This window comes from Sphingomonas sp. PP-CE-1A-559 (assembly GCF_004340965.1).
In the GTDB taxonomy this organism is placed as follows: domain Bacteria; phylum Pseudomonadota; class Alphaproteobacteria; order Sphingomonadales; family Sphingomonadaceae; genus Sphingomonas.
Map to the genome: position 1 here is coordinate 227,657 of NZ_SLYA01000002.1, position 57,142 is coordinate 284,798.

Genomic DNA, 57,142 nt, shown 5'->3' on the forward strand with positions numbered 1-57,142 from the left:
ATCCGCGACGCTTTCGGCCAGCGACCGGAGATCGAGCCGCTGGCGGCGGACGTGGCGAGTCATGTCGCGAACGAACGCCATCGCCGAACCGATCCGCTGGCTCATCTCCTTGATATCGCCTTCGCTCGTCGCGCGGATATCGTCGGGCGCCTTTTCAAGCCGCAGCGATAGCCGCATCAATGGCGTCCGCAAATCATGTGCAACCGCGGCGATCAGAGTCGTCCGATCCTCGACATAGCGGTTCAGCCGTTCCTGCATCAGGTTGAACGCAGTCGCCGCCTCGGCGATCTCGGGCGGGCCGACGATCGGCAGCGGTTCGGCACGCGGATCGCGACCGAGACGCTCGGCGGCGGCGGCGAACAGCGCGATCGGCTTCACCACGCGCCGCGCCATCACCCACGCCACCGCCGCGGCGACCACCATCGCGACCAGGAACCACAGCACGATCCGCATCCGCCAGGGGCCGATCGTGGTGTGCGTCGGCCGGATCACGCGCCACCGGCCGCTCGGCGTCTCGATCGACACGACGAACGGGCCGAACAGCGCGTTGTCGAAGGATTGCGGCAAGTGCGCCGAACGGCCCATGCCCATCGGCAGCGGAGGCCGAAGCGCGCCCGCGAACAGCGGCATCGCCGATCGCTCGGTCTCGACGGTCACCTTGGTCCGCGTAAGACCGAGATCGGCGGCGATCGATTCGGCGAGCCGAGCGTCGCGCGGATTGTCGGTCGGGTGGGGCGACCCGGTCGCTATCTCGACCTTCAACTGCCCGGTCGGATCGCGTCCGGTCCGCGCGACCGCGGCGACCCGGTTGGCGGTGAAGATCTGCGGGCGCGGTGGCGGCATCAGCAACACGATCGCGAAGTTCAGGATCTGGACGAGCAGAACGGTGGTCAGCCCCAGCACGAAGATGCGCAGGAACATCGGCCAGGATCGCTGCGGGTTGCGCCGGATCGGCTGGTCGATCTTGCCGACCGTAATCGTCTGGTGGCGCATCACAGGCGCACCACGCGGGGGACGAAGAAATAGCCCTCGTTGCGGATCGTCCGGATGATCTCGTCGTCGTGCGAGCGCAGTTTCCGGCGCAAACGGCTGACCTGCACGTCGATCGCGCGATCGAACGCGTCGGTGTCCGGCCCTGGCGCCGCCTCCAGCAACGCATCGCGCGCCAGCACGCGTCGTGGTCGCTCGACGAACGCGCGCAGCACCGCGAACTCGCCATCGGTCAGGTCGATCAGCGTGCCGTCGGGATCGAACAGTTCGTGCGCCGCGAAGTCGACGCGCCAGCCGAGAAAACCGAACTCGCGGCTGTCGCCCGCATCCTGCATCGCGCGCGCGCGCAGCGCGGCACGGACGGTCGCCAGGATCTCGCGCGGGCTGCACGGTTTTGACAGGTAATGGCTCGCACCGATTTCCAGCCCCAGGACGCGGTCGGGCTCGTCGCCCAGCGCGCTCAACATCACCACCGGCGGTGCAGCCTTCCCCGCCAAGCGACGGCACACCGACAGCCCGTCCTCGCCGGGCATCATCACGTCGAGCAGGATCAGCGACACCGCCCACCGGGCGAGCACGCCGTCCATCTCCTTCGCGTTGGTCGCGGTCTCGACCTGGTAGCCGTGCATGCCGAGGCTCTCCGCCAGCAGAGTACGGATCATGTGGTCGTCGTCGACCACCAGCAGCACGGGTTTCGCAAGGTCGGGCACGGGACGTGGGATCATTCGCCGGTCCTGCCGCACGAGTGTGTTCGACATATTTCCGCGGAAGAACGGACGTGGGTCATTTTTCGGAGCGCCTGGCTGCAACGAAATCGATGAACGCGCGCAATGGTGCCGGCAGATACCGCCGTCCCGAATAATAGAGGAACGGACCCGAGAAGCGCTGCCACCACGGTTCCAGCACCGGCACCAGCGCACCGCTGTCGAGATGCGGCTTCAGCCAATCCTCGAACAGGTGGATGATTCCGGTCCCCGCCAGCGCCGCATCGACCGCGAGATCGGTGGCCGCGCCGACGCGGACGATCAGCGGTCCGCCGGGCTCGACCTTGACGATCTCGCCGTCGCGCTCGAACTCCCAGGGCATCATCGAGCCGCTGGAGAACTGGCCGCGGATACAGGCGTGGTCGAGCAGGTCGCGGGGATGCACGGGCGTGCCACGGCGCGCGAGATAGTCGGGTGACGCCGCGGTCGCGAACCGTTGCTCGCGCGGACCGATCGGTATCGCTATCATGTCCAGTTCGAGCCGTTCGTCGTAGCGGATGCCGGCATCGCAGCCCGCCGCGAGCATGTCGACGAAGCTGTCCTCCGCGATCACCTCCAGCCGGATATCGGGATAGGCGGCGAGGAATGCGGGGACGATCGCGGGTAGCACCAGCCGCGCGGCGCTGACCGGCACGTTCAGCCGCAACGGTCCCGCCGGCAAATCGCGATAGCCGTTGACGACGTCCAAAGCCGCCTCGACTTCGGCGAGCGCGGGGCCGAGCCGGTCGAGCAGGCGCGCACCGGCTTCGGTCGGCGCCACGCTCCGTGTCGTCCGGTTGAGCAACCGTACGCCGAGCTTCGCCTCCAGCCGGCGTACCGCTTCGCTCAGCCCCGACGCGCTGCCGCCGCTGATTCGTGCGCCGTCGCGAAATCCGCCCGCCCGAGCGACCGTCACGAACGCGGAGAGATCGCCTGCGTCCACTGCCATTGTGCGTGCTCCCGTACAGCCCGTGCCGATACTGCCGCGTTATCGTAACAGCCAACGCGGTCCATATGAAGGTCACACTTTGGAGGACCGGATCATGAACACGCACGGCATCACCACCACCGCCCCGCTCGCAGGGCGTACCGTCAACCGTCTCGGCTACGGCGCCATGCAGCTCGCCGGCCCGGGCGTGTTCGGGCCGCCCAAGGATCATGACGCGGCGCTTGCGGTCCTGCGTGCGGCGGTAGCGGCAGGCGTAAATCACATCGACACGAGCGATTTTTACGGCCCTCATGTCACCAATCGCCTGATCCGCGAGGCGCTGCATCCGTATCCCGACGACCTCGTGATCGTCACGAAGATCGGTGCGCGGCGGGGACCTGAAGGCTCATGGGACCGGGCTTTTTCCGCCGCGGAGCTTACCAGCGCGGTCCACGACAATTTGCGCAACCTGGGGCTGGAGGCGCTCGATATCGTCAATCTGCGCGCGATGTTCGATGTGCATGGCCCGGCCGAGGGGTCGATCGCCGAGCCGCTTGCGACGCTCGTCGATCTCCAGCGCCAGGGTCTGGTCCGCCATATCGGGCTCAGCAACGTTACGCCGACGCAGGTCGCGGAAGGGCGCGCTATGGCGACGATCGCCTGCGTGCAGAACCAGTATAATCTCGCGCACCGCGACGACGACGCGCTGATCGACGATCTAGCGGAGGCGGGGATCGCGTATGTGCCGTTCTTCCCGCTCGGTGGGTTCTCGCCGCTGCAGTCGACCGCGCTGTCGGACGTCGCACGGGACCTGGACGCGACGCCGATGCAGGTCGCGCTCGCCTGGCTGTTGCAGCGTTCGCCGAACATCCTGCTCATCCCCGGCACGTCGTCGGTCGGTCATCTGCACGAGAATTTGGCGGCGGGGGAGATCATGTTGCCAGCCGACGCGATCGCGACGCTCGATCGCATCGGGAAGGACGCCGCTAGCGAGTAAGCATTTCCGTCCGGGCGGCGGACGGCTAACGGCAGCGTCATGGCCAAGAAACGCTACCTCACCGCGACGCTGCCCGACGGGTATGTGAAGACGATCGGCCCGACGTCGACGCCGTTCACGCATTACTGGCGGATCGTCGCGGTGCTGGCCAACGGCAAGACCGAGATATTCTGGGGCCACACCAAGTCGCTCGTCGAGGCGAAGAAGAAGCGCAACGCACTGGCCGAGGCCGCGACGCAACGCGGGTGGCAGCGCTACGACTTCGAGTTCGTCGAGCTGGTAGCCTCCGACGGCTGATACCGTCCGCCGTTCAGGCGGGCGGTAGTGCTTTCACCAGGTCGAGCACCTGCGCCGCCAGCTCCATCCGACAGATCAGCAGGTCGGGCAGATACGGATCGGCGCAATTATACACCAGCGGCGATCCGTCGACGCGGCTGACGTGCAGCCCAGCCGCCTGCGCGACCGCGATCGGCGCGCAATTGTCCCACTCATATTGCCCGCCGGTGTGAAGGTAGATGTCCGCCTGGCCGCGCACCACCGCCATCGCCTTTGCGCCCGCCGAGCCCATCGGCACCAGCGTTGCACCCATCACTTCGGCGACCGCGATTGCCTCGCGTGCTGGCCGGCTGCGACTGACCAGCATGCGGAGCGGATCGCCCGCGGGTTGCAGCGGCTTCGGTGAACCCGAGGTCAGCGTCATCCCGAGTCCCGGCAGCGCCACGGCGCCCACGATCGCTACGCCGTCGATCGCAAGCGCGACATGCACCGCCCAGTCGGTCCGCCCTTCGCCATATTCGCGCGTGCCGTCGAGCGGATCGACGATCCAGGCGCGGCGCACCGAACAGCGATCGCCGCTATCCTTCTCTTCCTCGGACAGGATCGCGTCATCGGGCCGCGCCGCGCGCAGCATCCGCATGAGGAAGGTATTGGCCTGTTCGTCGCCCGCCTTGCCGAGGTCCTTGCCGGTCAGCCCGCTGCTTTTCTGCAACGCGAGCAAGATCTCGCCCGCCTCGGTCGCTAGGCGCTCGGCGAGACGGACGTCGCTTTCTATGATTGTCATTTAAGCGGCATGATCTGGCGGACGATGAACGCGGCGGCTTCGGCCGGCGTCATCTCGACGGTGTTGACTCGGATCTCGGCATTCCGCGGCGCCTCGTAAGGGCTGTCGATCCCGGTAAAGTTCTTCAAATCGCCCGCCCGTGCTTTCTTGTAGAGACCCTTCACATCGCGACCTTCCGCCACATCGAGCGGCGTGTCGACGAAGATCTCGATGAATTCGCCCGCCGGCAGCATCGCGCGCACCATGTCGCGCTCGGCACGGAACGGCGAGATGAACGCGGTGAGGACGATCAGCCCTGCGTCCGCCATCAGCTTGGCGACCTCGCCGACGCGCCGGATATTCTCGATCCGGTCGGCCTCGGTGAAGCCCAGATCCTTGTTCAGCCCGTGGCGGATGTTGTCGCCGTCGAGCAGGAAGGTGTGCCGGTTCATCAGGTTGAGCTGCTTCTCGACCTCATTGGCGATCGTCGACTTGCCCGCGCCCGACAGCCCGGTGAACCACAGCACCGCCTGTTTCTGGTTCTTCAGCCCGGCATGCGCCTCGCGGCCGATGTCGGTCGCCTGCCAATGGACGTTCTGCGAGCGGCGCAGGCTGAAATGGACCATCCCCGCCGCGACGGTCGCGTTGGTGATCTTGTCGATCAGGATGAACCCGCCGAGCACCTTGTTTGGCGCAGCACCTTCCTGCGCATAGGCCTCGAACACGATCGCGCGATCCGTCGTGATCTCCGCGACGCCGATCGCGTTCAACTCGAGCGTCTTGGTCGCGAGCCGCTCCATCGTGTTGACGTTGATCTGGTATTTCGGCTCGCGCACCGTCGCCGACACCATCTGCGTACCGAGCTTCAGCCAGTAGGAGCGACCGACGATCAGCGGTTCGTCGTCCATCCAGACGATCGTCGTCTCGAACTGGTCGGCGGTCTCGGGCGGCGCATCCGACGCAGCGATGACGTTGCCGCGCGAACAGTCGATCTCGTCGGCGAACGACAGGGTGATCGATTGCCCCGCGACCGCCTCGTCGAGGTCGCCGTCGAGCGTCGTGATCCGGCTGATTGTCGAGGTCTTGCCGCCGGGCAGCACACGGATCGCGTCGCCGGGCTTGACCGTACCTGCGGCGATCTGGCCGGAGAAGCCGCGGAAATCGAGGTTGGGGCGGTTGACCCACTGTACGCTCATCCGGAACGGCTTGGCCTGGTCGTCGTCGACATCGACATCGACCGCTTCGAGATGCTCCATCAGCGTCGGGCCGGAATACCAGGGCATGGTGTCGGACCTGAGGGAGATGTTGTCGCCCTTGAAGCCCGAGATCGGCATCGGCGTGAACGTCGAGATGCCGATGCTTGTCGCGAATGCCGAATACTCCGCGACGATCTCGTCGTAGCGCGCCTGGTCGTAGCCGATCAGGTCCATCTTGTTGACCGCCAGCACGAGGTTCCGGATGCCGATCAGGTGCGCCAGATAGCTGTGGCGCTTGGTCTGCGTCAGCACGCCCTTGCGCGCGTCGACCAGGATCACGGCCAGATCGGCGGTCGAGGCGCCGGTCACCATGTTGCGGGTATATTGCTCGTGGCCGGGGGTGTCGGCGACGATGAACTTGCGCTTTTCGGTCGAGAAGAAGCGGTAGGCGACGTCGATCGTGATGCCCTGTTCGCGTTCCGCCGCGAGCCCGTCGACGAGCAGCGCGAAGTCGATCTCGCCGCCCTGTGTGCCGACGCGCTTGCTGTCCGCTTCGAGCGCCGCGAGCTGATCCTCGAAGATCATCTTTGAATCGTACAGCAACCGGCCGATCAGCGTCGACTTGCCGTCGTCGACCGAACCGCACGTGATGAAGCGCAGCATCGTCTTGTTGCGGTGCTGATCGAGATACGCGTCGATATCCTCGGCGATCAGCGCGTCGGTCTGGTAGGCGGACTCCTGCGTGGCAATGTCGCTCATCAGAAATATCCCTCCTGCTTCTTCTTCTCCATGCCAGCGCCGCCGGCATCCTTGTCAATCGCGCGGCCTTGGCGCTCGCTGGTCGTAGTCAGCAGCGTCTCCTGGATGATCTCGGACAGCGTCGACGCCGTGCTTTCTACCGCGCCCGTCAACGGGTAACAGCCGAGCGTGCGGAAGCGGATCGATCGATCGACCGGGACCTCGCCGGGTTCGAGACGGAAGCGGTCGTCGTCGACCATCAGCAGCATGCCGTCGCGCTCGACCGTGGGGCGCACGCCCGCGTAGTAGAGCGGGACGATCGGCACGTCGTTGAGCTGGATATATTGCCAGACGTCGAGTTCGGTCCAGTTCGAGATCGGGAACACGCGGATACTCTCGCTCTTCGATTTCCGCGCATTGTAGAGGTTCCACAATTCGGGGCGCTGGTTCTTCGGATCCCAGCCATGCGTCGCGGTACGGAACGAGATGATGCGTTCCTTCGCGCGCGATTTCTCCTCGTCGCGCCGCGCGCCACCGAATGCCGCGTCGAACCCGTGCAGGTTGAGCGCCTGCTTCAAGCCCTCCGTCTTCCACATGTCGGTGTGGAGCGCACCGTGATCGAACGGATTGATCCCACGCGCGGCGGCTTCGGGGTTCTGGTAGACCAGCAACTCCATGCCGCTCTCCGCCGCCATCCGGTCGCGCAACTTGTACATCTCCTGGAATTTCCAGGTCGTGTCGACGTGCAGCAGCGGGAAGGGCGGGGGCGACGGATAGAACGCCTTGCGCGCGAGGTGCAGCATCACAGCCGAATCCTTGCCGACCGAATACAGCATCACCGGCTTGTCGGCCTCGGCGACGACTTCGCGCAGGATGTGGATCGCCTCCGCCTCGAGCCGTTCCAGATGGGTGAGTGTCTTCGCCATGATGTGTCTCCGCGGCGCCGTTTGCCCGGCGCAGGGCGGTGTCGGCAATCAATGCATTCTTCGGTCGGGGAACGCTTCGCTATCTCATGCCGCGAATGACGGCACTGCGCACCATGCACGATTTCGCGGCGAACCCTGCGCCGCAGTTGCCCGCCCGCGATCGACGCCGTACGCAATGCGCCTGTTTCGATCCGTCTGGGACCATGCCGCCATGTCCGTTGCATCGTTGAAAATGCGTTCCTGGTTGTTCGCGCCGGGGGACAGCGAGCGCAAGATGACCAAGGCGATCGAAGGTAGCGCCGACATCGTCCTGTTCGACCTCGAAGACGCGGTGACGACCGAGAACAAGCCGCTCGCGCGCCAGACCGTCCACGACGTGCTGACCGCAAATGTCGCACACCGCGCGCGGATGTGGGTGCGGGTCAATCCGCTCGACGGACCGTATACGCTGACCGATCTCGCCGCGATCATGCCCGCGCGGCCGGGTGGGATCATGCTGCCCAAGGTGGCTGGGCGGCAGGATGTCGAACGGCTCGACCATTATCTGTGCGCGTTCGAGGCGGCGAACGGCATTGCGATCGGGTCGACCCCGGTGATCGTGCTGATCACGGAGACGGCGGAAGCGATGTTCCACACGGGCGACTATAAGGGCGCTCCTCGGGTGGTCGCGCTGACCTGGGGCGGGGAAGACCTGGCGGACTCGATCGGCGCGAGCGCGAACTGCAATCCCGATGGAAGCTATCGCTTCACCTACGAACTCGCGCGGTCGATGTGCCTGCTGGGGGCCGCGGCGGCAGGCGTCACCGCGATCGAGACGATCCAGGGGGACTTCCGCGATCTCGACACGCTGAAGACGCGCGCGGAGCAGGTCCGGCGTGACGGTTACCGCGGGATGCTTGCGATCCACCCGGCGCAGGTCGACGTGATCAACGCCGCCTTCACGCCGACCGAGGCGGAGATCGCCGAAGCGCAGGCGATCGTCGATCTGTTCGCGGCCAACCCCGGCGTCGGTACGATCGGCTACAAGGGCGGCATGCTCGACCGACCCTATCTGTCGCGCGCGGAGCATCTGTTGCGGCAAGTCGGGCGCGCGTGATCGCGGCGTCCTAGCCGACGCCCCATTCCGCCAGCAGCGCCGTGCCATCGGAGCTGGGCGCGATCCGGCCCGGCGTGCGGGACAGCCGCGGGGCAGGGGCTGCCTGCCAGATGCCGTCGATGACGACACCGCGATCGGCCATGTGGCGATGCGTCGGCACCTCGTCGAGTTCCAGCACGGGCGCAAAGCAGGTGTCGGTACCCTCCAGCGCGTCGCACCACTCGTCCCGCGATCTGGTCACGAACACCGTGGCGAAGCGTCGCGTGGTTTCGGGCCAGCGCTCGACGACCATCTGCTCCGCCGCGAGGTCGGCGGGAAGCCCAAGCCGATCGAGCAGCTCGGCATAGAATTTCGGCTCGATCGCGCCTACCGAGACGTACCGTCCATCGGCGCAGGTGTAGCACCGGTAGAACGGCGCCGCGCCGCCGAGAAGATTGCGGTCGCGGTCCATCGACATGACGCCAGCCGGGACCATGCCCGCGAACAGCGCCATCATCGACGAAACCCCGTCGACGATCGCCGCATCGACGACTTGCCCAAGCCCGGATCGCGCGCGTTCGAGCAGCGCCGCAAGGATACCGGTGACGAGATACAGTGATCCGCCGCCGAAATCGCCGATCAGGTTGAGCGGCGGCGGCGGCGGCGTTCCCGGCGAGCCGATCGCCGCGAGTGCGCCGCTGAGTGCGATGTAATTGAGATCGTGGCCCGCCACCTGTGCGAGCGGTCCGGTTTGTCCCCACCCGGTCATTCGCCCGTAGACGAGCCGCGGGTTGCGCTTGAGCATCACATCCGGGCCGAGGCCGAGCCGCTCCATCACGCCCGGTCGCAGCCCCTCGATCACAACGTCGGCGCGGTCCGTGATCGCCAGCGCCTGCTCTCGCCCTTCCGGCGTGCGGATGTCGAGCGCGAGCCGGGCGCGGCCGCGGTCCAGCACGAGATTGCGAAATCCGCCGCCGACCCGCTCGATCCGCAGCACCTCCGCACCGAGATCCGACAACAGCATCGCCGCATGCGGGCCCGGCCCGATGCTGGCGAACTCGACGACCCGCAGGCCCGCCAGCGCCGTCATGCGCCGATACTCATCATTGCCATGCGATCCGATATCCGCGCTGTTCGGCTGCAAGGTGCGACCGATGCCGAACCGGAGTCAAGAAAGCGTCGGCGGGTCCAGCGGCACCATGTCCTTCAGCATGATGCCAGGGTCGGCGAGGATGGCCCGGTCGATCATCGCACCGGCTTCCACCAGCTTGCGACCTTGGACGTAATCCTTGACCACACCCACGCAGTCGAGCGCGATGACACGGCCGTCGCGCAGGTACACGACCGAGAATTTGCGCGTCGCCGGATCGCCGCGCAGGACCGTGTCGTCATAGCCGATCGACAGTCCGACGGTCTGCAGCTTCAGGTCATACTGGTTCGACCAGAACCACGGCACCGCGTCATATACCGCTGGCTGGCCGACGATGTCCTTCGCCACGACGGTCGCCTGGTCGTTCGCGTTCTGCACCGATTCGACGCGCACCGCCGCCCCACCGGCAAACCGGTTGGCGTGCAACGCGCAGTCACCGATCGCATACACGTCCGGCACGCTCGTCCGGCATGCGCCATCGACGGCGACGCCGTTGCCGCCCGCCGCACCCGCGTCGATCAGGGGCGCGACTTCGGGAAGGATGCCGATGCCGACGATCACCATGTCGGCGGCGATGACGGTGCCGTCCCCCAGCCGGACCCCGGTGACGCGGTCATCGCCCAGGATGCAGTCGACCGACTGCCCCAGCCGCACGTCGACGCCGTGTGCACGGTGCTCCGCCTCGAAGAAGCGCGACAGGTCTTCGCCCGCGACGCGCGCAAGTACCCGGTCGAGGGCCTCGAGCAGGATGACGGACTTGCCGAACTTGCGCAGCACCGCGGCGGCTTCGAGCCCGATATACCCGCCGCCGATCACGACCGCGGTCCCGACATCCGGCAGTTCGGCGATCATCCGGTCGGCGTCGGCGCGGTCGCGCACGGTGTGGACGCCGGTGAGATGATGGCCAGCGCAGGTCAGTCGTCTGGGCGTCCCGCCGGTCGCCCAGACCAGTCGCCCATAGCCGATCGTCGTACCGTCCTCCGTCGTCGCGCTGTGCTCGACCGGATCGACCGATACGATACGCGATCCCAGCCGCAGATCGATGCGCTGTTCGGTCCAGAACGCCGCCTGTCGGATCAGGATACGGCCGAAGACCTTTTCGCCCGACAAATACTCTTTCGACAAGGGCGGCCGTTCATAGGGAAGCTCGGCCTCCTTGCCGACGATCAGGATCGAACCCTCGAAGCCGGTCTTGCGCAACGCGATCGCACACGCCGCTCCGCCGTGCCCACCGCCGACGATGACGACATCGGCGAACACCGGCATGTCCCGTCGCGCATCGCCTGTGATGCTGTTCATATCGCTACCCTCGTCCACCTGGTCCCGGTCGAGTAGCACGCCGATCTGCCCTCGTGGTGCGCATTCCTATTGGCGATGTCGGATGACCTCAACTGCGGCCGCAGATCCTCCCGTGCAGTGAACAGCGCCACTTGCGCGAAGTTACCGTAAAGCGCGCGCGGTGTGTATTAGGCTCCGTGGCCGGGCTCTGCGTTCGGACGGGGGATTGCCGAAGTGATTGCGGACGGAACTGCCGAAATACCCAAGGCGCACGCGTGGGACCCCGACCATCTGCGGCTTGCGGTCACCGCCGCGGGCGTTGCCCTGTGGGCATGGAACGTCGACACCGACGCCTTCACGATGGACGAGCGGGGCTTCGAGCTTTGGTGCCTCCCGTGGCGCGCCGAAGTCACGTTCGAGGAATTGTCGGCGCATATCCATCCGTCCGATCGCGACCGCGTCCACTCCGCCTTCGCCGCCACCCGCGCGGTACTCGGCAGCTACGAGACCGACTTCCGGATCATGATCGGCGAGGAGGTCCGCTGGATCTCCGCACGCGGCCAGGGCGAGGATGTCGGGATCGTCGGACGGACGATGTTCGGCATCTTCCTCGACGTTACCGGCCGCAAGCAGGCGGAGGAGGGCAACGAACTGCTCGCTGGCGAAATGAGCCACCGCGTCAAGAACCTGCTGGCGATCGCGAGCGGCCTGACCGCGATAACCTCGCGCACTGCACCCAATACGCAGGACATGGCGCGCGAACTGACCGAGCGCTTGAGTGCGCTGGGACGGGCGCACGATCTCGTCCGTCCGTTGCCCGGCGGGCAGGGCGACGCGGCGTTGCTCGGCGACCTGCTCTCGGTGTTGCTGGCCCCCTATGACGACATGGGCGCCTTCAAGGGCCGCATCCGCGTCGCGGTCGAGCGCATGGGCGTCGGCGAGAATGCCGCGACCGGACTGGGACTGATCATCCACGAACTCGCGACCAATTCGATGAAATACGGCGCGCTGTCCGCACCGACCGGAACGCTCGACCTGTCCAGCACCGCGACCGAAGACGAAGTGATCCTGACCTGGCTCGAACGCGGCGGTCCGGAAGTCGAAAGCCCGAATGCCGGGGAAGGCTTTGGCAGCAAGCTCGTCCGCCGTACCGTTGCCGGGCAGCTGGGGGGCTCGATCGCCTATGAATGGTCGACGGGCGGGGTAATCATCACGCTGACGATGCGGCGAGACCGGCTTTCATCCTGACTGGCCTTCAACGCCCGGCCGTGATCACCAGGATAGTAGTTTAGTACCTGATGCGGGTGCAGGAATACTGCGGAAACATCCGCGGTCCGATGGGTTATGTCTCTGGGCAATATGAGTTTCGGGTCTGCCGGAGCGCGAACTTCTTTGCCCGTGCGACCCCATCGTTTTCAGCAGCGAGGAGCAGCGCGGGATATTCCCGCCGGCTTCGTCGTTTGAAGCCCCATCATCCACGTATCGAAGGAGATCATTCATGAACACCGACACCCTCAGCGGCGCAGCAACCGACGTCAGCGGCAAGGTCAAGGAAACCCTTGGCGGTGCGATCGGCGACAAGTCGCTGCAGAGCGAAGGCGCAGCGGATCAGCTGACCGGTACCGTCCAGAAGACGGTCGGCCAGGCCAAGGACGTCGTCGAAGAGAACATCCGTCCGCTGGTCGACTATGTCCGCCAGTTCTCGAAGGAGCGTCCGTTCACCGCCGCAGCAGTTGCCGGTGTGCTGGGTATCGCCCTGATCAACACGCTCCGCGGCAAGTAAGCCTCGGCGCGTCGCGGCGGGGGCGCATGATCGCTCCCGCCGCTATACCGTTACTCGCGTTACCGAAGACGTACGACACCAAGCGCACTCGATCGTTGCGCTACCGATAAACAAGCGGCGGCTGGTCGATCGAATATCCGGCGACCTCATCGCGAACCACGCAATACCAATTCGCTGCAATTGCGGACCGTGATCAACGGTCGCGCTGCCAAAGAACTATGTCGATCGGACATCGGAGAGGAGCCCCGCATGACGGATCATACGGATTACGAAACCGATTACGATTCCAACCTCGTTGTGGGACACCGCGAGCAGCGATCCGACGACGACTGGGACAAGGTCTGGAATACCGACGACCGCAACCGCGATACGCTCCGCAAGATTGAGTTCGGACTGGCGGTCATCGCCGCGAGCGTAGCACTCGTTATGGTCCGCGGCGGATGGCTGCGGATGACCGCTCGACCGAACCATGTCGTGCCCTCGGCGGCCGATATTCACGTCCAGATGCCGCCGCCGCGCTAAAGCCGAGCGCATCGAATAATAGCGCCCGAATAAAAGAACGACTGCCAGCATTTGGGCTGGCAGTCGTCATTCCCGTTACGCGGCGGAGCGTTCCGCCTGCTTGTCTTCGAGACGATCGCCGCTGCGATCATTGGCTGCGGTGCCGGTGATCTCGATCCGGCGTGGCTTCATTGCCTCGGGGATTTCGCGCTTCAGCGCGATGCGCAGGAGGCCGTTGTCGAAGCTCGCATTCTGGACCTGCACGAAGTCGGCAAGCTGGAAGCGGCGCTCGAACGCACGGGTCGCGATCCCGCGGTGGACGAAGCGGCCATCGTCGCGCTCGTCGGGCTTGCGCCCGCTGACCGTCAACTGGTTGTTCTGCGCGACGATCTCGATGTCGTCGGGGCGAAACCCGGCGACGGCGAGCGTGATCTGATAGCTGTCCTCGCTCTCGCGTTCGATATCGAACGGCGGGTAGCCATCGACCGTTTCGGTTCGCGCGGTCGCTTCCAGCAAGTCGAACAGACGGTCGAAACCGACCGTGGAACGACGGTAAGGCGTAAAGTCGAAGTTCGTCCTCATATCCAAATCCTCCTCATGAGCAATCTGAGCACGAGGAGCACCGGTAAAGCCGGTGCCCTCAGTCGCCGGACCGATCGACGCGTCCGGCGATCGGGGAAATAATTTCGTGTCCGAAGGCGTCAAGATTTCCGAACGAAATTTTTTGCACCGGTCGCTAGCGGCTGCAATCCGCTACTTGATGCGCTTCCACGACTGCGTCTTGCAGCCGAACCCGGCGAACATGCAGCCTTCGCCGACCAACGTGCGGGCATCGATCTGCGTGATCGTGCCGGACACGGTCTGGCCGACATCGGGAATGAAGACCTCGCCGCTCCATCGCCCAGGCTCGTCCTCGACGAAATCGCGGAACAGTTCCTCGCCGACGAGCTGGTCGACGCCGCCGCGCTGCGCGTCCTCGATCGCAGTGCGGCTCGCCCACACGACCGTCCCGCAGATCGCATCGCGACAGCGCTTGAAGGTCACGTGGACGGTGTTGTGCGGGTTGGCCCAGATCCCGGCGGGCGGCGGGGTTCGTGCCGCGACGGGCGCGGCGACCAGCGAGAGTGCCAGGATTGCGGCCGAATATTTGAAAAGCATGTCATCCTCTCGAATTCCCTACCGGATCGAACGTGCCAAACCTCGCTTCGAGCCCTGTCGAATAGGTAAAACCGGAATTTCGATTGCTACCTATGCGGCTGATTTGGCTCAGTATCTAATGGACGGCGTTGCGATGATTTGGTCGCTACCCTAGATACCGGGATTGGTGATCATCGACGAGTAGACTGTTTTGACTGATATCATCGACAGCGCCGTCGAAAGCGCCCCGAAAATGACGGCGGATGCCGAGCGGATCGCGGCCGAGCTGATCGCGCAGGACGTCGGCACCGATCCGTTCGTCGCGGCCGTGCGGGCCACGCGGATGCCGATGATCATCACCAATCCCCGGCTGCCCGACAATCCCGTCGTGTTTACCAACGACGCGTTTTGCCGGTTGAGCGGCTATAGTCGGGCGGAGATCCTCGGCCGCAATTGTCGGTTCCTGCAGGGGCCGGAGACCGATGCTGCGACCGTCGTCAAGATTCGCGAGGCGGTGCGGCAGGTCCGGCCGATCGAGATCGACATCCAGAACCACCGCAAGGACGGCGAGCTGTTCTGGAACCGCCTGTTGCTGGCGCCGGTCTACGATACCGAAGGCGTGCTCGCCTATTTCTTCGCAAGCCAGGTCGATGTGACTCTCGAGCGCGAACGGCTGCAAGGTCTGGAATCGAGCAATGCCGCGCTTCTGGCCGAGCTGACCGACCGATTGCGGATGCAGCAGGAGCAGGAGCGCGAGCTGGCCTTCACACTGAAGGCTGCACGCTTCGGCACCTGGAGCCTGGAGATCGCCAGCAAGCAGCTGACTGCATCCGATACGTGCAAGGAAATATTCGGCCGCCCCAGTCACGAGCCCTTCACCTACGAGGACCGGCTCGAGGCAATCCATCCCGAGGATAGGGCGAAAAGCGTAGCCGAAGTCCGTCGCTGCGTCGCTGAGGGCACCGACTATGACGTGGTCTACCGCATCTATCGCCGCGATGGAGAACTGCGCTGGCTCGCCTCGCGCGGCCAGCCCTTCTTCAACACCGAGGGCGAGGCGTTGCGGATCGCCGGCGTCTCGACCGACATCACCGACCAGCGTCGCAGCGAGATCATGCGCGCGGCGCTCGTCGAACTGGGCGACGTGTTTCGCGACACGGACGAACCGGATGATATCTCCTTCGCGGCTGCGCGGATCATCGGCCAAACGGTCGGCGCGGATCGGGCAGGCTATGGCGAGATCGACGCCGACACGCTCACGATCATGCGCGACTGGAGTGCGCCGCGCGTCGCGCCCCTTTTTGGCAGCTTCAATCTACGCAGCTTCGGAACGTACATCGACGATCTGAAAAATGGCGACGAAGTGTGTATCGAAGACGCGCACACCGATCCGCGGACGCGGTCGACGGTCGCTGCTCTGGAGGCGATTTCCGTCCGCGCGATCGTCAACATGCCGATCATGGAAAACGGACGGTTGGTCGCGATGCTCTATCTCGGCAGCGGCCGTGCAAGGCAATGGCGCGCGGACGAGGTGGCGTTCGTTCGCGAGGTCGCCGAGCGCACCCGCATCGCGACCGAGCGGCGGCGCACGGAGCAGGAGCTCGCAGCTCTGGCGGCATCTCTGGAACAGCAGGTCGCGGCGCGGACCGGCGAGCTCCAGCATGCCGAAGATGCGCTGCGCCAGTCGCAGAAAATGGAAGCGGTCGGCCAGCTTACCGGCGGCGTCGCGCATGATTTCAACAATCTGCTGACGGTCATCCGTTCGGCGACCGACCTGCTGAAGCGTCCGGACCTCAGTGCGGAACGGCGCGAACGCTATATCGATGCGATCTCCGACACCGCCGATCGTGCCGCGAAACTGACGGGGCAACTGCTCGCCTTCGCGCGGCGGCAAGCGCTCCAGCCCGAGGTGATCGACGTGGGACAAAGCCTGCGCGTCATCGCCGACATGCTGGGCACGCTGACGGGCTCGCGGATCGTCATCGACATCGACGTGCCCGAGACGCCGCTGTTCACCAACGTCGATCCGAGCCAGCTCGATACCGCGCTCGTGAACATGGCGGTCAATGCGCGTGACGCGATGGACGGCGCGGGCCATATCCTGATCGCGGTACGACCGGCATCGTTCATCCCCGCCGTTCGCTCGCATCCGGCCGTGCCGGGACGCTATGTCGCCATCTCGATGACCGACAGCGGCACCGGCATCGAACCCGAGAAACTGGAGCGGATCTTCGAGCCGTTCTTCACGACCAAGGGCGTCGGGCAGGGCACCGGTCTCGGTCTTAGCCAGGTGTTCGGGTTCGCCAAACAGTCCGAGGGCGACATCGTCGTCGAAAGCCCGCCCGGCGAGGGCGCGACGTTCACCTTGTATCTGCCGCAGGTCGACGAGAGCGACCGTCCTGCCGAGGACGACACCGTCCAGACGCTGGCCGACGGTCATGGAACCTGCGTGCTCGTCGTGGAGGACAACAGGGAAGTCGGGACGTTCACGACGCAGTCGCTGGCCGAGCTTGGCTATGTGACGGTGTGGGCGGCCAATGCGCAGGAGGCCCTGGCGGAGCTGGGCAAGGATGCCTCGCGCTTCGACATCGTGTTTTCGGATGTGGTGATGCCGGGGATGAACGGCATCGAACTCGGCAAGGCGATCCGCGCCGACCATCCGAGCCTGCCGGTCGTGCTGACGTCGGGGTACAGCAATATCCTCGCGCAGGACGGTACGCACGGGTTCGAGCTGCTCCACAAGCCGTATTCGGTCGAGCAATTGTCGCGCGTACTGCGCAAGGCGGCGGGCTGGGGAAGCGCCGACAGGAGTTCGGACGGCTCGGCGGAATAAAGAAGCAGCTGTCGATCCGCGCGCGAAAGGCTCAGGCGGTCGGCGCCATCAGCGCCCGGATACGCTGCGCCGTTTCCGGGGTGGCGGGATTGTAAACGATCATCCCAAGGTCCGGCCGACCGTCGACCGCAAATGCCGAGAATTCGAGTTCGAGCAGGCCGTGTACCGGATGGTGAAGCCGCTTCAGGCCGTCCGCATGCCGGGCAACGTTGTTGTCGCGCCATAACGCATCGAATTCGGGACTAAGCCGCGACAGTTCCTCGACCAGTTGGCTGATCTCCGCGCCCGCGCCAGCACGCGCGGCATCTGCCCGAAACGTACCGACAACGTAGCGTGCAACGTTGAGCCAGTCCTCCTGGGCCGCCTTGATGCTCGCATTGGTGAACATCAGGCGCAGGATGTTGCGCTGGTCGCGGGGCAACGTTGAATAGTCCGTCAGCAGGGTCGCCGCCGCAGCGTTCCACGCGACCACGTCCCAAGTCGGCGTCTTGACGATCGCCGGGCTGCATTCCAGCGCATCCAGCACGCGCTGCAGCCGCGGCGTGACTTCGTCGGAGGCGCGATAGGTCGCTTCGGGCGGGTGGCCGAGACCAAGCACGAACAGGTGTTCGCGCTCCGGCTCGGTCAGCATCAGGCCGCCGGCGATGCGGTTGAGGACGTCGGCCGATGGCGCGCCGCCGCGGCCCTGTTCGAGCCAGGTGTACCAGGTCGCCGAGATGTTCGCGCGCTGGGCGACTTCCTCGCGGCGCAAGCCGGGCGTCCGCCGTCGTCCACCGCTGAACCCGAACGCGGCCGCGTCCATGCGTGCCCGGCGATCGCGCAGGAACGTGCCGAGCGCATTGTCAGTCTCGATAGACATCGACATCCTGTTGAAGATTATACCATGATAAGGTCACTACTTTTACAGGTGTCGAAGTACGCCCAAGTCTTGCTCCGGACAATATCGGAGAGTTTGGATGCGTGTATTTTTGACGGGTGCGACGGGCTTCATCGGGTCGCGTATCGTGCCGGAACTGCTGAGTGCGGGGCATGAGGTCTTGGGTCTTACCCGGTCCGACGCCGGTGCTCGTTCGCTTGAGGACGCCGGCGCCGAGGTGCACCGCGGCGATCTCGTCGATCTCGACAGCCTGCGCAGCGGGGCGGAGCAGGCCGATGCGGTGATCCACACCGCGTTCGATCATGAGTTCACCAACTTCGTCGCGAACTGCGAAAAGGACCGCCGCGTGATCGGCGCGATGGGGGAGGTGCTCAAGGGGAGTGATCGTCCCATGATCATCACGTCGGGTACCGGGATCGGCGATACCGGCCCGGGCAAACCTGCGCTCGAGTCCGCGTTCAACCCCGATTACCCCAATCCGCGCATCGCGTCGGAAAAGGCGGGGCAGGTGCTTCTTGAGGCGGGCGTAGACGTCCGCGTCATGCGCCTTCCGCAGGTCCACGATACCGTCAAGCAGGGGCTGATCACGCCCTATGTCGATATCGCGCGCGAGAAGGGCGTGGTCGCCTATGTCGGTGACGGCGACAATCGCTGGCCCGCTGCGCACGTTCTGGACGTGGCGAAACTCTACGCGTTCGTGCTCGACAAGGGCGAGAAGGGCGCGCGGTACAATGCCGTCGCGGAGGAAGGCGTCAGCGCGCGGGCGATCGCCGAAGTCGTCGCGGCCGGGCTGGGCCTGCCGACGCTATCGCTGACTCAGGAGCAGGCGAACGATCATTTCGGTTGGTTCGGCATGTTCGCCTCGCTCGACATGCTCGCCTCCAGCGACTGGACGCGCGCGCAACTCGGCTGGAACCCGACCGGTCCCGGATTGATCGCCGATCTTGAAGCCATGGACTATGCATCGGGCCTGGTCGACGCCTGAGCGAGCATCCCGCTGGCGACAATTTATAGTTTGGCGTCAGCGGGATACGCGTCGAGCAGATGCCGCTTGCATCGGTGCGCGGCTCGGGACCATCCTGCGACATTGTCTACGGGGGTCTCATGCGTCGTCTCATCACTGCGGTACTGCTCGCCTGCGTCGCCACGCCCGTTGTCGCCAGGACGGTGGTCGTTGAAGAAGTGTCGCTCGATCGGTTGAGGGCGTTAATGAACGACGGCGGCGCGAGCAGCGTCGACATAACCCAGGCCTATCTGGCGCGGATCGCCGCGATGGATCGCAAGGGGCCGGCGCTGCACAGCGTCATCGCGGTCAATCCCGATGCGATCGCACAGGCGAGGGCGCTCGATGCCGAACGCAAGGCGGGGCATGTGCGCGGTCCGCTGCACGGCATTCCGATCCTCATAAAGGACAATATCGAGACCGCGGATCCGCTGCCGACGACCGCGGGCAGCCTCGCATTGCGCGACAACATGACCCGCCGGGACGCGCCGATGGTCGCGTACCTGCGGCGCGCGGGCGCGGTAATTCTCGGCAAGACCAACTTGTCGGAATGGGCGAACATCCGCTCGACTCATTCGATGAGCGGCTGGAGCGCGGTCGGCGGGCTGGTGCGCAATCCCTATGCGCTCGACCGGACCGCGTGTGGGTCTTCGTCGGGATCGGGCGCCGCGGTCGCCGCGAGTTTTGCCGCGGCGGCCATCGGTACCGAGACCGACGGATCGGTGGTGTGCCCATCGTCGCTGAACGGTCTGGTCGGCTTCAAGCCGTCGATCGGTCTGGTCAGTCGTACGCATGTCGTGCCGATTAGCCATAGCCAGGATACGCCGGGACCGATGGCGCGCAGCGTGACCGACGTTGCGATCCTGTTGTCGGGCATGGTCGGTGCGGATCCGGCGGACGGCGTGACGGCGGCCGCGGTGACCAGGGATTATGCCGCGGGGCTCTCGGCCAGCGCGTTGTCCGGCATGCGGGTCGGCGTCATCCGGCCTGACGGCATGTCCGCGGATCTTACCACCCGCTACAACGCGGCGCTGAACGTCCTGCGCGCAGCGGGTGCCGTGCTGGTCGAGGTCAAGACGCCGAAGTTCGACGGACTGGGCGAGGCCGAACTGATGGTCCTGAAAACCGAACTCAAGGCGGACCTGAACACCTATCTCGCCACCACGCCGCCCTCGGTCCAGACGAAGACGCTGCGCGCGGTGATCGCCTTCAACCGCGCGAACGCCGCGACCGAGATGCCGTTCTTCGCGCAGGAATTGTTCGACGATGCGGACAAGACCAAGGGACTCGACGATCCCGCGTACAAGGCCGCACGCGCCACCTCGTTGCGGCTGGCGGGGGCGCAAGGGATCGACGCGATGCTGCGCGCGGCGGGTGCGCAGATTTTGGTCGAGCCGGCTTATGACGCAGCATGGCTGAGCGACCCGGTCTATGGCGACACCTATGCCGGCTCTTCCGCCGCGACGTTGCCAGCGGTCGCCGGTTATCCGCATCTGACCGTGCCGATGGGTCTCGTACGCGGCTTGCCGGTCGGCCTGTCGTTCATCGCCACAAAGGATGCCGACCAGACCGTGCTGCGCGCCGGCTATGCCTATGAACAGCGCGCCAAGGCCCGGTCGGCGCCGCGGTATTTACCGACCATCGCCGTCGACCGGTGAGGCGCAGGGGGCTTACCCCTCTTTCTGCTTCGTCTCGGGCATCGCGAAGAAATACAGCATGAAGCCGACGCCAGCGACGACGGCCAGGGTCAGGAAGCTCACGCTGTACCCCGCCCAAACGATGATCGCGCCGGCCAGCGTCGCGGACAAGGCCGCGCCCAGGCCCTGCGCGCTCGCCACCGCGCCCTGGCTGACGTTGAAGCGTCCCGTCCCCTTGGTCAGGTCGGCGATCACGACCGGGAACAGCGCGCCGAAGATGCCTGCGCCAATGCCGTCGAGCGCCTGCACGCCGACCAGCCACCACGGATTGTCCGACACGGTATACAGTGCCCCGCGCGCCGCGAGGAACCCGAAGGCGACGAGGAACAGCGGCTTGGTGCCCCATTTCTCGGTGTTGCGGCCGACGACGATCGCGACGGGTACCATCACCAGCTGCGCCGCGACGATGCACGCGGCGGTCAGCGACGTCGCCTGGTCCTTGCCGACGGTCCGCGCGAGCAACTGGCTGACCGAGGTCAGCATCGCCGCGTTGGCGAGGTGGAACAGGAACGCCGTCCCCGCGAAGATCATCAGCGGCTTGTTTTCGACCAGCGCCTTCCACCCGCTCGGCTCCTCGCAATCGTCCTCCGGCTCGCAATCGAGACCGCGTGCCACGGCATTGTCGATGTCGTCGTTCCTGATCCGCGACGCGGTCACGATGCTCGCAACCGTCAGCGCGCCCATCAGGTAGAAGACGACGACCGGTCCGAACTTCCACGCGAGCACGCCCGCGAGCGCCGCCGACACGGCGTTGCCCGCGTGGTTGAACGCCTCGTTGCGACCGACGCGCTTGGCGAACAGTTTGGGGCCGACCAAGCCAAGCGTGATGGCGGAGATCGCCGGCGCGAACACCGCGCCCGCAACCGCCGCGATCGACTGGGTGACAGCGACCGCGGTAAAGCCACTGACGATCGGCAGTGATACGCTGCTGAGCGTCACGAGCAACGCGGCGATCATCACGATCCGCGGCTTGTTCCTGCTGCGATCGATGAGTCCGCCCGCGGGCGTCTGCGATATCAGGCCGACGATCCCGGCGATCGTCAGGATCATGCCCACCGTCGCCTCGTTCCAGCCATGCGCAGGCCCACGCACCGCGACGAGATAGATCGCCAGATAAGGCCCGAGCCCGTCGCGAACGTCGGCAAGGAAGAAGTTCAGCGCGTCGAGCGTCTTGTTCGGCGCTGATGTAGCGTCCGACCCGCCCTTGGCCTTGCCGCTATTGGCGGATGCCGTGTCCGTCGTGGCCATGAGAATTCCCTGAAATATCGGTGTCGTCGAACGCGGTGCCGGACGGCGATCCCTGCGCGCCGTCGGATCGCTAAAGCTGCGGCACCGGGCAAAGTTTCCACGCCGACGAAATATTGTTCGGCTTGATTTTGTTCAGTGATGTCAAAAGCTAAACCGAAACTGAACGGGCCCGTTAAGTCTCAAATCATGAAGTTATTGTCACGGAACGATGAACCCTCAGCCTCGCTGTGGGCAGCATCGGCGGATCATCTGCCACACGACTTGAAAGAGCTTTAATGACAGGATGTCTGACCTGGATCCACTTTGGCGATCTGCATGTCGACGAGGTCGATGGGTATGAAGGACTGTCACGTTTCCGGGACCTCGTCGCGCTCGCGGAGACGCATCTGAATGATGCGGTCGACTTCGCGCTGTTGCCCGGCGACAATGCTAATCACGGTACCGACGACCAATATGCGCGGATCGCGGACGCGATGACGGGGCTGTCGCTGCCGTGGCACGTGCTGGCGGGCGATCATGATTTCGAACCCGGCGACCTTACCGCGATGCGCGCGATCACGGCGAAGATGGCACCCTATGCGGAGACGATCGCCGGCTATCGGTGCCTGTTCCTGGATATCGTCTCGGCGGGGAAGGGTGGTCCCGACTTCCGGATCGACCCGGCCCAGCGCGCCTGGATAGAACGCGAACTGAGTGCAGCCGCGGTCGCTGGCGAACCGGTGGCGGTGTTCATGCACGCCTATCCCGGCGACCTGCGCGACGATCCGGACGGTATCGCCGGGCTGTTCGCCGCGCACCGCGTCGCGTTCGTCGACACCGGGCACACGCATTATAACGAGCTGCTTAACGACGGCCGCGTGATCTACGGCGCGACCCGCTCGACCGGCCAGATCGAGGAGGGCGCACCCGGTTTCTCGATCGTCACGCTCGACGACGGCGTGCCGAGCTGGAGGTTCCAGGCGATCGACGATCCCTGGCCGCTCGTCCAGATCACCAGCCCCGCCGACCGCCGCCTGATCACCGACCCGGCGCGCGCCGACAATGTGCCCGGCAGCGCCTTCACCGTGCGCGCGAAGGTGTTCGGCGGCGCAGACACGGTGTCGCTGTACGTCGATGACGGCCAAGCCGTCCCGATGACGCGCGTCGACGGCGTGCCCTCGCTTTGGAGCGCCTCGGTCGATCGCGTAGCCGATGGCCTCCACCATCTCGCCGTCCGCAGCGACGGGAGCGAGGACCGGATCGAGATCCTCGTCCGCAACGCAGGGCCACGACCGAAGCGCAATCCTTCCATGGCGCTCGGCCGCGACGTGAACGCGATCGGTGCCTGGCCCGATCGTGGTATCGACGGTGCGCAGCGTGGCCCGAACAAGAACGGACTCGATTGGTGAATACCGCAACGATGACGATGGTCCGGCGTATCGGCGCGCGGATGCCCGCGGCATGACTCTCCACACCTACGCGATCTGGGCGATCTGCTTCGTCGCGACCTTCGGCGTGATCACGCGTCCGTTCAAGCTACCCGAAGCGGTCTGGGCGCTCGCTGGCGCTGCGGTGTTGCTCGTGTTCGGACTGATGTCGCCCGATGCCGCGTGGAGCGCCGTATTGAAGGGTGGCGACGTCTATTTGTTCCTGATCGGCATGATGCTGTTGTCCGAGGTCGCTCGCGAGCAGGGGCTGTTCGACTGGGTCGCCGAACACGCGGTCCGCCTCGCAAAGGGATCGACCAGCCGCCTGTTCGCGCTCGTCTTCGGCGTTGGCATCGTCGTCACGACATTCCTCTCGAACGACGCGACCGCGGTAGTGCTGACCCCCGCAGTCTACGCCGCGGCGAAGAAGGCGAAGGCCGACCCGCTGCCGATGCTGTTCGCCTGCGCGCTGATCGCCAACGCGGCGAGCTTCGTGCTGCCGATCTCGAACCCCGCGAACCTCGTGTTGTACGGTGGCGCGCTGCCGTCGCTCGGCGCGTGGATGGCGTCGTTCGCGCTGCCATCGCTGCTGTCGATCGGCGTGACGTTCCTCGTCCTGCGCTGGGTCGAGCGCGAGCGGCTCACCGGGCAGTGCGAGACCGTCGTCGAGACCGGCACGCTGTCGCGTGGCGGCAAGATCGCGCTCGGCGGGATCGTCGCGACCGCGGTTCTGCTGATCGCCGCGTCGGCGCAGGGGCACGATCTCGGACTGCCGACCTGTCTTGCCGGTATCGCGACGATGGCCGCGATCTGCATCGGGGAGCGCAAGTCGCCATTCACGACGCTCGGCTCGGTATCCTGGGCGGTGCTGCCGCTCGTCGCGGGCCTGTTCGTCCTGGTCGAGGCACTGGCGAGCACCGGCGTTATCACGATGCTGGCGCGCTGGCTCGCGGCCGGTGCGGCGAACTCGCCGTCGACGACCGCAGGCGTTGCGGGGACGATCCTGGCGTTCGGATCGAACCTCATGAACAACCTGCCGGCCGGATTGATCGCGAGCACGACGCTCCAGCAGGCCCACGTTCCGCAGATCGTCACCGACGGCCTACTGATCGGCGTCGACCTCGGCCCGAACCTGTCGATCACCGGCTCGCTCGCCACCATATTGTGGCTGACCGCGATCCGCCGCGAGGGCGAGGATGTCGGCTTCTGGCGGTTCCTCAAGGTGGGCGCGGTGGTGATGCCGCCAGCGCTGTTCGCCGCGCTCGGCGCGCGCATGCTCATCGGCTGAGCGCGCGCCGAGCGGCAACCAATTAGATCCCGGCAATCAGATGCCGGCAGCAGGCGTCTTCGCGACCGTCCCACGGTGCATGACGAACTCGACGTGTTCGAGCCGCGTGACGTCCTGCAGCGGAGACCCCGCCACGGCGATGATGTCCGCGGTCTTGCCGGGTGCCAGCGTGCCGATGTCGTCGCGCCCGAGCAGGTCTGCGGCGCCCACCGTGGCGGCGGCGATCGCCTGGGTTGGGGTGAGCCCGTTCCTGACCATCAGCGCGAACTCGGTGGCGTTGTCGCCGTGCTTCGACACGCCGGTATCGGTGCCGAACGCGACCTTAACGCCGGCGGCATAGGCGCGGCGGTGACTGGCCGCCATAGCCGCGGCCGCGGCCTCGGCCTTGACGATCGTCGCGGGCGGCAACGCGCCGCCGCGTGCCTGGGCCAGCGCCGCGACGGGTGCGATCTCGGTCGGCACCAGATAGGCGCCCTTGGTCTTGAACAGCCGGATCGTCTCGTCGTCGAGGAACGTGCCGTGCTCGATCGAGTCCACGCCGGCCTCCAGCGCGGCCTTCGTGCCCTCGGCGGCATGGCTGTGCGCGGCGACCTTGCGACCGAGCGCATGCGCGGTCTCGATGATCGCGCGCATTTCCTCGGGCGTCATCGCTCGGCCGAGGCCGCCACTGACGTTCGACAGCACGCCACCGGTCGCCGCGAACTTGATGACGCGCGCGCCCAGCGCGACCTGCGCCCGCACCGCGCGGCGGCAATCGTCGGGGCCGTCGCACAGGTTCATTTCCTTCGCGTGCACCATGTCCGCGAATTCCTCCGCCAGCCCGTTGCCGCCGTCACCATGCCCGCCCGTCACCGAGATCATCTCGCCGGCATTGGTGATGCTCGGCCCTTCGACGGTACCGGCATCGATCGCATCGCGCAGTGCCCGGATACCCCGCGGATCGCCGCCCAGGTCGCGCACCGAGGTGAAACCGGCCGCCAGCGTCGTGCGGGCGTTGGCGACCGCGGTCATCTCGTCGTCGAACCGGTCGCGGTTGAGCGCTTCCAGCCGCGCGCGCATCGGATCGCCGCCGATGCCCCAGAGATGGACGTGCATGTCGACCATCCCGGGCAGTACGAATGCGGTACGCAGGTCGATCAGCCTCGCCCCCTGTTCCGGCGCGACGAAGCCATCGCGCAGTTCGACGATCTTCCCGTCGCGGACGATGATCGTGGTGTTGCCGCGCGGTGCCTGGCCGGGTCGGTCGAGCACCGTGCCCGCCTGGATATAGGTCGTGGTCGATGGCTTGCCCTGCGCCAGTACCGGTGCCGCGACGATTGCCGTCAGCCCGATCATCCATGCCTTGATCATCACATAGTCCCCCTTTGATACGTGATGCTCGCCGATGCGCGCCGCGGCGGCAAGAGGGCATCGATCTATCTTCACGATCGCACCGCCAGACGCTTGGCAGACCCCGCTGATCGCGACTATACCGCTCGGTACTGAAATACGGATTCGACGGTCGCAACGACACCGTCGGCTCAACAGGAGAGTGGCGATGTCGATACTTGTCAACGGGTCAGCGGTGGCGCTGCCCGACGATCCCCGTGTCTCGCTGCTCGATTTGTTGCGCGAAGGGCTGCATCTGGCGGGCACCAAGAAGGGCTGCAACCAGGGCGCGTGCGGTGCCTGTACCGTGCTCGTCGATGGCGAGCGGATCGTCTCCTGCCTCGCGCTCGCGGTGCAGTATGACGGGCGACAGGTGACGACGATCGAAGGGCTGGCCGACGGCGACGCGCTGCATCCGTTGCAGCAAGCCTTCATCGATCACGACGGCTTCCAGTGCGGCTATTGCACGCCGGGCCAGATCTGTTCGGCGATCGGCATGGCGGCGGAGGCGAAGCGGGGCGTGCCAAGCCATGTCAGCGCCGATCTCGCGGCCGACGTGACACTGACCCGCGAGGAATTGCAGGAGCGGATGAGCGGCAATCTGTGCCGCTGCGGCGCACATAACGGTATCATCGACGCGATCCGCGAAACCGTAGCAGCGGAGATGGCGGCATGACCCCGTTCACCTACGCGCGCGCTGAGAACGCCGCAGACGCCCTCCGGCTCGGGCAGGCGAATATGACGGCCTATCTCGGCGGCGGCACCAACCTGGTCGACCTGATCCGCGAGACGGTCGCACGACCGAGCGCGCTGGTCGACGTGACCGGACTGTCGAACGAGATCGAGGAGACCGAGGGCGGCGGGCTGATGATCGGCGCAGCGGTGCGCAATACGGCGCTGGCCGAGCATCTTGCGGTGCGGACGCGCTATCCGGTACTGTCGCGCGCGATCCTGGCGGGGGCGTCGGCGCAGATCCGCAACATGGCGACGGTCGGCGGCAATCTGCTCCAGCGGACCCGGTGCACCTATTTCTACGACACCGACGGATCGCGCTGCAACAAGCGTGCGCCGGGGTCGGGCTGCGACGCCATCGAGGGTTTCACGCGGGGACACGCCATTCTCGGCGCGTCGTCGGCGTGCGTCGCGACGCATCCTTCCGACATGTGCGTGGCGCTCGCCGCGCTCGATGCGGTCGTGCATCTTGACGGGCGGGGCGGGGCCCGGACGCTGCCGTTCACCGAGCTTCACCGACTGCCGGGCGATCATCCCGAGTTCGATACCGTGCTCGAGCCGGGCGAACTCATCACCGCGATCGAACTGCCGCCGCTGAGTTTCGCGGCCAACTCGACCTATCGCAAGGTGCGCGACCGGGCGAGCTACGCCTTCGCGCTGGTCTCGATAGCAGCCGCGCTTGAGATCGAGGACGGCGTTATAAAGGACGTGCGGATCGCGCTCGGCGGGGTCGCGCACAAGCCGTGGCGCGCGTCGAAGGCGGAGGCAGCATTACGGGGCGGTCCGGCGACCGAGGAAGCGTTCCTCGCCGCCGCCGTTGCCGAGATGGCGGACGCCGCGCCGCTGCGCGACAATGGTTTCAAGATCGCACTGACCAAGCGCACCCTCGTTGCCGTGCTTGGCGACCTTGCCGGAGCAGCAGCATGAGCATCGTCGACACGGTCAAGGAAACCGCGCAAGGCCTGGTTCAGGGCGCGATGAGCAAGCTGGTGCCGCTCGCCCCCGACAGCTGGATTCCAGGCGGCGTGCCCGATCCGCTGATCCGCCAGCAGCATGGCCTGATCGGCACGTCAGTGTCGCGGCTCGATGGCCCGCTCAAGGTGCGCGGCGCGGCAACCTTCGCGGCCGAGTTTCAGCTGGAGAACATGGTCTACGCCGCGCTCGCTTATGCGACGATTCCGCGCGGGCGGATCGCGGCGATCGATACCGCGGCCGCGGAGGCTGCGCCGGGCGTCGTGGTAGTGATGACGCACCTGAACGCGCCCCGGATGAACCCGCCGGCGGTGTTCGGCTCTTCGCCTACCGCGGCGGGGCCGGCGGACCTGCCCGTCATGCAGGACGACCGCGTCCACTGGAACGGCCAGCCGATCGCGGTCGTGCTCGCCGAGACGCAGGAACAGGCCGATCACGCCAAGTCGTTGATCGTCGCGACCTACGCGGCCGAGCCTTCGACCACGTCGCTCGCCGCGGCCAAGGCTGAAGGACCCAAGCAGGGCCTGTTCATGGGCCAGCCGTTGCTGAACGAGATCGGCAACGCGGACGCGATGCTGGCAGCGGCGGCGCACAAGGTCGATCACGTCTATCGCACGCCGCGCCACAACCACAACGCGATCGAGCCGCATGCCGCGACGATCGCGTGGGTCGGCGACGAACTGATCGTCCACGACGCGACGCAGCTCGTCACGGCAGAGGCGCAGACGATCGCCGACGTGTTCGACCTGAAGGCGGCACAGGTGCGCGTGACCTCGCCGTTCGTCGGCGGTGGCTTCGGTGGAAAATGCCTGTGGGATCACCAGATCCTCGGCACCGCCGCGGCCAAGCTCGCCGGGCGACCGGTCCGGATCGCGCTGTCGCGTGAGGGCGTGTACCGTGTCGTCGGTGGGCGCACGCTGACCGAACAGCGGGTCGCGATCGGCGCGGACGCGGATGGCCGCTTCAAGGCGCTGGTCCACACCGGCATCGCCGCGATGACGCCGCACAACAACATGCCCGAACCCTTCATCCTCGGCACGCGCGGCGGCTATGCGGCGGACAGCTTCAAGCTGTCGGTCGAGACGGTCACGATGAACATGCTCGCCAACACCTTCATGCGCGCACCGGGCGAGGCGGTCGGCACGTTCGCGCTGGAATCGGCGATCGACGAACTCGCGGTCGAACTCGACATGGACCCGATCGCGCTGCGCATCCGCAACGAGCCGGACAAGGATCCGACCTCGGGCCTGCCATTCTCGTCGCGGCATATCGTCGAGGCGTGGCGTAGCGGTGCGGAGCGGTTCGGCTGGAACGAGCGGAGCGCCGAGCCGGGTATGCGTCGCGAAGGCGAGTGGCTGATCGGCATGGGCTGCGCGACCGGGACCTATCCTTATTACCGTATGCCGGGCGCCGCCGCACGGATCACGCTGCGTCGTGACGGGCATGCCCTCGTCGAGATCGCCGCGCATGAGATGGGCATGGGGACGTCGACAACGACCGCGATGGTCGCCGCCGATCGCCTCGGACTCCCGCTCGACCGCGTCTCGGTCGGCTATGGCGATTCGATCATCCCCGGCGCGATCCTGGCCGGTGGATCGCAGCAGACCGCGGCGATCGGCGCTGCGGTGATCGCCGCACACCATGCGCTGGTCGCCGAACTGCTGAAACTCGCGGGCAATGATTCGCCGCTCTCAGGCCTGTCGCCCGACGAAGTTGGCAGCGAGGATGGCGGGCTCGCCAAGCTCGACGACCCGACCCGCCGCGAAAGTTATGTCTCGATCCTCGAACGAGCGCAGCGCGAGAACGTCGTCGTCAGCGAAGAGGCGTCGCAGCCGCTCGAACTGATGCATTGGTCGATGCATTCGCACAGCGCGCTGTTCTGCGAGGTGCGGGTCAACGCGATCACCGGCGAGACACGCGTGAGCCGCTTCCTCGGCGCATTCGATTGCGGTCGCATCCTCAACCCCAAGACCGCGCGCAGCCAGTTCCGCGGCGGGATCGTCATGGGCCTCGGCATGGCGCTGATGGAGGAGACGCAGTTCGACGAGCGCAACGGCCGCATCATGAACCCGAGCCTCGCCGAATATCACGTGCCCGTGCACCTCGACGTGCCCGAGATCGACGTGATCTGGACCGACATCGCCGACCCGCATACGCCGATGGGCGCGCACGGCGTGGGCGAGATCGGCATCACCGGCGTCGCCGCGGCGGTAGCGAACGCGATCTACAACGCCACCGGCAAGCGCGTGCGCGACCTGCCGATCACGCTGGACAAGGTGCTGCTCTGATCGGACAGCGTGACCGGTCGGTTCCGCGCGGCCTTTACATGAGGCGACGGGCTAGCCGGTCAGGCAGGGAATTGCGCGATGGCCTTTCGTTTCTTCTCTACGGTCGGCCTCGGTCTGCTAGCTCTCGCGATGCCCGTCGCGATCGCGGCGCAGGAAGCGCCAGCCAAGCGGCTCGTGCTGATCGATGATGACGTCGTGGGCCTGAACGGCGCGCCCGCGTTGCTGCTTCAGGCACCGGGCGTCGAAGTGCTGGGGATCACCACGACCAGTGGTTCGGTATGGCGCGATACCGCCACCGCCTATGCGCTGCGGACGGTCGAGATCCTCGGCCGCACCGACGTGCCGGTGGTGCCGGGCGCGACTTATCCGTTGGTGAACAGCGAGGCGGCGACCAAGCGGTGGGAAGGGCTGTACGGTCGGCTCGAGTTCAAGGGGCCGTGGACGGAGCCCGCGTCCGCCGGCTCGGGCCAGTCCACCCCTGGTACGCCGTCGCCTTCGGTCGTGCCCAGCCTGCCGATCGGCGATCCCGCCACCAAACCGTCCGGCGAGATCGCCGCCGCGTTCCTCGTCCGGATGGTCCGCGCGCACCCGCACCAGATCACGCTGTTCGCCACCGGCCCGATGACCAACATCGCGATCGCGCAAAGCCTCGACCCGAGCTTCGCCGCGAATGTGAAAGAACTCGTCTACATGGGCGGCAGCCTCAATCCGCAGCAGTCGATCGACACGCCGGCAGCTGCAGAGTTTGCGCGCGAATTCGTCAACACGCCGCGCCGCGAGTTCAACATCCGCTGGGATCCCGAAGCCGCACGGATCATGGCGCACGGCGCGTGGCCGAAGGTGACGATGGTCCCGATCGACCCGTCGACGGGCACGCAGTGGACGCGCGGCTTCCTCGACAGCCTCAAGCCAGCCCACACGGCGCTCACCGACACATTTCAGACCGGGCTCGAACCGGGATTTCCGATGTGGGACGAGATCGCTGCGATGGTCTGGCTAGAGCCCGCCATTATAACGCGCGCCGAGGCGCTCTATATCGATTTCGACACGAGCCAGACCGCGGGATACGGCGATACCCTGTCGTGGCACGACTCATACCGCCCACATCTCGGCGAACGCGCGCAGACCGTCGTGCTTCGTGTCGACCGCGATAAGATGGAGGCGGCAATGCGCGCGCTCTACACAAGACCTCTGAAGCGTAGACCGTTATCGCGGTAAAGCCGTCCACCCGATAAGGACATTCGCTCCCTAAGGCGGCTCCCGTACGGACATACGTAACCATCGACGCCCTGAGCCAGAAATCCGCGTGCAGGACTCAGTCTTGGGATGCCCGCCACCGGCGCACGGCCTCCTCATACGCCTGCTTTTGCCCGCGCAGCGCGTCCTCCGCAGCCTCCATCCTAGAGGAGCGAGCCTGCTCCAAAGCGCGACGATCCTGCGCACGCGCAGCCTCCCGTTCGGCGAGATCTTTCTTCTTCCGGTTAAAGTCTGCTCGTAACGACGTCAAAGCCTCCTCAGCCGCATCAAGCTCGTCGCGTTTCGGCCTTGGCTTGGGTTTAGCCTGAGGTTTCGCTCGTGGTTTCGCGGTAGGTTTAGGATCGGCATCCGCATCCGCATCCGCATGCGCATCGGCATCGCGCGGCGCGGCAGGCGCCCGCTGTTCGGGCAGTGCCGCAATCTGTTCCGCCGTCGTCCCACGCGAGTGCTTCACGACCGTGCTAGGGGAGGCCAGCGGTTCCGCCATCAACGCCGGATCCGTGACTTGCTCGGCAATGCCCCGCGCGAACAAGTCGCGGTCACTACCCCACGCCGCCAGTGCCGCCTTCTGGCTCGGCGCAGCGACATACGCATCGTAGAAACCCGCTACGGTCCGGTACACCTTCAACTTTTGGACACGCGCCATGCCAACCGATAGCGTGGCGCGGCGCTCTGTGGAAGTTGCCTGACCCAGGCCACTCGCCGATGCGACCAATCGGTGCCGGTATCTAACGCTATAAGAAAATGGTGGACGCACTTGGGCTCGAACCAAGGACCCGCTGATTAAGAGTCAGCTGCTCTACCAACTGAGCTATGCGTCCATTCCGGGGCGGTTTTGAGTGGCGCCCTGGTGTGGCGCCCCGCTGCTGGAGGCGCGCTGTTAGCAGACTCATCGGGGCCCGCAACCCCCTTTTCGTCGATCCGAGTCCGTTTTCGTCGATCGCGCCGCTTTTTCGCGAAATAAGTCGGTTTTTCGCCCTACCAGCCGACCGTCTTGCGGTTCTGGCGGTCGATCGACATCAAAATGCCGAGGCACAGCAGCACCGTCATCTGCGCCGAGCTGCCGAAGCTCACCAGCGGCAACGGGATGCCGACGACGGGGGCGAGGCCCATCACCATCATCAGGTTGATCGCGACGTAGAAGAATATCGTCGTCGACAGCCCGGCGGCGGTTAGCCGGCCGAACCGGGTCTGCGCGCGCTGGCCGACCTCGATCCCCCAGCGGATCACCAGCAGGAAGGCGAGGATCAGCAGGCAGCCGCCGACCAGGCCCCATTCCTCCGCCATCGTCGCGAAGACGAAGTCGGTATGCCCCTCGGGGAGATAGTCGAGATGGCTCTGCGTGCCCTGGAGGAAGCCCTTGCCCCAGATCCCGCCCGAGCCGATCGCGATTTTCGACTGGCTGATGTGATAGCCGGTGCCGAGCGGGTCGCTCTCGGGATCGAGGAAGATCAGGATGCGGTTGCGCTGGTAATCGTGCAGCGCGAAGTTGATCGCGAGCGGGATCGCCACTGCGGCGGTGATCGCGCCGCCGACGAACAGGCGCAGCGGTATGCCTGCGAGGAACATCACCGTCGCGCCGCCCGCGCAGATCATCAGCGCGGTGCCGAGATCGGGCTGCTTCATCACGATCGCTGCGGGGACGCCGATCAGTAGCGCGGCGGGCCAGACCGCGCTGAACCGTCGCGTCTCGCCGGGCGGGAGCATGTCGTAGAATTTGGCACAGGCGAGCACGATCGCGGGCTTCATGAATTCGGACGGTTGCAGGCGGATGAAACCGAGGTCGAGCCAGCGCTGCGACCCGCCCGAGACCTTGCCGAGGATCTCTACCGCGACCAGCGACACGACGATCAACGCATAGGCCGGCAGCGAGCCCGCCTTCCACGTCCGCTCGGGAACGTAGGACAAGGCGATCGCACCGGCGAGCAGGACGAAGAAGCGGATGCCCTGCGACAGCGCCCAGGGTTTGAGCGAGCCGCCCGCCGCGGAATACAGCACGACCTGGCCGAAACAGCCGATCGCGACCACCAGCAGCAGGACGCGCCACGGCAGCTTGGCGAGCGGTTCGGGGACGATACGGTTCATCGCTGACGCTCGGTACGGTTCACGGCTGGCGGTCCCTTGAATCATCTTCGGCGACCGTAGCGCCCGGCGCGGTCAGCGCTTCCTGCGTGGCGTTGGCCATGTCGGTCGCGTTCTCGACCGCGGGGGCGTCGCTGGGCACGATCGCGTCGGTCTTGGTGGCGATAGCGGCGGGCGGCGCGGACTGCGCCTTGCGGTAGGTCTCCGCGGTCGCCGCCATGCGCGTGCGGATATCACCGCCCCAGGTCGGTTCGACCTCGGCGAGCGATTTCAGCGCACGCTCGCGGTCGAGCATATAGGTCATGATGTCGCGGCCGATCATCGGCGTGTCGAGATTGCGCACGGTGTGGCCGTTATGCTCGAGCACGACCGCCAGCGCATAGCGCGGGTTATCGGCGGGCGCGAAGCCGATGAACAGCGCGTGGTCGCGCATCTTGAACGGCAGCTGCCCGTTCTTGAGCACGCCCGAGCGCCGTTCCGCCATCGTGATGCGGCGGACCTGCGCGGTGCCGGTCTTGCCCGCGATCGCGACGCCGGGGATCAGCAGCTTGGCCGCGCCGCCGGTGCCGCCCTGGTTGATCACCCCGAACATCGCATCGCGGACGCGCGCGAGATGCTCGGAGTCGATCGCGAGGGCAGGGGAGTCGCGGTGGACGTGGCTGGCCAGGATGCTCGGCTGCAACGCGCGGCCGGACGCTAGGCGCGCGGCCATCACCGCGAGCTGCAACGGGTTCGCCAGCACATAGCCCTGGCCGATCGACGCGTTGAGCGAGTCCGCGACGGTCCAGTCGTGCTTGTACTTCTTCAGCTTCCACGCCGGATCGGGGACGGTGCCGTAACGCTGCGTCGAGAAGGGCAGGTCGAACTTCTGCCCCATCCCCAGCGTCCGCGCGATCGGCGCGATCGCGTTGTAGCCGACCCGCCGCGCCATCTCGTAGAAATAGATGTCGCAGCTCTGCATGATCGCGTTCTTGAGATCGAGCGGACCGTGGCCACTTTTCTTGTGGCAGTGGAACACGCTGGTCCCGAGCCGCATCGCGCCCGAGCAATTGACACGCGTCGACGGATCGACACCCGCGTTCATCAGGGCGAGCCCGTTCATCGGCTTCACGGTCGAGCCCGGTGGATACAGCCCCTGCGTGACCTTGTTCATCAGCGGCACGTGATCGTCGTCGCTCAGCATCTGCCATTCGAGATGGCTGATCCCGTCCGAAAAGCTGTTCGGATCATAGGCCGGCATCGACACCATCGCGAGCATCTCGCCGGTGCGGGTGTCGAGCACGACGACCGATCCGGAGTTGGTGCCAAGCCGCCGCGCCGCATATTCCTGAAGCCCCACGTCGATCGTCAGCCGTGCTGTCTTACCGGGGACGTCGGGCTTGGTCGCGAGTTCGGCGACCAGTTTTCCGCGTGCGGTGACCTCGACCCGCTTGGCGCCGGCGACGCCGCGCAGTTCGGCTTCCAGCATCTTCTCTAGCCCGTCCTTGCCAAGCTTGAAGCCGGGCGTCACGAGCAGCGGGTCGTGCGTCTTCTTGTACTGCTCGGCGTTGGGTACGCCGACATAGCCGGTCAGATGCGCGACCGCCGCGCCGGCCGGATAGCTGCGTGCAAAGCCGCGCGTGGGCGCGACGCCCGGCAGTTCGGGCAACCGCACGCTGACCGCGGCGAACCGCTCCCAGTCGAGATTCTCCGCGACCTGGACCGGCTGGAACCCGGCGGCGTGTTCGAGGTCGATCGCGATCCGCTCGACTTCCTCGGGCGGCAATTGGAGGATGCGGCCGAGCAGCGGCAGCACGCGCTCCTTGTCGCGCAGGCGGTCGGGGATGATGTCGACGCGGAAATCGGTGCGGTTGTTGGCGATCGGTACGCCGTGGCGATCGACGATCCAGCCGCGTCGCGGCGGCAACAGCGTCATGTTGACGCGGTTGCTCTCGGACATTTGCGTGTAGCGTTCGTTCTGCGCGATCGACAGCCATGCCATGCGGCCGGCGAGCAGCAGCCCGACGCCGCCTTGCGCCGCGCCCAGCATCCACGCGCGGCGCGAGAAGCTGTACGCCTGCGACATCTCGGTGACGATCCGCGGGGTATTCCTCACTCGGCACCGCGCTTGTTCTGGATCGCAGCGACGATGCGCGCGGCCAGCGGGAACATCAGGATCGTGACCGCGATCTGCGCGATCAGGATCGTGTCGACATGCGCGCCGACCGGTACCGCGATGAAGCGCCCGACCAGGATGCACGCGGCGATCAGCCCGCCCGCGATCAGCCAGTCCTGCCAATAGTCGCGAAACGCGAGGCGCTGTTCGATCATATCGATCGCGACGAACGCGAGCGACCACATCAGCACCGCGCTGCCAAGTGGCTGACCGCTGACGAGGTCGTCGAAGAAGCCGAGCGGCGCGGCGGCCCAGGGCTTGAACGCGAACCGTGCGAGCAACCGCCACGCGAGCAGCATGACGAACCCGAACGGCGGGAGCAGTGGGATCGTCGCGACCACCGGGATGATCGTGATCAGCGACCCGGCCATGACGGTCGCCCAGGGGATCGCGCGCGACCGGCCCGCCGGGATCTTCGTCTCGAACGGCTTGTAGTCGACGCTGTCGACGACGCGAGCGCGACTCATTGTTGCGTTACCGGGCGGGGCGGGGGCACGGGCATGAACATCCGCTCGACAAGTGCGAAGTCGAGCGTGTCGGGATCGGCGAACGCGCGCGCCATCACCGAGTCCGACCCAGCCTTGGTCACGCGCGCAACCGGAACCCCCGGGGCGTAGATGCCGCCCGTGCCGGTCGTTACGAACAGGTCCCCGGCGTTGAAGCGAACATTGGTCGCGTTGACCGAGCGGATGTCGATCATCCCGTCGCCGCGCCCCGCTGCGATCGCCGGCATGCCGTCGCGCGTGCGGCGGACGGGCACGATGCTGTCCCCGTCGCTGAGCAACAGGATGCGCGCTGCGTTGGGGCCGGTCTCGACCACGCGACCGATCAGGCCGTCGGGGCCGCGCACCGGCATGCCGGGCAGCACACCGTTCCAGCGACCCGCATTGAGCAACGCATAGCGCCGCCCGCTCGACGCGCTCGAACTCACCAGCCGCGCGGTCACGACAGGCACAGTCGAGCGTTCGCGGATCGCGAGCAGGCTGCGCAACCGGCGATTGTCATACGCGATCGTCCGCGCGCGCATCAGCAGCGCCCGCGTCCGCTCGCGATCGGCCCGCAACGCGACGTTCTCCTGCTTCACGAAGAAGTAGTTGCCGATCGCATCGGGAATCCCCGAGATCGAAGACCCGACCGTGGCGAGCCCGGTCGACACCGGCGTCGTCACGCCCGCGACGCCCATCCGCAGCGCGGAAACCGCGGGCGGATTGAACGTCGACGCGACAAGCAGCACCAGGCCCACCACCGCACCAGCGACGGCGAGCACATAGCCCATGAACACACCATATTGCCGACGCCGGGAAAACCCCGTGCGCCGGTCGCGGGCTGGCGCCATGCGCCTGTCCCCCTGTCTCGGGCGCCGCCGAAGCATGGAGGCCAGAACCTCCACGACTCGGACGGCGCGATTTCGTGTCCGTATGTCTTAAAGCAAAAACAAACCCTTAGCCGCTCATCAGCACGCCGCGGAACAGGGGGTCCTCGAGCGCGCGACCGGTGCCGAGCGCGACGCAGGTCAGCGGGTCCTCGGCGACCGTCACCGGCAGGCCGGTCTCGTCGCGCAGCACCTCGTCCAGACCCTGCAGCAACGCGCCGCCGCCGGTAAGCACGATGCCCTGGTCGACGATATCCGCTGCGAGCTCTGGCGCGGTGTTCTCGAGCGCGACGCGAACGCCCTCGACGATCGTCGCAACCGGCTCGCTGAGCGCTTCGGCGATCTGGCCTTGGTTGATCTGGATCTCCTTGGGCACGCCGTTGACGAGATCGCGGCCCTTGATCTGAATGATCATGCCGATGCCGTCGACCGGCGGCTTGGCGATGCCGACCTCCTTCTTGATCCGCTCCGCGGTCGCTTCGCCGATCAGCAGGTTATGGTTGCGGCGGACGTAGCTGACGATCGCCTCGTCCATCTTGTCGCCGCCGACGCGTACCGAGGTCGTGTAGGCGAGACCGCGCAGCGACAACACCGCGACTTCGGTCGTGCCGCCGCCGATGTCGACCACCATCGAACCGATCGGCTCGGTGACCGGCATGTCCGCGCCGATCGCTGCCGCCATCGGCTCCTCGATCAGCCAGACCTGCGACGCGCCCGCGTTCGACGCGGCATCGCGGATCGCGCGGCGCTCGACCTTGGTCGAACCCGACGGCACGCAGATCACGATCTCGGGCCAGCGCGCGAACTTGCGCGGGCCGTGGACCTTCTGGATAAAATACTTGATCATCTGCTCGGCGACGTCGATGTCCGCGATCACGCCGTCGCGCAAAGGCCGGATCGCCTCGATGTTGCCCGGCGTCTTGCCCATCATCATCTTGGCGTCGTCGCCAACCGCCTTGACGCGCTTGATGCCGTTGATCGTCTCGACCGCGACCACCGACGGCTCGTTCAGGACGATGCCGCGGCCACGGACGTAGACGACGGTGTTCGCGGTGCCGAGGTCGATCGCCATGTCGTGCGACATGAACTTGAAGAAACGCGAGTAGAAGGCCATTCAATCAGGGTCCCGTAATCCTGGCCGCCGGACGGGCGGCACATCGCACACATCATCTCGCGTGACCCGCCGGTGATGTCGAGCACCGGGTGCCTGTTTAAATGGCGTTTGCGGGTCGCGGGATGCCGTCGCTTGGTCTAGACGCAAACCCATGTCAATACGGCGTCTCCCCGAGCATCTGGTCAATCGCATCGCCGCCGGTGAAGTGGTGGAAAGACCCGCCAGCGCGTTGAAGGAGTTAGTCGAAAACGCCATCGACGCAGGGGCAGGACGCATCGCGATTCTCCTCGTGGAAGGCGGCACGTCGCGGATCGAAGTCGCCGACGACGGCTGCGGGATGACCCCCGCGGACATGGCCTTGGCGCTCAAACGCCACGCGACCTCCAAGCTGCCCGACGAGTTCATCGAATCGGTCGTGACGCTGGGTTTTCGCGGCGAGGCGTTGCCCTCGATCGCGAGCGTCGCACGGCTGACGATCGAAAGCCGGATCCGCGGCGCCGAAGGCTGGGCGCGGACCGTCGACAACGGGAAGGTCGAGCGCGAAGGCCCCGCAGCGCTGCCGCCCGGCACCCGCGTCGTAGTCGAGGACCTGTTCGCCCGCGTCCCTGCCCGCCGCAAGTTCCTCCGCTCCCCGCGCGCCGAATACGCCGCCTGCCTCGACGTCGTCCGCCGGCTCGCGATGGCTAGGCCCGATATCGGCTTCACGCTGGAACATGACGGCCGCCGCGCGCTGTCGGCGATGCAGGTCGAGGACCGGCCGGGCAGGGTGGCGACGCTCACCGACCGCGCGCTCGCCGACAATTCGGTCGCGATCGACCTGGAGCGCGAAGGCCTTGTGCTGGGCGGCGTCGCCAGCCTGCCGACCTATAATCGCGGCATCGCCGACCACCAGTATCTCTTCGTCAACGGCCGCCCGGTAAAGGATCGCCTGCTGATGGGCGCGATCCGCGGCGCCTATGCCGAGATGCTCCCGCGCGACCGCCACGCCGTCGTCGCGCTGTTCCTCGACATCCCGACCGACCAGGTCGACGTCAACGTCCACCCCGCCAAGACCGAAGTCCGCTTCCGCGACCCCGCAATGGTGCGCGGCCTCATAGTCTCGGGCTTGCGCCGCGCCCTCGACGCCGCCGGCCACAGAAGCCAACGCGCCAGCGAGTCCGCCCTTTCCATGTGGCAACCAGAACAAATCTCCTCTCCCCTCGGGGGAGAGGAAGGGGCTCGTCCGCAAAGCGGATGGGAAGGTGAGGGCGCGCCCCAGAGGCTCCCGCTGGAAAACCGAAGCTACAGCACCCTAAACGAGTCCCGCCCAACCTTCTTCGCGTCGCCCCCACAAGCGCGCGCCGAACCCGCCTGGACACCACCACCACAGACGACGGCCTTCCCGATGGGCGTAGCGCGCGGCCAAGTCGCAAAAACCTACATAGTAGCCGAAGCCGAAGACGGCCTCGTCCTGGTCGACCAGCACGCCGCCCACGAACGCCTCGTCCTCGAACGCATGCGCGCGGCCCTGATCGGCGGCACCATAGCGAGCCAAGCCCTGCTGATCCCCGAAGTCGTAGAACTCGACGAATCCGCCTGCGACCGTCTCGAATCCCGCGCCGGAGAACTCTCCGAATTCGGCCTCGACCTCGAACGCTTCGGCCCCCACGCCATGCTAGTGCGAGCCACCCCCGCGCTGCTCGGCCAAAGCGACCCCAAAGGCCTCGTCACCGACCTAGCCGACGAACTCGCCGCCTTCGACGAAGCCCTCTCCCTAAAAGAGCGTCTAGACGCAGTAGCCGGTACGATGGCCTGCCACGGCTCCGTCCGCGCAGGCCGCATCCTGTCGGTCCCCGAAATGAACGCGCTCCTCCGCGAAATGGAAGTCACCCCGCACTCCGGCCAATGCAACCACGGCCGCCCCACCTGGGTGAAACTCGCACACGGTGACATTGAGAAGCTGTTCGGGCGGAAGTGAGGACCTTTCGAAGAGCCGTAAGATTATTAATCATCCCTAGAGCCAAAGCATATCGAGGGGCGTTGCGTGCCCGTCGGCGATTCAGTACGTTACCTTTAATTTCGTAAACGTCTGGCATGGAGAGTGCGATGCGGAACGCGGGGCTTATTTTGATCGGTCTGCTAGTCACCGGTGCGGCGGATGCACAATCACAGGTAGATACTGGTCGAATATCGCAAATCGACATGGGGCGCATCTACGAAGGTAGAAACTCCGAATTCATTAGAACGTCGGTTGAGCCGACCACGTGTCTCATTCGAAAATCCACGAAGAAGCGTGAGTGTCGAACACGCGATCAGTGGAAACGTCTGGCGCAGCGGATGCCGGTCAGCAAAACTTCAAATCGCTAGTATTCACGACTGTTTTCGCCGGTTGCGCAGAACCGCTTCTGGTGCGCGCATAGGCTGGTGCCTTGAGCCTGTTCAGGGCATGAGCTTCCTATGGACGCGCTCTCTCTATTCGGCCTAGCCGCGGTATCCTTCACCCTGCTATGCTACGCCAAGGAAGCCGGTTCGCACTGGTGGACGCTGGGCTTCGCATTCGGGTGCGTCCTAGGCTCGATCTACGGCTTCCTTCAAGGCGCTTGGCCGTTCGGGGTGGTCGAGCTGATCTGGACAATCGTGTCGTTCTCCCGCTGGCTCAAGATGCGCCGCGCCGCGGAACCGCTCGCTTGACACTGCGTTCGCCCGCGCCTAGTTGAACTCTCCCCGACACGACGGTTCCGGCGGCGCTTGTTTGCGTTCGTCGCTATCGTGCGTTTCGGTTCATCGCTAAGAGATGGGGTCTGTGCAGCCATGCCGGACCTCGTGGAGCAGGAGAACCAAGTTCATGGCACGTATCGCGGGTGTTAATATCCCGACCAACAAGCGCGTGGTGATCGCGCTGACCTATATTCACGGCATCGGTTCGACCAAGGCCAAGGAAATCGTCGCGAAGCTCGGCATCGCCGACACCGCCCGCGTCCAGGACCTGACCGACCAGGAAGTCCTGCACATCCGCGAGACGATCGACGCCGATCACACCGTCGAGGGCGATCTGCGCCGCCAGACCTCGATGAACATCAAGCGCCTGATGGATCTCGCCTGCTATCGCGGCCTGCGTCATCGCAAGGGCCTCCCGGTCCGCGGCCAGCGCACGCATACCAATGCGCGCACCCGCAAGGGCAAGGCCAAGCCGATCGCCGGCAAGAAGAAGTAATCCACCTTTTCAATGGATTACTCCGCCGGCGCTGGTCCCAACGGGCCGCCCGGCGTCACGCAGATACAGGTCAGGAAATACACCATGGCACGCGAACCTCAGCGCATTAAGCGGCGCGAGCGCAAGAACATCACCTCTGGCGTGGCTCACGTGAATGCCAGCTTCAACAACACCATGATCACGATCACCGATGCCCAGGGCAACGCGATCTCGTGGTCGTCGGCCGGCGCAATGGGCTTCAAGGGCTCGCGCAAGTCGACTCCGTACGCGGCCCAGGTCGCAGCGGAAGACGCCGGCAAGAAGGCCGCCGAGCACGGCGTCCGCACGATCGAAGTCGAGGTCAAGGGCCCCGGCTCGGGTCGCGAATCGGCCCTGCGCGCGCTTCAGGCAGTCGGTTTCCAGATCACGTCGATCCGCGACGTGACCTCGATCCCGCACAACGGCGTGCGCCCTTCGAAGCGTCGTCGCGTCTGATTCTCCGCCTCCCGTGCGCGGTTGATCGCGCCGCACGGGTGTATTTTATTGGTCGGCGGACACACCCGTTCGCCGGCCCCCAAATTAGGGGAAGCATGTGTCTGTCAACGCAAAGAACTGGCAGGAACTCAAGAAGCCCAGCGGCCTGGAGAAAAAGGCCGGTGGCGACACCAAGCGCAAGGCGACCTTCATCGCCGAGCCGCTCGAGCGTGGCTTCGGCCTGACGCTCGGCAACGCGCTGCGTCGCGTGTTGCTCTCGTCGCTGCAGGGCGCGGCCGTCACCTCGATCAAGATCGAGAACGTGCTCCATGAGTTCTCGTCTCTGGCCGGCGTCCGCGAGGACGTGACCGACATCGTCCTCAACGTGAAGCAGATCGCGATCCGCATGCAGGGCGAGGGGCCGAAGCGCCTCCAGCTCTCGGCAACGGGTCCGGGTGAAGTCAAGGCCGGCGACATCGCCGTCTCGGGCGACATCGAGATCATGAACAAGGATCTCGTGATCTGCCACCTCGATGAGGGTGCGACGCTCAACATGGAGCTGACCGCCGACATCGGTAAGGGTTACGTGCCCGCGACCGCAAACCGCCCGGCCGACGCGCCGATCGGTCTGATCCCGGTCGATGCGCTGTACTCGCCGGTACGTCAGGTGTCGTACAAGGTCGACCCGACCCGCGTCGGTCAGGACCTGGATTACGACAAGCTGACGCTGACGATCGAAACCGACGGCACGATCACCCCGGAAGACGCAGTCGGCTATGCCGGTCGCATCCTCCAGGACCAGCTCGCGCTGTTCGTCCACTTCGACGATTCGTCGGTCACGCGTTCGTCGGCCCCGATCGGCCAGGCAGCACCTGCTGCCGGTGGTGCGGAGCCCGCAGGCGACACCCAGCAGATCAACCGTTACCTTCTCAAGAAGGTCGACGAGCTGGAGCTGTCGGTGCGCTCGGCGAACTGCCTCAAGAACGACAACATCATCTACATCGGCGATCTGGTCGGCAAGACCGAAGCCGAGATGCTGCGTACGCCTAACTTCGGCCGCAAGTCCTTGAACGAGATCAAGGAAGTGCTGTCGTCGATGGGTCTTCGCCTGGGCATGGAGATCCCCGGCTGGCCACCTGAGAACATCGAAGAGATGGCCAAGAAGCTCGAGCAGGAGATAATGGGCTGATTTCGCTCCGGGGCAAGCAAGCTTGCCCCGTAGACGAAACAGCCCGGCCGGCGGGTCGGTTTCGACCGACCCGTTCGACGACACGGCTTCGCCGAGTCGCCACCCGGCTGGAGACGAAGGGAAGGACTAAGGAAGCGTCCTAGGCGTAACCTCATCCTAACCTTTGAACGAAAGGCGATCGGTCGCGGCCTTAACGGCGACCAGCTCCCGGGTACCTCACACGGCCCCTGAACGAACGAAAAGGTATTAAACATGCGCCATCGCGTAGGCGGCCGTAAGCTTCAGCGGACCTCGGCCCACCGTCTTGCCCTGTTCCGCAACATGAGCGCCGCGCTCATCAAGCACGAGCAGATCACCACCACCGTCGCCAAGGCGAAGGAACTGCGTCCCTACGTCGAGAAGCTGATCACGCTCGCGAAGAAGGGTGGCCTGTCCAACCGTCGTCTCGCGCACGGCAAGCTGCTCGACGATGCGCAGCTGATCAAGTTGTTCGACACGCTCGCGACCCGTTACGCGGATCGCAACGGCGGCTACACCCGCGTCATCAAGGCCGGCATCCGCATGTCGGACGCCTCGCCGATGGCCGTCATCGAGTTCGTCGACCGCGATGTCTCGGCGAAGGGCCAGGATTCGGGTCCGGTGATGAACGACAACGAGTACGACGACGCAGCGTAAGACTGTTCTCCTGCGCACGCAGGAGCCCAGGATCACAAGCGAAACCGTCAGTTACCCTGGCCTCCTGCGTCCGCAGGAGAACATGGAAACCTTAAGGGCCGCGTCCAGCAATGGGCGCGGCCTCTTTCGTTACGGGCCCCATCCGGCTATGCGCCCGACATGGAGCACCCAGACAGCATTCTCATCGTCGATTTCGGCAGCCAGGTAACCCAGCTGATCGCCCGCCGCGTGCGCGAGGCCGGCGTCTATAGCGAGATCGCCCCCTTCCAGTCCGCCGAGGCCGCATTCGACCGGATGCAGCCCAAGGGCATCATCCTCTCGGGTGGCCCCGCCTCGGTCACCACCGAGAACTCGCCGCGCGTGCCGCAGCGCTTCTTCGAGGCGGGTATTCCGATCCTCGGCATCTGCTACGGCCAGCAAGTCATGTCCGCACAGCTCGGCGGCAACGTGATCGTCTCGGGGGATGGAGGCGAGTTCGGCAGCGCGTTCATCGAGGTCAAGTCCAACTGCGCGCTGTTCGACGGCCTCTGGGCCGAGGGCGAGCGCCACCAAGTCTGGATGAGCCACGGCGACAAGGTCGACGCGATCCCGCCCGGCTTCACCCCCGTCGCCACCTCGACCGGCGCGCCCTATGCGATCGTCGCCGACGAGGCGCGACGCTTCTACGGCGTGCAGTTCCATCCCGAGGTCGTCCATACCCCCGATGGCGGCAAGCTGATCGCCAACTTCGCGCGCCACGTCTGCGGGCTGAGCGGCGACTGGACGATGGCCGAGTTCCGCGAGACCAAGATCGCCGAGATCCGCGCGCAGGTCGGCAAGGGTCGCGTCATCTGCGGCCTGTCGGGCGGCGTCGACTCGGCGGTGGCCGCGGTACTGATCCACGAGGCGATCGGCGAGCAGCTCACCTGCGTCTATGTCGACCACGGCCTGATGCGCGCGGGCGAGAGCGAGCAGGTCGTCAGCCTGTTCCGCGGCGCGTACAACATCCCCTTGATCCACGTGAACGTCGAGGAGCTGTTCCTGAGCGGCCTCGCCGGGATCACGGACCCCGAGCTGAAGCGCAAGTTCATCGGCAAGACATTCATCGACGTGTTCGACACCGAGGCGAAGAAGCTCGGCGGCGCGGAGTTCCTCGCGCAGGGTACGCTGTACCCGGACGTGATCGAGAGCGTTAGCTTCACCGGCGGTCCGTCGGTGACGATCAAGAGCCACCACAATGTCGGCGGCCTGCCCGAGCGCATGAACATGAAGCTCGTCGAGCCGTTGCGCGAGCTGTTTAAGGACGAGGTCCGCGTGCTCGGCCGCGAGCTCGGGCTCCCCGAGATCTTCGTCGGCCGTCACCCGTTCCCCGGACCCGGCCTCGCGATCCGCATCCCCGGCGAAGTCACCAAGGAACGCTGCGACATCCTGCGCAAGGCCGACGCGATCTATCTCGAGGAGATCCGCGCGGCGGGGCTCTACGACACGATCTGGCAGGCGTTCGCGGTACTGCTGCCGGTCCGCAGCGTCGGCGTGATGGGCGACGGCCGCACCTACGACAACGTGCTGGCGTTGCGCGCGGTCACCTCTACCGACGGCATGACGGCGCAGGCGTTCCAGTTCCCCGGCGACTTCCTGCCGCGCGTGGCCACCCGGATCATCAACGAGGTCAAGGGCATCAACCGGGTGACCTACGACTACACCTCGAAGCCCCCCGGCACGATCGAGTGGGAATGAACTAGACGCATATTTTACGATCCTCCCCCGCAAGGGGGAGGTGGCTGGCTCTTGCCAGACGGAGGGGGAGGACATGATGCAGACGTTACCACTTACCGCCCCCTCCGTCAGGCTACGCCTGCAACCTCACCCTAGCGGGGGAGGATCGCTACGCGCCGGCGTCAGATCGTCGCTTAGTGCGTTTGCGATCGCGGCTACCACGCCACTGCTGCTGGGGGCGGCGGACCCTCCAGCCTGGGCCCGCCCGCAAGCACCGTTCCCGATCGCAGGCCCGATCACCTATGTCGGCAGCGAAGGCATAGCTGCCTACCTCATCAAGACCAGCGCAGGCGCGATCCTGATCGACGGCACGCTCGCAGAGAATGCGGGCATGATCGAACGCAACATCGCCAACGCCGGAGTCCGTCCCCGCGACGTAAAGCTGATCCTCGTCACGCACGCACACTTCGATCACGCCGCGGGTGTCGCTGCGCTCAAGCGCGCAACCGGCGCTCGCGTGGTCGCCGGCGTTCGCGATGTCCGCGCGCTCGAAACCGGCATACCGCCCGGCGAGACCAGCTACGGCATCATCCGGTTCCCCGCGATCCACGTCGATCGCGGCGTCCGCGATGGGGACAAGGTCACGCTCGGCAACGTCACGCTGACCGCGCACGCGACGCCGGGACACACGCCCGGCTGCACGACTTGGACGATGCAGATCCCCGCCAAGCCGCGCCCGCTCGACGTCGTCTTCCCGTGCAGCGTCAGCGTCGCGGGCAACCGCCTGATCGGCAACCGCGCCTATCCCGGCATCGTCGCCGACTACCGCCGCAGCATTGCCATGCTCGGCGCGCTGCATGCCGACATCGTCCTGCCGTCGCACCCCGAACTAGCCGACGTCATCGCCAAGGGCAAACGTCGCCAAGCCGGCGACACGACCGCGTTCGTCGATCCGAAACTGCTCCCAAAGATCGTCGCCAAGGCCAAGGTCGCGTTCGACGCCGATCTCGCCAAGCAGGCGCGCTGAGCGGCGATGCTGGTCCTTTGCGGCATCGCGGTGATCGTCGCGGGCTTCCTGCTCCGGTTCAACCCGCTGCTCGTCGTCGCCGTCTCCGCACTCGTCACCGGCCTTGCCGCTGGACTCGCCCCGCTAACGATCCTCGCCGCGTTCGGAAAGGCGTTCAACGAGAACCGCTATGTCACCGTGATCTACATAGTTCTCCCGGTGATCGGAATGCTCGAACGCCACGGTCTCCAGGAACGCGCGAGACTAGCCATCGGCAAGCTCAAGGGGGCGACCGTGGGGCGTTTCCTTACCGGCTATCTCCTGTTCCGCCAGCTCACCGCAGCGCTCGGCCTTACCTCGATCGCCGGCCCCGCACAAAGCGTCCGCCCCCTGGTCGCCCCGATGGCCGAAGCCGCCGCCGAAGCGCAGGGCGTCACGCCCGGCGGCGACCGGATCCCCGCGATGGCCGCGGCAACCGACAATATCGGGCTCTTCTTCGGCGAGGACATCTTCATAGCGATCGGATCGATCCTGCTGATGAAGGGCGTGCTGGAGGGCTACGGCATCGTCATCCAGCCGCTCCACCTCTCGATGTGGGCGATCCCGACCGCGATCGCCGCGTTCCTGATCCACGGCTTCCGCCTTTGGCTGCTCGACCGTCGACTAGCGCGCGGCCGATGATCGGCATGATCGGCACCGGCTTCATCTATGGCGTCGCCGGCCTGATGTTCGCGGTGTTCGCAGTCCTGAGCGCCACCGACAACGCCAACCCGAAGCGTTTTGGCAACGCGGCGTTCTACGCGGTGCTCGCGATCAGCTTCCTGCTCGGTGGAAAGCTCGGCGACGTCGGCAACGGCGTTCTCGTCCTGGCGCTCGTCGCGATCGCCGGCTTGGGCGCGATGGGGCGGGGCGGGCGTGCTACGACTACGCTCGACGAACGGCGTGCCGAAGCCACCCGGCTTGGCAACCGGATATTCCTCCCCGCACTGATCATCCCGGCCGCAGCACTCGGCGGAACCGTCCTGTTCCGCGCAGTCCCCAGCCTCGTTGACCCCAAGCAAGCGACGCTCGTCGCGCTAACCTGCGGCGTCGTGATCGCGCTGGTCGCGATGCACCTATGGTTCCGCCCCCGTATCGCCACGCCGCTCGCGGAAGGCGTCAGGCTGATGGACGCAATCGGCTGGGCCGCAGTGCTCCCTCAGATGCTGGCGAGCCTCGGCGCAGTGTTCGCGCTCGCCGGTGTCGGCGACGTCGTCGGCGGTCTGGCCGGCCACGCCATCCCCGAGGGAAGCCTCATCGGTGCAGTCCTTGCTTACACGCTCGGCATGGCGCTGTTCACCATGGTCATGGGCAACGCGTTCGCAGCGTTCCCGGTGATGGCGGCGGCGATCGGCATCCCGCTGCTCGTGCGCCATTACGGCGGTGACCCCGCGGTGGTCGCGGCGATCGGCATGCTCAGCGGATTCTGCGGCACGCTGATGACGCCGATGGCGGCCAACTTCAATCTCGTCCCCGCCGCCTTGCTCGATCTCAACGACAAGAACGCCGTCATCCGCGCGCAGATACCGACCGCGCTACCATTGCTCGCGGTCAACATCGGGCTGCTCTACTGGCTGGGCTTCCGCTGACCTGACGTCCTGATCTTCGTCCCGAGCATCACCAGCTTGCCATCGATCCCGAACCAGTGCGGCGTCCCCGCCGGGATCAGGAACACGTCGCCGACCGCAAGCTTCCGCGTCGTGCCACCCTCGATCCGATCACCTTCGACCAGCCCCGGAAAGCGCAGCTTCGGCGCGACCAGCGTACCACCCGATACGAGCGTTCCCGAACCCGCCATCACGGTCGCGTATTCGGCCTCGTCCGGATGCACCGCAGGCTTGCCCGGCGCCTTCCAATATTCGAGCGAGGCGCTCGTCCCGTCCGCCTGTACCAGCGGCGCCATGGCGAACCCCTGGCCCGGCTTCATCGTCTTCTCCAAAGCAACGATTCGCGCGCGCACGTCGGCTGATCCAGCAAAGCTCGTCGGATCGCTCGCAGTCTGTGCGGGCAGGGAGGAAGTCGCAACGAGCGCGACGGCAGCGGCAAGCAACGGCCGCATCACAGCTTCACCGTCCGGCCTTCGCGCACGGACCGATAGATCGCCTCGACGATCCGCATGTCGCGCAGGCCCTCTTCGCCCGAGACGATCGGTTCGCGCCCGTCGAGAATGCATTCGGCCAGATGATCGAGCTGCCCCGCGAACTGCGTCTTGCCGGGGCCGGGCGGGGGACTGGTGATCGCGGTCTCGCGACCATCGCGCCCGGTCCACATCTTGTTGCCGTCGTAGCGCGTGGCCGGTTCCAGCTCGATGCGGCCCTTGTCGCCCATCAGCAGGATATGGTTCTGGTTGGCGCTGTACATCGACTGGCACCCGGCGATCGCGCCCGACGGGAATTCAAGCGTCCATTCGATCATGTCCTCGACCTCGCGGAAGCGCGGATCGCGGCGGTCGGTGGATTCGCGCGCGGTGACCGCGATCGGCTCTTCGCCGGTCATGTAGCGCGCGGCCTGCAGGCTGTAGATGCCCATGTCCATCAGCGAACCGCCGCCTGAGAGCGCGCGCTTGAGGCGCCACTTGTTCGGGTCGCTCTGGACAAAACCATGCTCCGAACGGACGTAGCGGATCTTGCCCGCCGCCCCGGACTTGGCGAGCCGCATCGCCTCCAGGTTGAACGGCTCGAAGTGGCAGCGATAACCGATCATCAGCTTCTTGCCGGCGGTCTTGCACGCCCGGATCATCGCCTCGCATTCCGCGACCGAGATCGCCATCGGCTTCTCGCACATGACGTGCTTGCCGGCCTTTGCCGCGCGGATGGTGTATTCGGCGTGCATCGAATTGGGCAGGCACACATAGACGATGTCGACGTCCGGATTGTCGCGGATGCGATCGAAATCGGCATAGGTATAGATCGAACGTTCGGGCACGCCGTACTTCGTCGCGGTCGCGAGCGCCTTGGCCCGGTCGCCGCTGACCAGCGCCGTCACGCGCGAATGCTCGCAATTGACGAACTGCGGCATGATCGTCTGCAACCCGTAATAGCCGAGCCCAACGATCGCATAGCCGAGCTTGCGATCGGGGGCCGCGCGCGCCACGCCGCTCGATGTGGCGGCCAGCGTTGCCGCAGCGACCAGGAGATCACGCCTGCCGAATTCCATCAGGGTTCCTTTCGAGAAACTGGAAGCATCTTTGCCGATCCGCGCGAAATGAGCCAGCCGCCATCGGCAAGCCAGTCCGCCAGTCGATCGGGCCAGTGCTGGATCGAGATGCGCCCCGACCGCGTGCCGAGATTGAACGCATGATCGGTGTCCGCGTAAAGGTGCAACTCCGCCGAAACGCCCGCGCTGCGCAGTTGCGAATACAGCGTCATCGCCGATGTCGCGCAGCACTGGTCGAGCGAGCCCGCGATGAGGAACGCAGGCGGCGCGTTTGCGACGGCCTTGGCCGGCGTGCCAAGCGGCCCCGGATAGACGAGCACCTGGAAGTCCGGCCGCGCACTCACCCGATCGATCGAGTCCGTCGGCGTCTGCGCGGGCGCAGGGTTGTCGGCGACGAGCGACACGAGTTCGCCGCCCGCGGAAAAGCCCATCACGCCGATCCGGGCAGGATCGATCGCGTAGTCGCTCGCATGCGCGCGGACCCACCGGACCGCGCGCCGCAGATCGGCTGCCGCGTCGCGCTCGATATCGTACGATGAGCCGGGATCGCGCGCGAGGCGGTACTTCAGCACGAACGTCGTGACGCCGTAGCGGTTGAGCGCCTTCGCGGGCACCTCGCCCTCGTTGATCCACACCAGCATGCGGTGACCGCCACCGGGCGCGATGATCACCGCGGCGCCGTTGGCGTGGTTCGGGGCGGGGCGGTGGATCGTCAGCGTCGGGTTGTGGACGTTGCTGACATAGCTGTCCTTCACCGTCTCGGCTTCGGTCCGCCGCGCTTCCGATCCGGGCGCACCGTTCGGCCAGAGCGCCACGACGGGCGCCTGCTGCGCAGCGGCGGGCGCGGAGACCAGCATGAGGGCGAAAGCAATGCGTAGCGACATCAACGACCCTCGACCGCACTCCTGCGCGAGTACTGCCACCGAGTGTCGGCCTTGTCGGCCGGCTTGGCTATTACGACCTTCGTCGTGCGTCTCCGGCGGTTTCGGCCGTGCCCGACATCTCGCGTCCGATCCACGCGAGCGCTTCGGCGCAAAGCCGATCGGGCGCTTCTTCCGCATCGAGCGTGACGGCGCGCTCGTCGGGACCCAGTTCTTCCAGGGTATCGAGCTGACTCGCGAGCAGGCTGGCCGGCATGTAATGGTCCGCACGGTGGACCAGCCGTCGGGCGAGTTCACCGCTGTCCTTCGTATCGAGAAACACGAACAGCAACGGCATGCCGACGGCATCCGCCAGTCGATCGCGATAGGCGCGCTTCAACGCGGAACATGCTGCAACCGCGGTGCCGTCCATCAGGGCTGCATCATGCAACCCGGCGGCGATCCTATCGAGCCAGGGCCAGCGATCCTGATCGTCAAGCGGATGGCCAGACCGCATCTTCGCGACGCTGTCCGCACTGTGGAAATCATCGCCTTCGAGGAAATCGCAGCGCAGATGGCGCGCAAGTTCGGCACCCAGTGTCGACTTGCCGCTGCCGCTGACGCCCATCACGATGATGGCATAGGGTGGCGCGTCGGCCGGATTGGGGATCGTTTGGAAGGAAGGAGGCACTGGCTCTCCATAAGCTGCGCGCGGTCGGTTCGTCACCGTCTATCGTTCGTGCGCGCGGGATCGGCTACTACGACCTTGGTCGTGATCGCCTATGGTCGCATGCGCCACTACCTCCAGTGCAGACTGGCGGACATCGTTCGGTGCGTCCCACAACAATCTCGGGTGAGCCTGTGAAACTGACACTAGCGATCGCGCTTCTGGGGACGACCGTTCCAGCGTTTGCGGCACCCCGTTCGGCCTCTCCCTCTCGATCGGTATTTCTCACCGCACCGGCAGATCCACGCGCGGTGACGGTTCGCGGCCGTGGTGACGGCCGATCCGACGATACCGCCGCGATCCAGGCCGCGATCGACAGCGCGGCGAGCGCGAAAGGCGGCGAGGGCATCGTCTTCCTGCCCGCCGGCCGCTATCGTATCTCGCGAACCATCTTCGTCTGGCCCGGCGTGCGCGTGTTCGGCACGGGCAAGACGCGACCCGTCATCACGCTCGGCGCTGCGACCCCAGGGTTCCAGACCGGCGTGGCGAACATGCTGTTCTTCACCGGTTCGCGTGCCGACAGCCGCGCCGCACCGCCAAAGGTACCGGTGCCACCGCCGACCAGCGTACCGTTCGACGCCACCATCGCCGACGCCAATTCGGGGACATTCTACTCCGCACTCAGCAACGTCGATTTCGAGATCGGCGACGGCAATCCCGCGGCGACCGCGGTCCGGTTCCACTTGGCGCAGCACGCATATTTGAGCCATGTCGACTTCCACATCGGCTCCGGGTTGGCCGGTATCTATCAGGTCGGCAATGTCGGGCAGGACCTGCGCTTCTTCGGCGGGCGCTACGGCATCCTCAGCGAGAAGACCTCGCCCGCATGGCAGTACACCTTGCTGGATTCGTCGTTCGAGGGCCAGCGCGACGCCGCGATCCGTGAGCATGAGGCGGGGCTGACACTCGTCAACACAAGCATCCGCAACGTCCCCGTCGGGATCGAGATCGACCGTGGCTATGGCGACTGGCTATGGGGCCGCGACGTGCGGTTCGAGAACGTCTCGGACGCCGCCGTCGTCATCAGCAACGAGGATAATGTCTACACGCAGATCGGCTTCCAGGACGCCACTGCCAGCGCCGTGCCGATCTTCGCGCGGTTCCGTGACAGCGGGAAGACCGTGGCCGGGCAGGGCGCAAAATACCGGGTCAAGGCGTTTACCTACGGCCTGACGCTGCCGGGGCTCGGCGCGACCGGCAAGTACGAGACGCGCGTCGATGCCGCGACGATCCGGGCAATGCCCAAGCGGATACCGTCCGCGATCCGCTCGCTGCCGCCCGTCGCGCAGTGGTTCGACGTGCGAAGCGCGGGCGCGAAGGGCGACGACGCAACCGACGATACCGCAGCGATCCAGCGCGCGATCGATACGCACCGCGTGGTCTATTTCCCCACCGGCTTCTACCGCGTTTCCGCTACGCTGAAGCTGCGGTCCGACACGGTGCTGATCGGCCTGCATCCGGACATGACGCAGATCGTCCTGGCGGACGACACGCCAAGCTTCCGCGGCATCGGTGCCGCCAAGGGGCTGATCGAAAGCGCAAAGGGTGGCGCGGCGATCGTCTCCGGCATCGGCCTGACCACCGGCGGCATCAACCCGCGCGCGACGGCGTTGCTATGGAAGGCCGGCGCGGACTCGCTGGTCGACGACGTCCGCTTCCATGGTGGCCACGGCACCAGCCGTGCCGACGGCAGCCGGATCGATCCGTACAATGCCGACCACACCGGCGACGCCGATCCGCGCAAGCGCTGGGACGGGCAATATGCGAGCCTCTCGGTCACCGATGGCGGCGGCGGCACGTTCAACAATTTGTGGACCCCCAACACCTTCGCCGCCGCCGGGCTCCACGTCTCGAACACCAGCACGCCGGGCCATGTGTACGAGATGTCCGCCGAGCATCACGCGCGCGCGGAAATCGTCCTGGACGGCGTCAAGAACTGGGAGTTCCTCGCGCCGCAGACCGAGGAAGAGGCGGGCGAGAGCCGCAATGCGTTGTCGCTCGAGGTTCGCAATTCGAGCAACATCCTGTTCGCGAACTATCACGCGTACAGGGTCACACGGTCGCTCCAGCCGGCGCCATCGGCGGTGCGGATCTACAATTCCAACGATATCCGCTTCCGCAACGTGCATGTGAACGGCGAGAGCGGGCTGGCGTTCTGCGATGCGGAAGGCTGCGGCACCGACCTGCGCGCGAGCAAGTTCCCGTACGAGAACGCGGTCCAGGACATGACCAACGGAGCGGAGGTGCGCGAACGCGAGTTCGCGGTGCTGGACGTGAAGCGCGGCGCCATGCCGGTCGCGACGACCACTGGCCCGGCCGTCCGCAAGCTGGAAGACGGGTTCTACTCGATCGCCGGCGCGGCGGTGGATGCGAAGGGCAAGCTCTACTTCGTCGAGCATAATACGCACCGCATCTATGGCTGGACGGCGAGTGAGGGGCTGTCGGTCGCCGCCGATGCGCCCGTCGATCCGGTCAATCTCGCGGTCGATCGCTCGGGTAACCTCATGGTGCTGTCGTCCGATGGCGAGGCAGGAACGGTCTACAGCATCAAGCCCGGCGACCCCGATAGCATAGCCGTGATCCCACCCACGTCGGTCACCCCGCACCGCGATGCGAGCGTCGCACTACCCGGCAATTTCTGGGTGAATGGCGAGTTCAGGGATCAGATCGATCCGACGACCTACCAGTTCACGACGCTCGGCGAGATGTTCGCGCGCGACATGGCCCTGCCCAAGCCGCGCGAATATGTCTCGCCAGACGGCTCGCTGGTCCTACCCGCGTATCGCACCGTCCAGCAAGGGCCGCCCAACCATCTCGGCTGGCGCTTCTCGGACGCACTCGACACCTACGGCTTCGTGAACGCCAAGCTCGGCGAGCGCGTGTTCGTCAGCAACGACTCCGAAGCCAAAACTTATAGCGGACTGGTCGGCGTGGGCGGCAGCATCACCGATCTGAAGCCGTTCGCCAACCGCGGCGGCGAGAGCGTCGCGGTCGGGCCGGACGGCCGTGTCTACCTCGCGAACGGCCAGGTGTTCGTCCACGACCTGGATGGACGCGAGTCCGGACGGATCGACGTCCCCGAGCGGCCGCTGCAACTGATCTTCGGCGGCACGAACGGGCGGACGCTGTTCATCCTAACGCACCACGCGCTCTACGCGGTCGAAACCTGAGTGGCGTTCGTTGCCTCGGCCGCACCGCTGACGCATGACACCCGCCGATAACTGCAAAGGAACGGGCATGACCGACTGGACCACGACACGACGGTCGGCCCTGACCGCGATGGCGGCCACGCTCGCCTTCCCGGCGGTCGCGGCCGGCGGCGGCGAGCGGCGGGTACGGTTGATCGCCGGCACCTACGCCCGCGAAGGCGGCAAGGGCGTGTATCCGATCTCGTTCGACCCGGATCGCGACACATGGCAGGTCGGCACGCCGATATCGGGGATCGACGACGCGTCGTTCGGTATTGGTGGTGGCCCGGACGGTGCGTATTACTTCGTCCGTGAGAAGGCCGCGGGCGAGATCGCTGCCTACGCGCCGGACTGGTCGCACCGCGGCACCACCCCCACGGCAGGCGCCGACCCGTGTTACGTCGCGATCGACCGCGCCAGCGCCTGCCTCGCGGTCGCCAATTATTCGAGCGGCAGCGTCGCGTTCCACCGCCTCGACGCTCGTACCGGCGTGCCAGGCGAACCGGTCGTGTTCCGCCACACGGGGCATGGCCCGAACACGGCCCGGCAGGAGGCACCGCACGCGCACTGGGTCGGCTTCAGCCCGGATCGCCGCTGGCTGCATTCGGTCGACCTGGGGACGGACACGATCTTCGCCTATCGCTTCGACCCGCGGGCGCGCGCACTGGCCGAGCCGGTCGCGGCATGGCGTGCGCCGCCGGGCGCGGGGCCGCGCCATACGGTCCACCATCCACGCCGTACACTCGCCTACGTCGTATGCGAACTGTCCAATACGGTCATCATGCTCGACGCCCGCCCAGATGGCAGTTTCGCGACCCGGCATACGGTCTCGACGCTGCCGAGCAGGTACGAGGGCGCGTCGCAGGCCGCGCATATCGCGATCGATCAGGCCGGACGGCGGCTCTACGTCTCGAACCGCGGCCATGACAGCGTCGCCGTCTTCGCGCTCGACGCGTCAGGCGTGCCGAGCCTGCTCCAGCATATCCCCAGCGGCGGCAAGTGGCCGCGCTTCCTGCTGGTTCTCGAAGCGCAGCGCCGTGTCCTCGTCGGCAACGAGCGATCAGGCACGCTGGCGATCTTCAGGATCGAACCCGATGGCCGACTAATCGCAACCGGACAGACGCTCTCGGTGCCCGGTGTGGTCTTCGTCGGCTAGATATAGCTTCAGGGCACCCGCCGTTCGAGCAACGGTGTCGCCGCGACATACCGTGCCTGCTCGACGAACGGTTCCGAACGCGTCTGCACGTCGACGATCTGGCGCGGAATGACGCCCCCCGCGGGCGGTGCAGGCGACCAGTTCGGCAACCCCGCAGCGTTCGGAGTACCGGTCTTGATGAACGCGGCGAAATACCCTTGGAACACCGTCGAAATCCGGCGATCGTCCGCCGTCCACGCATAAGCCGGGTTCGTATCGAGGTTGCCCAGCGCGTATTCGATCTCCGCGCTGTGCACTGCCCCGATCGGCGGCACGTCGGGGTTGGTCAGCGGCGGCAGTGCGGCGGGGCGGGGATGCGCGAAATGATAATAATAGGTTGGCTGGCGCGCACGGCGGTGCAGGTCGAACCACTGCCACGTCGACGCGCCGAGAAACGCATCGCTTGCCAGCGCGGTCGCCGCAACTGGCACGTCGGCATCCGACTTCGCCGGGTACAAGGCGAGCAGCGCATCCGGATCGGTGAAGAGCTTCGCGACGCCCGCGCGATAATTCGCCACCGTCGGCGGTTGCCCGGCAAGGATGCTCGTCCAGCTTCCCTCCTGCGAGTTCGCACCGACCAATAACGGCACGTGCGCCGCCCGCCCCGCCGTGTAGGTATCGATCGGCGGCTCCGTCAGAAACTGCCCGTCGACGATGAAGTCCGCGCGGAACCGCTGCTTACCCTGCGCCGCGAGCAACGCCTCGGCCGGCATCGCCCGAAGTGCGTCGAGCGACGACGCACCCGCCGCCACGGCGAACCCATCGCCGTCTTTCGTCGCCACCGCGAGAGGCTTGGGGCGGAAGGTCGGCGGCAGCACGCCGCCACTCTCACCGATCGCGCCGGCGAACTGCGTGCGGGTGAGCGGCGAGGTCATCAGCACGCTGACCGACATCGATCCCGCGCTCTCGCCGCCGATCGTGATCCGGGCCGGATCGCCCCCGAACGCGGCGGCGTTGCGCCGGACCCAGGCCAGCGCTGCAGCCTGATCGAGCAGGCCGTAATTCCCCGCGGAATGTGTCGGTGATTCCGCCGCCAGCGCGCTGGTCGCGAGGAACCCGAACGCGCCCAGCCGATAGTTAATCGTGACCACGACGATGCCCTTCTGCGCCATCGCCGCCCCGTCATAGCGCAGTTCCGACCCGTCACCCGCGATCGCGCCACCGCCGTGAATGTAAAACAACACGGGCAGCCGCGCGCCCGGTTTCGCACCCGCCGGTGTCCAGACGTTGAGCGTCAGGCAGTCCTCGCTGACACTCGGCGAGCGGAACTTCATGTCGGCGAATTGCGGTTGCTGCATGCAGCGCGAACCGAACCGGTCTGCCTTGCGCACACCTGTCCATTGCGTCGCCGGCCGCGGTGGCTGCCACCGCAACGGGCCGATCGGTGCCGCAGCATAGGGAATGCCGAGATAAGCATCGACCGGCGTCGCGGCGGTCGAAACGTGCGTGCCCTCGATCGCGCCGCTCGCGACCTGCACGCGCTGCGCTGTCGCCGGTGCGGCCAGCAAGCCGACCGCCATTCCCCAAGTCGCCCACCGCATATCGCCCTCCGCTATCGCTTTGGGACAATGGTCGCACCCCATCTGGCGTTTG

51 protein-coding genes and 1 tRNA gene (1 of these 52 only partly in view) are annotated in these 57,142 nt (G+C 66.1%); 27 read left to right on the forward strand and 25 right to left on the reverse strand.

From position 1 onward, the window contains the following. The 3 genes in view from C8J42_RS06490 to C8J42_RS06500 are tightly spaced (at most 58 nt apart) and all read right to left on the reverse strand, a layout consistent with a single transcriptional unit that may run on beyond the window. Positions 1-993 carry the 5' portion of a HAMP domain-containing sensor histidine kinase gene (locus tag C8J42_RS06490; RefSeq protein WP_133019377.1) on the reverse strand. 387 nt of this gene lie to the left of the window's left edge, so only the first 993 of its 1,380 coding nucleotides appear in the window; its start codon is at positions 991-993; the stop codon falls past the left edge of the window. Then, positions 993-1,715 carry a response regulator gene (locus C8J42_RS06495; protein WP_207897078.1) on the reverse strand — a complete coding sequence of 241 codons (723 nt, stop codon included), beginning with the start codon at positions 1,713-1,715 and terminating at the stop codon, positions 993-995. The genes C8J42_RS06490 and C8J42_RS06495 overlap by 1 nt, the downstream gene beginning before the upstream one ends. 58 nt (positions 1,716-1,773) lie before the next feature. Continuing rightward, positions 1,774-2,682 carry a LysR family transcriptional regulator gene (locus C8J42_RS06500; protein ID WP_133019379.1) on the reverse strand — a complete coding sequence of 303 codons (909 nt, stop codon included), beginning with the start codon at positions 2,680-2,682 and terminating at the stop codon, positions 1,774-1,776. A gap of 94 nt (positions 2,683-2,776) precedes the next feature. On the opposite strand from C8J42_RS06500, the gene C8J42_RS06505 reads away from it, so the two are divergent. Then, positions 2,777-3,658, forward strand: a complete 882-nt coding sequence (locus tag C8J42_RS06505; protein ID WP_133019380.1) for an aldo/keto reductase family oxidoreductase — start codon at positions 2,777-2,779, stop codon at positions 3,656-3,658. Positions 3,659-3,697: 39 nt separating this feature from the next. Continuing rightward, the gene (locus C8J42_RS06510) at positions 3,698-3,955 is read left to right on the forward strand and encodes a hypothetical protein (protein ID WP_133019381.1); all 258 of its coding nucleotides are present in this window, start codon (positions 3,698-3,700) and stop codon (positions 3,953-3,955) included. 13 nt (positions 3,956-3,968) lie between these two features. On the opposite strand, the gene C8J42_RS06515 is transcribed toward C8J42_RS06510, so the two are convergent. Genes C8J42_RS06515 through cysD form a run of 3 tightly spaced genes read right to left on the reverse strand, consistent with a single transcriptional unit; the run spans position 3,969 to position 7,557 of the window. Continuing rightward, positions 3,969-4,718: a 3'(2'),5'-bisphosphate nucleotidase CysQ gene (locus C8J42_RS06515; RefSeq protein ID WP_133019382.1), complete on the reverse strand. Its 750-nt coding sequence runs from the start codon at positions 4,716-4,718 to the stop codon at positions 3,969-3,971. Further along, complete coding sequence (gene cysN / locus C8J42_RS06520) at positions 4,715-6,652, reverse strand: sulfate adenylyltransferase subunit CysN (protein ID WP_133019383.1); 1,938 nt, start codon at positions 6,650-6,652, stop codon at positions 4,715-4,717. The genes C8J42_RS06515 and cysN overlap by 4 nt, the downstream gene beginning before the upstream one ends. After that, positions 6,652-7,557 carry a sulfate adenylyltransferase subunit CysD gene (cysD, locus tag C8J42_RS06525; RefSeq protein WP_133019384.1) on the reverse strand — a complete coding sequence of 302 codons (906 nt, stop codon included), beginning with the start codon at positions 7,555-7,557 and terminating at the stop codon, positions 6,652-6,654. Before cysD ends, cysN begins: the two co-directional genes overlap by 1 nt. Before the next feature lie 232 nt (positions 7,558-7,789). Here cysD and C8J42_RS06530 point away from each other — a divergent pair, with 232 nt between their 5' ends. Then, positions 7,790-8,653 carry a CoA ester lyase gene (locus C8J42_RS06530; protein WP_243644154.1) on the forward strand — a complete coding sequence of 288 codons (864 nt, stop codon included), beginning with the start codon at positions 7,790-7,792 and terminating at the stop codon, positions 8,651-8,653. 10 nt (positions 8,654-8,663) lie between these two features. Here the strand turns inward: C8J42_RS06530 and C8J42_RS06535 are convergent, their stop codons facing one another. Then, positions 8,664-9,722 (reverse strand): CaiB/BaiF CoA-transferase family protein, encoded by a 1,059-nt coding sequence (locus tag C8J42_RS06535; RefSeq protein WP_133019386.1) that lies wholly within the window; start codon positions 9,720-9,722, stop codon positions 8,664-8,666. A gap of 78 nt (positions 9,723-9,800) precedes the next feature. Next, on the reverse strand, positions 9,801-11,048 hold the full coding sequence (locus tag C8J42_RS06540) for an FAD-dependent oxidoreductase (RefSeq protein WP_133019927.1): 1,248 nt from the start codon (positions 11,046-11,048) through the stop codon (positions 9,801-9,803). Positions 11,049-11,294: 246 nt separating this feature from the next. Here C8J42_RS06540 and C8J42_RS06545 point away from each other — a divergent pair, with 246 nt between their 5' ends. From C8J42_RS06545 to C8J42_RS06555, 3 genes are all read left to right on the forward strand, one after another. Next, positions 11,295-12,308, forward strand: coding sequence for a sensor histidine kinase (locus C8J42_RS06545; protein ID WP_207897079.1), 1,014 nt, complete (start codon positions 11,295-11,297; stop codon positions 12,306-12,308). 250 nt (positions 12,309-12,558) lie between these two features. Further along, positions 12,559-12,843, forward strand: coding sequence for a CsbD family protein (locus C8J42_RS06550; RefSeq protein WP_056057800.1), 285 nt, complete (start codon positions 12,559-12,561; stop codon positions 12,841-12,843). Positions 12,844-13,092: 249 nt separating this feature from the next. After that, entirely contained in the window at positions 13,093-13,365 is a 273-nt protein-coding gene (locus C8J42_RS06555) for a hypothetical protein (RefSeq protein ID WP_133019387.1), read from the forward strand. Positions 13,366-13,440: 75 nt separating this feature from the next. Here the strand turns inward: C8J42_RS06555 and C8J42_RS06560 are convergent, their stop codons facing one another. Both C8J42_RS06560 and C8J42_RS06565 read right to left on the reverse strand, forming a co-directional pair. After that, positions 13,441-13,926 (reverse strand): Hsp20 family protein, encoded by a 486-nt coding sequence (locus tag C8J42_RS06560; protein WP_133019388.1) that lies wholly within the window; start codon positions 13,924-13,926, stop codon positions 13,441-13,443. Between the two features lie 171 nt (positions 13,927-14,097). After that, positions 14,098-14,502: a DUF2147 domain-containing protein gene (locus tag C8J42_RS06565; RefSeq protein ID WP_207897080.1), complete on the reverse strand. Its 405-nt coding sequence runs from the start codon at positions 14,500-14,502 to the stop codon at positions 14,098-14,100. 190 nt (positions 14,503-14,692) lie between these two features. Here C8J42_RS06565 and C8J42_RS06570 point away from each other — a divergent pair, with 190 nt between their 5' ends. After that, on the forward strand, positions 14,693-17,314 hold the full coding sequence (locus C8J42_RS06570; protein ID WP_243644155.1) for a PAS domain-containing protein: 2,622 nt from the start codon (positions 14,693-14,695) through the stop codon (positions 17,312-17,314). Between the two features lie 31 nt (positions 17,315-17,345). Here the strand turns inward: C8J42_RS06570 and C8J42_RS06575 are convergent, their stop codons facing one another. Beyond that, entirely contained in the window at positions 17,346-18,173 is an 828-nt protein-coding gene (locus C8J42_RS06575) for a helix-turn-helix transcriptional regulator (RefSeq protein WP_133019389.1), read from the reverse strand. 97 nt (positions 18,174-18,270) lie between these two features. On the opposite strand from C8J42_RS06575, the gene C8J42_RS06580 reads away from it, so the two are divergent. Continuing rightward, positions 18,271-19,176 (forward strand): SDR family oxidoreductase, encoded by a 906-nt coding sequence (locus C8J42_RS06580; RefSeq protein WP_133019390.1) that lies wholly within the window; start codon positions 18,271-18,273, stop codon positions 19,174-19,176. Between the two features lie 119 nt (positions 19,177-19,295). Then, a complete protein-coding gene (locus C8J42_RS06585) occupies positions 19,296-20,852 on the forward strand; it encodes an amidase (protein WP_133019391.1) in 1,557 nt (518 codons plus the stop codon). Positions 20,853-20,864: 12 nt separating this feature from the next. On the opposite strand, the gene C8J42_RS06590 is transcribed toward C8J42_RS06585, so the two are convergent. After that, positions 20,865-22,139 (reverse strand): MFS transporter, encoded by a 1,275-nt coding sequence (locus C8J42_RS06590; protein WP_133019392.1) that lies wholly within the window; start codon positions 22,137-22,139, stop codon positions 20,865-20,867. A gap of 275 nt (positions 22,140-22,414) precedes the next feature. On the opposite strand from C8J42_RS06590, the gene C8J42_RS06595 reads away from it, so the two are divergent. Next, on the forward strand, positions 22,415-23,527 hold the full coding sequence (locus C8J42_RS06595; RefSeq protein ID WP_133019393.1) for a metallophosphoesterase: 1,113 nt from the start codon (positions 22,415-22,417) through the stop codon (positions 23,525-23,527). 52 nt (positions 23,528-23,579) lie between these two features. Then, the gene (locus tag C8J42_RS06600; RefSeq protein WP_133019394.1) at positions 23,580-24,833 is read left to right on the forward strand and encodes an arsenic transporter; all 1,254 of its coding nucleotides are present in this window, start codon (positions 23,580-23,582) and stop codon (positions 24,831-24,833) included. Positions 24,834-24,869: 36 nt separating this feature from the next. On the opposite strand, the gene C8J42_RS06605 is transcribed toward C8J42_RS06600, so the two are convergent. Beyond that, entirely contained in the window at positions 24,870-26,183 is a 1,314-nt protein-coding gene (locus C8J42_RS06605; protein WP_243644156.1) for an amidohydrolase family protein, read from the reverse strand. 187 nt (positions 26,184-26,370) lie between these two features. On the opposite strand from C8J42_RS06605, the gene C8J42_RS06610 reads away from it, so the two are divergent. The 4 genes from C8J42_RS06610 to C8J42_RS06625 all read left to right on the forward strand — a co-directional run bounded on the left by C8J42_RS06610 (position 26,371) and on the right by C8J42_RS06625 (position 31,411). Next, positions 26,371-26,877 carry a 2Fe-2S iron-sulfur cluster-binding protein gene (locus tag C8J42_RS06610; RefSeq protein ID WP_133019395.1) on the forward strand — a complete coding sequence of 169 codons (507 nt, stop codon included), beginning with the start codon at positions 26,371-26,373 and terminating at the stop codon, positions 26,875-26,877. Then, positions 26,874-27,860, forward strand: coding sequence for a xanthine dehydrogenase family protein subunit M (locus C8J42_RS06615; RefSeq protein ID WP_133019396.1), 987 nt, complete (start codon positions 26,874-26,876; stop codon positions 27,858-27,860). The genes C8J42_RS06610 and C8J42_RS06615 overlap by 4 nt, the downstream gene beginning before the upstream one ends. Beyond that, entirely contained in the window at positions 27,857-30,193 is a 2,337-nt protein-coding gene (locus tag C8J42_RS06620; RefSeq protein WP_133019397.1) for a xanthine dehydrogenase family protein molybdopterin-binding subunit, read from the forward strand. The genes C8J42_RS06615 and C8J42_RS06620 overlap by 4 nt, the downstream gene beginning before the upstream one ends. A gap of 78 nt (positions 30,194-30,271) precedes the next feature. Beyond that, entirely contained in the window at positions 30,272-31,411 is a 1,140-nt protein-coding gene (locus C8J42_RS06625; RefSeq protein WP_133019398.1) for a nucleoside hydrolase, read from the forward strand. A gap of 97 nt (positions 31,412-31,508) precedes the next feature. Here the strand turns inward: C8J42_RS06625 and C8J42_RS06630 are convergent, their stop codons facing one another. The 7 genes from C8J42_RS06630 to C8J42_RS06660 all read right to left on the reverse strand — a co-directional run bounded on the left by C8J42_RS06630 (position 31,509) and on the right by C8J42_RS06660 (position 38,173). After that, on the reverse strand, positions 31,509-32,096 hold the full coding sequence (locus C8J42_RS06630) for a hypothetical protein (protein ID WP_133019399.1): 588 nt from the start codon (positions 32,094-32,096) through the stop codon (positions 31,509-31,511). Positions 32,097-32,195: 99 nt separating this feature from the next. Then, positions 32,196-32,271 (reverse strand) — tRNA-Lys (locus tag C8J42_RS06635). Positions 32,272-32,428: 157 nt separating this feature from the next. Next, complete coding sequence (rodA, locus tag C8J42_RS06640; protein WP_107953933.1) at positions 32,429-33,535, reverse strand: rod shape-determining protein RodA; 1,107 nt, start codon at positions 33,533-33,535, stop codon at positions 32,429-32,431. Between the two features lie 19 nt (positions 33,536-33,554). Continuing rightward, the gene (gene mrdA / locus C8J42_RS06645) at positions 33,555-35,597 is read right to left on the reverse strand and encodes a penicillin-binding protein 2 (RefSeq protein ID WP_207897095.1); all 2,043 of its coding nucleotides are present in this window, start codon (positions 35,595-35,597) and stop codon (positions 33,555-33,557) included. A 26-nt stretch (positions 35,598-35,623) separates the two neighbouring features. Further along, the gene (locus C8J42_RS06650) at positions 35,624-36,154 is read right to left on the reverse strand and encodes a rod shape-determining protein MreD (protein WP_082440961.1); all 531 of its coding nucleotides are present in this window, start codon (positions 36,152-36,154) and stop codon (positions 35,624-35,626) included. Continuing rightward, complete coding sequence (gene mreC / locus C8J42_RS06655) at positions 36,151-37,023, reverse strand: rod shape-determining protein MreC (protein ID WP_133019401.1); 873 nt, start codon at positions 37,021-37,023, stop codon at positions 36,151-36,153. Before mreC ends, C8J42_RS06650 begins: the two co-directional genes overlap by 4 nt. A gap of 106 nt (positions 37,024-37,129) precedes the next feature. Then, positions 37,130-38,173, reverse strand: a complete 1,044-nt coding sequence (locus tag C8J42_RS06660) for a rod shape-determining protein (RefSeq protein ID WP_055878614.1) — start codon at positions 38,171-38,173, stop codon at positions 37,130-37,132. Between the two features lie 151 nt (positions 38,174-38,324). Between C8J42_RS06660 and mutL the strand changes: the two genes are divergently transcribed. The 10 genes from mutL (at position 38,325) to C8J42_RS06710 (ending at position 48,012) form a co-directional block, all read left to right on the forward strand. Further along, positions 38,325-40,130: a DNA mismatch repair endonuclease MutL gene (gene mutL, locus C8J42_RS06665; RefSeq protein ID WP_133019402.1), complete on the forward strand. Its 1,806-nt coding sequence runs from the start codon at positions 38,325-38,327 to the stop codon at positions 40,128-40,130. 479 nt (positions 40,131-40,609) lie between these two features. Next, positions 40,610-40,843, forward strand: a complete 234-nt coding sequence (locus C8J42_RS06670) for a hypothetical protein (RefSeq protein ID WP_056057848.1) — start codon at positions 40,610-40,612, stop codon at positions 40,841-40,843. Positions 40,844-40,997: 154 nt separating this feature from the next. Beyond that, on the forward strand, positions 40,998-41,366 hold the full coding sequence (gene rpsM, locus C8J42_RS06675; protein ID WP_056015521.1) for a 30S ribosomal protein S13: 369 nt from the start codon (positions 40,998-41,000) through the stop codon (positions 41,364-41,366). An 84-nt stretch (positions 41,367-41,450) separates the two neighbouring features. Next, complete coding sequence (gene rpsK / locus C8J42_RS06680) at positions 41,451-41,840, forward strand: 30S ribosomal protein S11 (RefSeq protein ID WP_031395237.1); 390 nt, start codon at positions 41,451-41,453, stop codon at positions 41,838-41,840. Between the two features lie 97 nt (positions 41,841-41,937). Further along, on the forward strand, positions 41,938-43,008 hold the full coding sequence (locus tag C8J42_RS06685) for a DNA-directed RNA polymerase subunit alpha (protein ID WP_031395236.1): 1,071 nt from the start codon (positions 41,938-41,940) through the stop codon (positions 43,006-43,008). A 252-nt stretch (positions 43,009-43,260) separates the two neighbouring features. Next, the gene (gene rplQ, locus C8J42_RS06690; RefSeq protein WP_133019403.1) at positions 43,261-43,683 is read left to right on the forward strand and encodes a 50S ribosomal protein L17; all 423 of its coding nucleotides are present in this window, start codon (positions 43,261-43,263) and stop codon (positions 43,681-43,683) included. 159 nt (positions 43,684-43,842) lie between these two features. Then, positions 43,843-45,399: a glutamine-hydrolyzing GMP synthase gene (gene guaA / locus C8J42_RS06695; RefSeq protein ID WP_056482672.1), complete on the forward strand. Its 1,557-nt coding sequence runs from the start codon at positions 43,843-43,845 to the stop codon at positions 45,397-45,399. Between the two features lie 76 nt (positions 45,400-45,475). Further along, positions 45,476-46,405 (forward strand): subclass B3 metallo-beta-lactamase, encoded by a 930-nt coding sequence (gene bla, locus C8J42_RS06700; protein ID WP_133019404.1) that lies wholly within the window; start codon positions 45,476-45,478, stop codon positions 46,403-46,405. Positions 46,406-46,411: 6 nt separating this feature from the next. Continuing rightward, positions 46,412-47,065, forward strand: coding sequence for a DUF969 domain-containing protein (locus tag C8J42_RS06705; protein ID WP_133019405.1), 654 nt, complete (start codon positions 46,412-46,414; stop codon positions 47,063-47,065). Between the two features lie 5 nt (positions 47,066-47,070). After that, positions 47,071-48,012, forward strand: coding sequence for a DUF979 domain-containing protein (locus C8J42_RS06710; RefSeq protein ID WP_133019932.1), 942 nt, complete (start codon positions 47,071-47,073; stop codon positions 48,010-48,012). On the opposite strand, the gene C8J42_RS06715 is transcribed toward C8J42_RS06710, so the two are convergent. The 4 genes from C8J42_RS06715 to C8J42_RS06730 form a co-directional block, all read right to left on the reverse strand. After that, entirely contained in the window at positions 47,991-48,482 is a 492-nt protein-coding gene (locus C8J42_RS06715; protein WP_133019406.1) for a cupin domain-containing protein, read from the reverse strand. The two genes, C8J42_RS06710 and C8J42_RS06715, sit on opposite strands and share 22 nt — an antisense overlap. Continuing rightward, a complete protein-coding gene (locus tag C8J42_RS06720) occupies positions 48,482-49,579 on the reverse strand; it encodes a Gfo/Idh/MocA family oxidoreductase (protein WP_133019407.1) in 1,098 nt (365 codons plus the stop codon). The genes C8J42_RS06715 and C8J42_RS06720 overlap by 1 nt, the downstream gene beginning before the upstream one ends. Further along, positions 49,579-50,463 carry an alpha/beta hydrolase gene (locus tag C8J42_RS06725; RefSeq protein WP_133019408.1) on the reverse strand — a complete coding sequence of 295 codons (885 nt, stop codon included), beginning with the start codon at positions 50,461-50,463 and terminating at the stop codon, positions 49,579-49,581. The genes C8J42_RS06720 and C8J42_RS06725 overlap by 1 nt, the downstream gene beginning before the upstream one ends. A gap of 70 nt (positions 50,464-50,533) precedes the next feature. Further along, positions 50,534-51,067: a gluconokinase gene (locus C8J42_RS06730; RefSeq protein ID WP_133019933.1), complete on the reverse strand. Its 534-nt coding sequence runs from the start codon at positions 51,065-51,067 to the stop codon at positions 50,534-50,536. Between the two features lie 233 nt (positions 51,068-51,300). On the opposite strand from C8J42_RS06730, the gene C8J42_RS06735 reads away from it, so the two are divergent. Together C8J42_RS06735 and C8J42_RS06740 are read left to right on the forward strand one after the other, a co-directional pair. Then, on the forward strand, positions 51,301-54,336 hold the full coding sequence (locus C8J42_RS06735) for a glycosyl hydrolase family 28-related protein (protein ID WP_133019409.1): 3,036 nt from the start codon (positions 51,301-51,303) through the stop codon (positions 54,334-54,336). 67 nt (positions 54,337-54,403) lie between these two features. Next, entirely contained in the window at positions 54,404-55,510 is a 1,107-nt protein-coding gene (locus C8J42_RS06740) for a lactonase family protein (RefSeq protein WP_165895447.1), read from the forward strand. Between the two features lie 8 nt (positions 55,511-55,518). Here C8J42_RS06740 and C8J42_RS06745 read toward each other — a convergent pair whose 3' ends face one another. Further along, positions 55,519-57,090: a carboxylesterase family protein gene (locus tag C8J42_RS06745; RefSeq protein WP_207897081.1), complete on the reverse strand. Its 1,572-nt coding sequence runs from the start codon at positions 57,088-57,090 to the stop codon at positions 55,519-55,521. Between the last annotated feature and the right edge of the window lie 52 nt (positions 57,091-57,142).

Bases quoted from the DNA above. Each gene is read 5' to 3' on its own strand.
- C8J42_RS06495 (WP_207897078.1), bottom strand. From the start codon at position 1,715: ATGATCCCACGTCCCGTGCCCGACCTTGCGAAACCCGTGCTGCTGGTG.
- C8J42_RS06500 (WP_133019379.1), bottom strand. From the start codon at position 2,682: ATGGCAGTGGACGCAGGCGATCTCTCCGCGTTCGTGACGGTCGCTCGG.
- C8J42_RS06505 (WP_133019380.1), top strand. From the start codon at position 2,777: ATGAACACGCACGGCATCACCACCACCGCCCCGCTCGCAGGGCGTACC.
- C8J42_RS06510 (WP_133019381.1), top strand. From the start codon at position 3,698: ATGGCCAAGAAACGCTACCTCACCGCGACGCTGCCCGACGGGTATGTG.
- C8J42_RS06515 (WP_133019382.1), bottom strand. From the start codon at position 4,718: ATGACAATCATAGAAAGCGACGTCCGTCTCGCCGAGCGCCTAGCGACC.
- cysN (WP_133019383.1), bottom strand. From the start codon at position 6,652: ATGAGCGACATTGCCACGCAGGAGTCCGCCTACCAGACCGACGCGCTG.
- cysD (WP_133019384.1), bottom strand. From the start codon at position 7,557: ATGGCGAAGACACTCACCCATCTGGAACGGCTCGAGGCGGAGGCGATC.
- C8J42_RS06530 (WP_243644154.1), top strand. From the start codon at position 7,790: ATGCGTTCCTGGTTGTTCGCGCCGGGGGACAGCGAGCGCAAGATGACC.
- C8J42_RS06535 (WP_133019386.1), bottom strand. From the start codon at position 9,722: ATGACGGCGCTGGCGGGCCTGCGGGTCGTCGAGTTCGCCAGCATCGGG.
- C8J42_RS06540 (WP_133019927.1), bottom strand. From the start codon at position 11,048: ATGCCGGTGTTCGCCGATGTCGTCATCGTCGGCGGTGGGCACGGCGGA.
- C8J42_RS06550 (WP_056057800.1), top strand. From the start codon at position 12,559: ATGAACACCGACACCCTCAGCGGCGCAGCAACCGACGTCAGCGGCAAG.
- C8J42_RS06555 (WP_133019387.1), top strand. From the start codon at position 13,093: ATGACGGATCATACGGATTACGAAACCGATTACGATTCCAACCTCGTT.
- C8J42_RS06560 (WP_133019388.1), bottom strand. From the start codon at position 13,926: ATGAGGACGAACTTCGACTTTACGCCTTACCGTCGTTCCACGGTCGGT.
- C8J42_RS06565 (WP_207897080.1), bottom strand. From the start codon at position 14,502: ATGCTTTTCAAATATTCGGCCGCAATCCTGGCACTCTCGCTGGTCGCC.
- C8J42_RS06575 (WP_133019389.1), bottom strand. From the start codon at position 18,173: ATGTCTATCGAGACTGACAATGCGCTCGGCACGTTCCTGCGCGATCGC.
- C8J42_RS06580 (WP_133019390.1), top strand. From the start codon at position 18,271: ATGCGTGTATTTTTGACGGGTGCGACGGGCTTCATCGGGTCGCGTATC.
- C8J42_RS06585 (WP_133019391.1), top strand. From the start codon at position 19,296: ATGCGTCGTCTCATCACTGCGGTACTGCTCGCCTGCGTCGCCACGCCC.
- C8J42_RS06590 (WP_133019392.1), bottom strand. From the start codon at position 22,139: ATGGCCACGACGGACACGGCATCCGCCAATAGCGGCAAGGCCAAGGGC.
- C8J42_RS06595 (WP_133019393.1), top strand. From the start codon at position 22,415: ATGACAGGATGTCTGACCTGGATCCACTTTGGCGATCTGCATGTCGAC.
- C8J42_RS06600 (WP_133019394.1), top strand. From the start codon at position 23,580: ATGACTCTCCACACCTACGCGATCTGGGCGATCTGCTTCGTCGCGACC.
- C8J42_RS06605 (WP_243644156.1), bottom strand. From the start codon at position 26,183: ATGATCAAGGCATGGATGATCGGGCTGACGGCAATCGTCGCGGCACCG.
- C8J42_RS06610 (WP_133019395.1), top strand. From the start codon at position 26,371: ATGTCGATACTTGTCAACGGGTCAGCGGTGGCGCTGCCCGACGATCCC.
- C8J42_RS06615 (WP_133019396.1), top strand. From the start codon at position 26,874: ATGACCCCGTTCACCTACGCGCGCGCTGAGAACGCCGCAGACGCCCTC.
- C8J42_RS06620 (WP_133019397.1), top strand. From the start codon at position 27,857: ATGAGCATCGTCGACACGGTCAAGGAAACCGCGCAAGGCCTGGTTCAG.
- C8J42_RS06625 (WP_133019398.1), top strand. From the start codon at position 30,272: ATGGCCTTTCGTTTCTTCTCTACGGTCGGCCTCGGTCTGCTAGCTCTC.
- C8J42_RS06630 (WP_133019399.1), bottom strand. From the start codon at position 32,096: ATGGCGCGTGTCCAAAAGTTGAAGGTGTACCGGACCGTAGCGGGTTTC.
- rodA (WP_107953933.1), bottom strand. From the start codon at position 33,535: ATGAACCGTATCGTCCCCGAACCGCTCGCCAAGCTGCCGTGGCGCGTC.
- mrdA (WP_207897095.1), bottom strand. From the start codon at position 35,597: ATGTCGCAGGCGTACAGCTTCTCGCGCCGCGCGTGGATGCTGGGCGCG.
- C8J42_RS06650 (WP_082440961.1), bottom strand. From the start codon at position 36,154: ATGAGTCGCGCTCGCGTCGTCGACAGCGTCGACTACAAGCCGTTCGAG.
- mreC (WP_133019401.1), bottom strand. From the start codon at position 37,023: ATGGCGCCAGCCCGCGACCGGCGCACGGGGTTTTCCCGGCGTCGGCAA.
- C8J42_RS06660 (WP_055878614.1), bottom strand. From the start codon at position 38,173: ATGGCCTTCTACTCGCGTTTCTTCAAGTTCATGTCGCACGACATGGCG.
- mutL (WP_133019402.1), top strand. From the start codon at position 38,325: ATGTCAATACGGCGTCTCCCCGAGCATCTGGTCAATCGCATCGCCGCC.
- C8J42_RS06670 (WP_056057848.1), top strand. From the start codon at position 40,610: ATGGACGCGCTCTCTCTATTCGGCCTAGCCGCGGTATCCTTCACCCTG.
- rpsM (WP_056015521.1), top strand. From the start codon at position 40,998: ATGGCACGTATCGCGGGTGTTAATATCCCGACCAACAAGCGCGTGGTG.
- rpsK (WP_031395237.1), top strand. From the start codon at position 41,451: ATGGCACGCGAACCTCAGCGCATTAAGCGGCGCGAGCGCAAGAACATC.
- rplQ (WP_133019403.1), top strand. From the start codon at position 43,261: ATGCGCCATCGCGTAGGCGGCCGTAAGCTTCAGCGGACCTCGGCCCAC.
- guaA (WP_056482672.1), top strand. From the start codon at position 43,843: ATGGAGCACCCAGACAGCATTCTCATCGTCGATTTCGGCAGCCAGGTA.
- bla (WP_133019404.1), top strand. From the start codon at position 45,476: ATGCAGACGTTACCACTTACCGCCCCCTCCGTCAGGCTACGCCTGCAA.
- C8J42_RS06705 (WP_133019405.1), top strand. From the start codon at position 46,412: ATGCTGGTCCTTTGCGGCATCGCGGTGATCGTCGCGGGCTTCCTGCTC.
- C8J42_RS06710 (WP_133019932.1), top strand. From the start codon at position 47,071: ATGATCGGCACCGGCTTCATCTATGGCGTCGCCGGCCTGATGTTCGCG.
- C8J42_RS06715 (WP_133019406.1), bottom strand. From the start codon at position 48,482: ATGCGGCCGTTGCTTGCCGCTGCCGTCGCGCTCGTTGCGACTTCCTCC.
- C8J42_RS06720 (WP_133019407.1), bottom strand. From the start codon at position 49,579: ATGGAATTCGGCAGGCGTGATCTCCTGGTCGCTGCGGCAACGCTGGCC.
- C8J42_RS06725 (WP_133019408.1), bottom strand. From the start codon at position 50,463: ATGTCGCTACGCATTGCTTTCGCCCTCATGCTGGTCTCCGCGCCCGCC.
- C8J42_RS06730 (WP_133019933.1), bottom strand. From the start codon at position 51,067: ATGGGCGTCAGCGGCAGCGGCAAGTCGACACTGGGTGCCGAACTTGCG.
- C8J42_RS06740 (WP_165895447.1), top strand. From the start codon at position 54,404: ATGACCGACTGGACCACGACACGACGGTCGGCCCTGACCGCGATGGCG.
- C8J42_RS06745 (WP_207897081.1), bottom strand. From the start codon at position 57,090: ATGCGGTGGGCGACTTGGGGAATGGCGGTCGGCTTGCTGGCCGCACCG.